The following is a 57671-nucleotide window of genomic DNA, read 5'->3' as shown; positions in this document are numbered from 1 at the left end:
GTGCTTCAAAAAAATCAATCAATGCTTTTTTGCGCATTACCGTAGCATCAATTATTTCACCTTTTAATATAGGAAAACTGTTTTTTAATACAGTGGTATTGCCATTATCGTCTGTATGTTCTAGAATTATATTTGTAGCGTCGCTTAGCGTTATTGATTTTTCGTTGTGTGCAAAATCATTAGCGCTCATTGTAGCTACATGAGTTTTAGAATCACTTTTCCATTCGCCCATGGCATGCGGATTCTTCTTTGCATAATTCTTAACGGCTTTTGGTGCGCGTCTATCACTATTACCCTCACGTAAAACAGGGTTTACCGCGCTACCTTTTATTTTATCATAACGCGCCTTAATATCTTTTTCAGTATCATTTTCAGGATCATTGGGATAGTCAGGAATGTTAAAACCTTTTGACTGTAATTCCTTTATAGCACCTTTTAACTGTGGGATTGAAGCACTAATATTGGGTAATTTTATAATATTGGTTTCTGGTTGTTTCGCCATCTCACCAAGTATGGCCAAATCGTCCGAAACACGTTGGTCTTCATTTAAAAAATCTGAAAATACAGCTAAAATTCTGGCGGCTAAGGAAATATCTCTAGTTTCAATCTCAATACCAGAAGATTTTACAAATGCCTTAACAATAGGTAGTAAAGAGCGTGTAGCCAAGGCTGGAGCCTCGTCGGTTTTAGTATAAATAATTTTAGACATGTGCGTCGTTATTTTTTTAGTAATTGTAACGCTAAAAACAGCGGATAAAAAGATGATTCGTTTTTAGCGACTGCGAATATACAAAAATTGGGAGTTATAAAAGAAGTATATCCAAGCGAAAAGTATACTTAACAGACACATTTAGCATAATTTTAAAAAACGCTTTGCTGGATAAGAATTTTTTAAGGATAGCAATAAGAAAGTATTAAAAAAACAAAAGCCATATCACTATAGAATTTAATCTATTCTGACATGGCTTTTTTGAAATAACTTTGCCTGACCTAATTTAGTATTTCAACTAAAATCAACTTAAGTATTACCTTAAATCTTTTCAATTCAAGTCCAGTTATCTCAATGAAACATAACGTTGTGATTTTCAAAATGTATTGACCTATCACACCATGTTTCAGTGGATTGTTTTTCTTTATGCTCGGTATATAATTCACTAAGTGGATTTGCCTCGACCAAGCACTGCTTTTTTTGAGACCTTTAAGTCTATATTTTTAAGCTTTTAGTTGTTCGTTTATTCTAGCAATTTACACTGTTTCGAATAATTTACAACCTCATGGTTTTTCATTCTTAATGCAAGCATTTCAAATTCTAAACCTCGAAAAACAATAATATGTAAAGAACGTTACTTTATCAGAATTAGCTAAAACATAAAATATCTTAACCTATTTCCTTTTACTAATATACAACAAAACGTCCGACGCGCCAAATTTTATAACAAATTATATATCAACCGGTTATAAACTATAGTTGTTAACTTTTGTTAATAAAAAAAAGCCTTGGTAAAATACCAAAGCTTTGTCAATATTGTATCTAGAATGTCTAGCGCTTACTTTCCTTAATTCTCGCTTTCTTACCAGTAAGTCCTCTAAAGTAGTAAATACGTGCGCGACGTACCTTACCTCTTTTGTTAACTTCAATTTTCTGCAGTGCAGGTAAGTTTACTGGGAAAATACGTTCTACGCCTATAGAACCAGACATTTTTCTAATGGTAAACGTCTCAGAAGCGCCAGAGCCTCTTCTTTGTATTACTACGCCTCTAAAAAACTGGGTTCTCGTTTTGTTACCCTCCTTAATTTCGTAGTAAACTGTTATTGTATCACCTGCGCTAAATTCTGGCAAGTCTTTTTTTGTTACAAATTCGTCTTGAACAAATTTTACTAAAGATTCCATTTCCTTTTAATTAAAAATAGTTGATTCGAAACAACATTCACGATTTTCGCCAGAGGTTAACTCGAAATTGGCTGCAAATATAGCTATAATTTAATAATGCACAATCTTTACATTTATTTTTTTGGTGTTTCCCTGCGGGTCGGGTCTACCTGCCGGCAGGCGGGCTTTGACTGCTCAATCCCTCCTGCGTCGGGGATTTAAAACACCTTTGCTGAGCGCAGTTGAAGCATACCGTTCAATCCCTAACACGGGTGTATTTGCCAGCTGGGGTTCTACTGCTAGTATTATATTACTTTTAGAAGGTTTGTTTGACCGGTTTGTGCAAGGATAGTAGCAGATTTTATGCACTAATTTTCGGTAAGCAATATATTTTGTTTCATCAAAATCAAAATAGCGACTCAAGTTTGTACTTAAGCTGTTTATCCCTTATACACCGCTTTGTGCGCAGTATTCTATTCTGCCGTAACTTGTTGTATGGCACTTATCCAATCTTCTACGTGATATGTTTTAGCTATTTTGCCATCTTTCAATTCATGAATATCAATACTCATAAATTTGAATGATTTTTCTCCTGAAATGGGTGCTCCCATAAAGTTATCTCCTGCTGGTGTCCCTTTGGCTTCTCCTCTTACTATTATGGTATTTACTGGTGTGATATAGACTTCCTTGATTTCCCATTTTAGGTCTGGCACCATTTGAGCTAATGGTTCACTTACGAAACCTAAGGTTTCTTCCATCGTACGACCTTGTGAGTTGTCATAATAAGAAATCCAGTCTTTGTGATAACTTGGTTGAACTTGTTCTGGTGTTGCATCACCACCTAAAAAATCATAAAAAGGTTGCACCAGTTTCAACGCTTCGTTTTTGGTTATGGTTTCTAAATTCAATTTGTCTTCCTTTTTTGAGTTGGTTTGATTTTCGCAAGCGGCAAATGACAGGAGAACCATTATCGCTGTAAAATAAATTGTAGTTTTCATATTTGTTAATTAAAATTGATTGTAAAATTTGAACCAGGATTAAAGTCCCAACCTTCTCCTATTTCGACTACTACTTCATTACTTGATATAATATTCAATTTAGCTGAGGGGTTGGAAGAAGTGGTAGACTCTATGTTGTGACCTTCTGAAAAAGTAAAGTAGTAACGGTCATAAGTATTGGCTTCTATGATTCTAAAAAAATTCTCATAAATTGGGTGGTTGGCAGGTGCTACTAAATCGAATGTAACTGAATTTGTAGTAAAATCAATATCATATAACCCTTCAAGATAATCTTCAAATTCTATGTTACTTGAAATAGTGCTTGAAAGATTATACTGCCCTGTGGGCGCGTTAAATACAACTTCTACAGGAACTTCAACCCCTCCAGTACCACCTTGACTGGTATCTGCTTCTATTTGAAGCGTGTTGCGTACATTAATAGTTTGACTATCAGTAAGCGGTGGAGGAGTTGTTTTATCATCGTCTTTATTACACGCAGAAAAGACTATAGTCGTTATTAAGACTAATAGACCTAGATTTTTTTTGATTTGCATAATCTTAAATTTGTTATGCAAAGGTGAATAAAGAAGCTAGGGGCGTAATTATCAAATTAGACTAAGAATAGTCATTTTGATTTCGGTATTCTTTAGGTGTCATTTTTACCGTCTTTTGGAAGTAGCGATTAAAATTAGAAGGTTCTGAAAAATTTAATTCATAACTGATTTCGGCAATACTTTTGTTCGAAACAAAAGATTTCTTTTTATTTCTGCAATTAATCTTTCTTGAATAATTTCTGAGCAACTTTTTCCAAAGTAAGTATTTAGTAATTTGTTTAAATGAGAAGTGCTAATACCTAACAACTGAGCGTAATCTTTTACTTTGTGTTTTTTCTTAATATTCTCTTCTAACAGTTTTTTAAATTTTAGAACGTTAGTTTTTTGATAAAATTCTTCTCTCATTTTATACGCTTTTTGGTAATGCCTATTCAATTGAATAAGCACATAATACAAAATGGAACGAAGGAAATGCGCACTGTCTTTTTTCACTTGTACCAGTTCAGATTTTAACTCCTCCAATTTAGGTGCCAAACAGGATAGTTCCGTTTCGGTTAAGTTTAGATAAGAAGGTGTATTGATATTGTAGAAATAGTTTAATCGATAGAGGTAAAGGGCATCGTTGAAAAATGTAGAAATCGATTCCTCTTCAAAAATTAAATAAATCGCTTCAAAATCATTGTCTACCTTGTGCCACTCTCTCCATTTGTTGGGCGGCAAAAGTAAAACTGTACCTCTATCGAAAGATATTGTTTCGTTGTCAAGTTTAAATTTACCTTTTCCATCAGTGATAAATATAATCTCATAGAAAGATACAATGAATGGATTTATTGGGCTTTCAATCGATAGTGCTCCGTTTTTCTGAAAACAGTCTATGAGCAGTTCCGCTTTATATTTATTCCGTGCAAAATTGAATTTCATTTTCGGGTTCTGTCATATTACGCACAACGTGGTCATGGATAGCCAACCTGTATACGAAGGTAGAAGGAATTATTTACAAAGTCAATTGAAAAGGTAATTCCAATTATCAATACTTAGCCGCCTTCCCATTAGCCAAACTACTTTTTATAAACTCACGCAAATCATCATTCGCATTTTTTAAATCTTCGCTACGTAAATACATCATGTGGCCACTTCTGTAGCCTTTAAAGGTAAAGCGGTCTTTCATTTTTCCGCTAGGGTCTACTTGCCACATGGTATATTTTGCTGCAAAATAGGTTGTGGCGCCATCGTAATAGCCAGATTGTATCAATACCTTTAAATAAGGGTTTTGTGCCATGGCTTGTCGCAGTCCTTCGCGCACGTTATCGTTTCTTCTGTCCCAAGGATGTACATCTCCAAACATGGCGTATTTAATATCCGTTTTAAAATTCAGGTGCTCTCTTAAATAATAGTTGATAGCTGGTGTAAACGAATGTAACCAAGAGGTGAGTTCTGCATTATAATCTGGTCTGCTACCACTTTCTTTTTTATCGATACCCAAATATCTGGAATCTAATCGCCCTATGGTTTGCCCCGTTTTATCGCGGAGTAAATCCTTCCAAAAGAAACTTGTGGATACATCCAAATTATTCTGCAAAATAGAGGTTTTGCTCAACCCAGAGTAATACGCCATTTTTTCAGCTACATTTTGCTTTTCATTTTCTGAAACAAAACCACCTTTTGCAAGGGTTGGCATCAAGGTATTAATGGCAAAATCTTCAGCTTCGGGTAAAATATCCAATAAATCTTTTTGCTGTAAGGCATTTGGTAGCGATTTTTGATACCATGCCGCAGCAGTAAAATAGGGGAGGTTCAATGCAGAATACACAGGTTGATTGGTGCTGTATAATTTATAATCCGCGGGACTTACCATAATCACACCATTCAAATACATCCATTGGCTTTCTTGTAATTCTTTTGCAAGCCCCATTACGCGTGTGCCTCCATAACTTTCGCCTATAATATACTTTGGGGATTCCCAACGATTTTTGCGGGTAACAAACGTATTAATCCATTCGGCTAAATATTTTATATCGGCATTAATACCAAAAAAGGTTTTACGTTCAGGGTATTTCCCTTCCTTGTCGGCTAACATTCTGGAGTATCCAGTGTTTACAGGATTTACATAAACAATGTCTGCAACATCTAAAATAGAATTCGGGTTATCTTTAATCCCATAAGGTTGAATAGGGTAACCTTCATCATTAATCTTCAACACCTTTGGTCCGGTATAGGCAATATGCATCCACACCGATGCGGAACCTGGACCGCCATTAAAGGAAATGACCAATGGTCTTTCTGCTCTATTTTTTACGCCATTACGTTCATAGTAAGTATAGAATAAAGTAGCGATGGTTTTTCCGTTCTTATCCCAAACAGGTTGGGTACCCGTATTTGCGGTATAAGATACTTGCTGCCCTTTTATATTTACAGAATGAGTGGTGGTAACAATAGTATCCGCTGGAATTTTAATGTTTTGTGCTGTTAATGCTATATTAAAAAGGGTAAGAACCAAAAATGTAGATAATCTATTCATAAGTGTTTTTATTTTGTCTAAAGATAACGAAAACAAAACTTAAAACCCTTCGAAAACACCAAGACCAAATAATGCAAAATCGTATTTCACAGGATCGGAAGCGTCTAATTTTCTTAAGCTTTTATCCAATTCTAAAAGTGCTTTACCGTCGTTTTGTTTTCGTTTTAATAAACCTAATTTTCTGGCTACATTCCCCGAATGTACATCTAACGGGCAAGACAACTGCCTTGGAGTTAAGCTCGTCCAAATTCCAAAATCTACACCTGTTTTATCATTGCGCACCATCCAACGTAAAAACATATTAATACGCTTAGCTGCAGAATTTTTTAAAGGATCACTTACGTGTTTTTCTGTACGCTGCAAATGTTCAATTTCAAAAAAAAGGGTTTTAAATTTTGAAATGGAATACTGCAGAGTATTTTCTTCAGCACGTAGTGCAAAAACAGATTCCAATCCACCATGATTTTTATAAATATGTTGCAATGATTTAACAAATTGGATAGTATCATCACCATTAAACGTTCTGTGGACAAACGGTTGTAGTTTTTCTAAATCAATGTCTTGGTGGTTCAAAACAAAATCATAAGGTGCATTATCTAACAAGGCCATTAAACGTTTCGCATTGTTGATAATACTTTTACGATTACCCCAAGCAATGGTAGCCGTTAAGAAACCACTAATTTCAATATCTTCTTTTTTCGAAAATTGATGCGGAATTTGAATGGGATCGCTTTCAATAAACTTTGGGTTGTTATATTCAATAACCTTCGCGTCAAGAAACTCTTTTAATTCAGCTTTGGGCAGTTTTTTCATTTTTGTTTTCGTAGTTGTGCAAAAATACTTGTAATTAGCCTAATAAAAAGTAGACCAAGCTTTTTTATAACTATTAATACATTGAAACCAATTAAAAACTACATTTTACCAATAATTGTGTTTTCTCAGTTTTGCTGTACCTCTCTTTGGTTTGCAGGCAATGGCGTAATGAGTGCTATTACGGCTAACTTTAATTTAAGTAATAATGCATTAGGATATCTGACTTCTGCAGTGCAATTAGGATTTATTCTAGGTACTTTGGTGTTTGCTTTATATACCATTACCGATAGATTTTCGCCGTCAAAAGTATTTTTTTGTAGCGCCATCGTAAGTGCTTTATTTAATGTTTTAATTGTTTTTGAATTTAATACGTTTAGTTCTTTAATACTGTTTAGGTTTTTTACAGGTTTCTTTTTAGCGGGGATCTATCCCGTAGGAATGAAAATAGCAGCAGATTATTTTAAAGAAAACTTAGGAAAGTGTCTTGGATTTTTAGTTGGTGCATTAGTTTTAGGAACTGCATTACCGCATTTATTGAGAAGTATTGGAGGTTTTCCATCATGGTTGTTCGTGATTTATGTAACTTCAGGATTGGCTATTTTAGGTGGTCTCTTAATTTTGGTATTAGTGCCAAATGGGCCATATAGATCACGAGCATTACAATTTGATTTTTCGGCAGTTTATAAGGTTTTTAAAAATTCAAGTTTTAGATCTGCGGCTTTCGGCTACTTTGGGCATATGTGGGAGCTTTATGCATTTTGGGCGTTTTTGCCAATAGTTTTAAAGGGGTATATGAGTTACCACAAAATTACTTTTGATATTTCGTTTATCAGCTTTTTAGTAATTGCCATTGGTGCTTTAGGTTGTGTGTTTTCTGGATATTTGTCTCAAAAATTTGATGCAAAAAAAGTAGCTACAGCAGCTTTATTGATTTCATGTATCTGTTGTTTAGTATCACCTTTCTTTTTTCTAAGTAAAACTTACATAGCTGGATTTATCTTTTTACTAATTTGGGGAATGGCAGTAATAGCAGACTCTCCACTATTCTCAACGTTAATAGCCCAAAACTGTATAGCTAAAATAAAGGGAACAGCACTAACTATAGTAAACTCTATAGGTTTTGCCATTACTATTGTTAGTATTCAACTTTTGAATAGTTTGGAATTTAAAATCGATACGAAATATTTATTCTTAATTTTAGGAATTGGACCTGTTTTAGGACTATTAGCTCTACTTAAAAAACGTGTAGCTTAGGGTACAATTTTTCCATCTACCATCACCAGTTTACGATCCGCCATGTCCGCCAATTCTGAATTATGGGTTACAATCACAAAAGTTTGCCCGAACTCCTCACGCAATTTAAAAAAGAGGTTATGAAGGTTTTCGGCAGATTCGCTATCTAAATTTCCAGAAGGCTCATCGGCAAAAATTAAATCTGGTTTGTTTACCAAGGCTCTTGCAACCGCAACACGTTGTTGCTCACCACCAGACAATTCATTTGGTTTATGGTTATAACGATGGGATAAGCCTAAAAAATCAAGCAATTCTTTGGCACGTTTTTCAGCATCATGTTTTTTACTACCTTTAATAAATGCTGGTAAGCATACATTTTCTAGAGCATTAAATTCAGGTAAAAGTTGATGGAATTGAAAAATAAAACCAATATGTTCATTTCTAAATTTAGCAAGTGCCTTATCGTTTAAAACTTTTACTTCGGTGTCATTAATTTGTAGATTAAAATCTTCAGTTTTAGAGGCTCTGTCTAAAGTACCCAAAATTTGAAGCAACGTGGTTTTTCCTGCACCTGACGCGCCAACAATGGAAACAATTTCCCCTTTTTTGACTTCAATATCTACACCTTTTAGAACGTGTAAATCGTCATAGTATTTGTGGATGTTTTTAGCTTTTATCATATTGGGCTTTTAAAAAACCGAAATTTAATGTTTTAAGGTCTCTTGCGCAATTAATAGTTGAGCGTAATGAGCTAAATTGTTCGTTTTACTACTTTCTTTAGGTAATTATAATCAATGAAATACTGTATACGTAAGGAAAATGTGTGTTGAATAGGTTGTTCAAAAAGGTTGTTTAAGGTTTCAGAAAACCCGAGATCTGAAGCATCATTTGCATTGAATAATTGATTTCTGTAAAGTGCCGTTAGAAAACTTCCAGGGGCGAACTGCCATGAATAGTTTAAATCTAGGTTCCACGTACTGAAATTAATATTAGGATCGTTAACTAAATCTGAAATTGTAATCCCCTGTTCACGTGTCAATCTGCCATTATCAAGTAATGTAAAAAAAGGTTCATCGTATTTTACGTTAGACCAATAATGACGAAAAGTTAATGTTAATGCATTGAGCGGATCAAAATTATAACGACCAGTTATTCTATTCGTTATCGTGATTCTATCTCTTTCGCCAAAAATACTTTCTCCATTAAACCTAGTGGCGTACCCTCTATCGTTTTTTCTCTTGTCTCTATCAAAAGAATAGGTAACCAAGAATTTATCTGTAAACCTTACTCTTGGCTCAATGCTAAAACCAAAATCTCTGGAATCCCTGCCAGCTTCAAAAAACCGTCGACCTCTTATTTCTGCATCAATGGCAAAAATATTATTGTAGTTTGATGAAATAAAAGCCTCAGCATATAGTCGGTTCTCGAATATGAAAAACTTATTTTCTTGTCTGGGTTCGAAGTAATCAAACTGTTTTCCAAAATTAAAATTTACCAAACCTCCATAACTATGAAGCCTTTTAGTTGTAGCTCTATATCTTATGCCAGTGTTACCTCCAGTGTAGACACTTGGGCTAGCTAATCTTCTTAAATTCAACCAAGAGTTAATGCGATAATTGTTCAAGCGCTTGGTTGGTTCAAATATTCTATATGAAACATCAATACTAATGTTATTGAAATTGTTTCTAAGTAATAGGCCAATATCATTAATATCATAGTTGGTATCTGTATACGCGTGTTCTATACCGTATCTAAAATTACCATGTGTCTTTTCAGTACTAGCATAGGTGCTATATCCCGTAGTTGTAGATCCATCTGAATTCGTTAGGTGACTCATTTTCAACTGACCTTCAACGTTATATGTATTACGCTTGTTAGTAATATCAGCTAGTAACCCCGTAACGTTGGCATCTCTAAATTTACCAGACCTTGAGACATTGGTATTTATAAAGCTTACAGAGGAGTTTTGATTAAATTGTTTATCAACAACTACAATGTTATAATTAGAAAATGGTTCTACTACTTCATCTCTTGTTTCTCCGCTGATAGTGTCTCTTAAACTTGCCGTTGTTCGTTCCGTAAAAGCATTAAAAATTCCAACACCTAAACCTTTTTTTGTTCTGCCAGATACTTTTACGGCATTTAAAACTTTAACGCTATTTGGGTCGTTTACAATAATTTCATTTTCGTTTAAAGATGCATTACTGGATGGTGCGCTTCCAACCCTTCTTGAGAAAAATAGATTTCCCTTGTTAAAGAGGTCAACGCCCTCGGTAAAAAACTGGCGTTGTTCTGAAAAGGCGAGTTCAAATGGTCCCAGATTTAGTTCTAAATTATCAAAACCTGCTTGACTAAAATCAGGAATAAGGGTAGCATCAAGCGTAAAGTTTTCGGTAATTCCATATTTAACATCTAAGCCAACGGTAAAATTAGTATCCGTATTCCCGTCAAAAGTGTTTAATAAACCCGTTGTAAAAGGATAAAAAATTAGTCTAGTAGGTGGTTCAATTCCCTCTAAGCCTCTAAGTTCTCCATGATATTGACTGGAATTACCTACGGTAACATCAATGGGGTTCCAAGCGTATTGCGCACGCCGTCTCCTATATTGCCGCTGAAACTGCAGACCCCATGTTTGTACATTTTTATTGGAAAAACGTAGCGTTCTGTATGGTATTTTCATTTCTACCACCCATCCGTCGTCTTTAAGTTTCACAGCACTGTCCCAAACTGCATTCCAGCTAAAATCATTATCTCCAGAACTGGTTAAGGCATCAGCTTGATTTCCTGAACTAAATACCAAAAACTTCACGTCGTTAATACCATCATTGTTTGGGTTTAAAACCAACTCAAAAAAATCAGCTTGTCCAAAACTGTCTCTTACATTAAATTGTCGCATGATAAGTTCTGGGTCGTCATAGAGATAAGCTGCAACATAAATAGCCTTATTATCATAGCTCATTTTTACTTCGGTTCGTTCATTTTTGGGTGGTATATTCCCAATATCCGGCCTATATTCAACAAATCCAGTTGCTATTTCGGCCTTTTGCCAAACGGCATCATCTAACTTGCCATCAATAATTGGCGGGGTTTCTGCCCTAGTTATTTGATATATTTTTTTATTTTGTGCCGGGATACTTGAAAAAAAACAGAAGAGGATTGATAAGATGATGATGTGCTTCATTCTAAAATTTTTGCCTACCCATTTGTAACAAACAATTTGTAATTATCATTGTTTGTTTTGCAAAAATAACCTCACTTAGTATGTTTTATTCCTAACAAAAAGTTAAAAAGCGCTTTGATGTATTTACAAACTGTAAATAGTAAAGTGAAATTTAGCTAACTTTAGAATCTAAGAAGAATAATTATGCCATATAAAAATTTAGAGGAATACAATGCTGAAATTACAGACGGCATCAAAGCGCGGTATGCTGCAATTATAGAAGATTTAGGTGAGGACGTAAAACGGGATGGTTTGATGAAAACACCAGAGCGCGCCGCAAAAGCAATGCAATTTTTAACACAGGGTTATGATCAAGATCCTGTGGAAATTTTAACTGGTGCCATGTTTAAGGAATCGTATAACGAAATGGTGATTGTTAAGGATATAGAGCTGTATTCACTTTGTGAGCACCATATTTTACCATTTTTTGGAAAGGTGCATATTGCTTACATTCCTAACGGACATATTGTCGGGTTGAGTAAACTCCCAAGAATCGTGGATGTTTTTGCAAGACGTTTGCAAGTACAAGAACGTTTAACAGAGCAAATTTTAGATTGTATCAATGATACTTTGAAACCACAAGGCGCAGCGGTGGTTATTGAAGCATCGCATATGTGTATGATGATGAGAGGTGTACAAAAACAAAACTCTATCACAACTACTTCAGGTTTTAGAGGTCAGTTTGAAACTATTGAAACTCGGAATGAGTTTTTGAAACTAATAGGGAAATAAATTTTGGTATGTTTCTTGCTTTCAATTTGTTAAATTAATTATTGAATGAATAAATACAAAAAATTAGCATTAAGTATCCTTTTTGATGCCATGGGATATATTTCTTTTTTAATTCCAGGTATTGGAGAGTTTACTGATGTGGTTTGGGCACCTGTTGCGGCCTATTTAATGACAAAACTATACAAAGGCAAAACTGGTAAAATTGCAGCAGCAGTTGCGTTTTTAGAAGAGATGGCTCCTGGGTTGGACATAATACCAACGTTTACCTTAATGTGGTTGTACAGTTATGTGTTTAAACCTAAAGAAACCATTATAGAGGTATAATTAATATAAAAAACACAAAGACCTCACAGGTTTTCAAAACCTGTGAGGTCTATTAATGCTTAAAAGCAATTAAGCAATTACACTGCTATAATGTGTTTGTCTTATTGAATCTCAGCGTTAAACGAGATGTCAATATCAGTATCATCGCCTGCTGCTGTTCCAAAACCATTGCTTCCGTCAACGCTTGGAGATTCATGGTATAATTTAATTGTTATGCTTCCACTTCCAGCAGCTCCGGCAGTCCAAACAGTTTTTACACCTAATTTGTTGTTGTCAGTTCTATTATAATCGTCACTAGCTCTCATCATTGTAAAGTCTAGTGTTGTGCTATACACGAAGAAGTGGGCATCAATCCCGGCTTGGTCTGCTAAAATATCTTCATCAAGAAAATCTTCATCTTCATTATATAGCTCAATTTCTGCATCATAAACGGCACCAGCTGTAAATGTGCCTTCGACAGTTTGTTCACTGGCCTGAACAATTTCGTCTCCGTTTTCGTCTTCCCAAGTTAAAGTAACTTCATCACTAGAGTCAGCTTGATTTGTAAACTCTAACTCTATTTCTGTTATAGATTCTTCTTCTTCAACAGGTGCTGGTGTGTCGTCATCATTATCACACGATGCTAACGTAGCTATTGCTAGTACTGCCATAGCATAAAATTTAATTTTTTTCATGGTTTTCATGGTTTTAAAATTTAAAAAATTAGTATTCATAGTTATTATATTTAAGATTAATAATTCAATTGTAATTGTAGTCTGAAATTTCTCCCCAAATCGTCAGCGAAAAATCGTAAACGGTTTAAATAATTTCTATAGTTCACGTTAAAAATATTGTCAATACTAAACCTAATGTTTAAACTTGATTGTTTAAATACTGATAAGGTTATTTCACTTTGAAAATGCATCAAGTGATACCCTGGAGGCGGACTAAGGTCTACATCAATGTCATCCTCATTGGCAATGGGTACCGTATAATTAAATTCATAAGGAAATTCATTCTGTTCAAACACCCATTCTGAGTTTAAGCTTGCACTAAAATTATTCCATTCAGCATTAGAATAGGTAATACCATTCAACGTTGTAAACGGAGGAATATCAATTAACGGTAAATCAGCTATTTCATCATACGCCTTTATAAAGGACGATTTGTGATTTGCATTCCAATGTGGTGAAAATTGATAATTTGCACTAACATCTATACCAAAAAACCAAGCATCGGTTTGAATATATTCCCATATTGGAAACGGTCCCCTTATTAAAGGCACTATACCTAATGAGCTAGGAACTATATAAATAAAATCATTGATTTGGTTATAGTAAGACTCCACCTGTGCATTAAGTTTTGAACCAGCGTAGCCATAAGTTGCGGAAAAACGATTTGAGCGTTCGCTGTCTATACGGAGATCACCAACTTCTATCCTCGCTGCTGAATGGTGTAGACCATCACTAAACAATTCAGATGGATTTGGCGCTCTACTAGAGCGAGTATAATTTCCTAAAACGTAATTATTTGCATCAAAATTATACTTTACGCCTAAAGCTCCAGAAATATTATGATAATTAAAAGTTGGGTCGGTAAGCACCTGATTTCTCAACTCTTCAATTACCAAATCAGGAAATTCAATATCATATCCGCGTTCTTCCCAAGTTGCAGTTCTGTAGAATTTTTTCGCATCTATTCTACTAAAGTCGTACCGTAAACCAACATCTGCAATCAAACGATCATTAAGTTGCCATTCGGTAGTCGCATACCCTCCAAAATCATATTTATCATAATCGGGTATTAACCGTCTTACTCCAGTATCAGGATTTGCAAAATTGTTTTGATATCTGGCCAACAGCCCAAAGTTGTATTTGCGTTCTGCGTTGTTATCCTTTTTGATGTTTAACGAAATGGTATGTGTTTGAAGTTCTAAATCAATAGCTGGTTTAGTACTTCTGCCACCTCTACGTATATCAAATTCAAAACGGTGGTTATTTTGATAGTCGTATTGTATGTCTATCTTACCAAAGTTTTTGAATCGTTTATAGTAATATGTCTTTAATAGTTGATGCGTCACCTCTTGCTTAGGTTGGGAAATATCATAACTAAAATCCTCAACGAAAAGTGGTCTTGCGGCATTTATTGAGTTAGCCAAACTTTTTATGCTACCAATATGTGCAGATCGTAAAATACCGATTTCACTATCTAAATAGCTGTAATATACTTCGAAACCCGATTGAAGCTTGTTTTTTCCAAATCTAGCGGAGAACCCTTTGGCTTCAGAACCTGTATTGGTAAGGTTATAATCAGCTGCTTTAAAATCTCCATTTTTTTTGTAAGACGCCTGTACATGCGCAAACCAGCCCGATTCATAATTTTTGTTTAAGGTTGAAGCTGTATTATAACCTCTTCCGTTTGACTGCCCGCCCAGGATCGTACGCCCGTACAGTGTATCTTTTCTAACTATCCTATTTGGGTTTACAACCACAACACCGCCAATAGCATCGCCACCATAGGCCAATGCCCCTGATCCCTTTATTACAGAAATTTGGTTTGCACTATTGATGTCAATGTTGGGTGCATGCTCAACACCCCATTCTTGATCCTGTAAACGTACTCCATTGTTTAGAATTAGTACTCTACTACTGTGCATGCCATTTATTATTGGTTTCACAATGGCATTTCCCGTATTTATGGACGATACACCTGGAACTTCTTTTAGGGCATCTCCTAAACTTTGACTTGAATATTGTGTTAGGGTTCTAGATTTAAGAACCGTTTCCTGAGCCGTAACTGTAGTTCTCTTAATCCCATTTGATTTTACTGCAACCTCATCAAGCTCTTCTGTATGGTGCTCCATTAAAATTTCTTGATAAGAATCACCAATAATGTCTATCTCTACACGTTTGGTTTCACATCCAATATGAGATATCACCAAGATTAATTTTCCATTGCAAAGGTTTTTAATGGAGAATTTACCATTAATATCTGCGGCAGTATAGGTATCAAGAGTTTCAATAAAAATGGTAGCACCAGACATAGGTGTACTATCATGAAAGTCTATTACTTCACCAATAAAAGTATATGTACAGTTTTGAGAGTGGGCTATGTTATATAAACAAAGCACCACAATCAATAAAAAGTGTTTCATTGTATTGTGTTTTAGTTTAAAATGGGGCTTTAAACTAAAACAGGGGGACCACGAAGCGAAAAGGATAAGGCTTGAGGACTGTAATAAATACTATAGCCTAAACTAGGAATTTTAAAGTTATCTTGAAACTGTAAACCAATTTCAACATTTAATGATTTTAAGTGGTATTGCTGAAGTTTATACTTAAAGAAACTACAGTCATATTCACACTCGTGTAAATTAGGGTTATTTGTTGTCTCACAAAACTCATGTTCATGATGATCAAAAGAGTGCGCTAGTTTCACCGCAATAGGGCTCAATAGCGCTACTACCATAAAAATGGTAAATATTCTAAAAGCTATATGTTTTGTGATAGTTTCCAATTAATCTAAAAACCGTTTTAAGCCTAATCTAGAAAGCATTTTTTTTTCAAAATTCCAAAAGAACTTGAATTGACCAAAAACCCAACCAAAAAAAACCAAAAGAAATTGGTACATTATGAACAAGATGAAGATTCTAACCGTCCAATACCCGAAAGAACCTAATGATTCTGGTGTTATTTCAAAATAAGAAAGTATAGGTTTGCCAATATAAGAGGCGGTAGAGCCAGTAACAGCAAATACAACAAGTATTAAAACTATTTGTAGGTTAGATTCAATTCCCCAACGCTCTTTTAATCTCTTCACTTTTGCAATTTGGTTGCAAAAATATTAAAATTAAATGAGTCTTAATAAGCTTAAAGTGTTTTTTTTGATAGGTAATTTTAATTGAATTTTTTTACTTGCGAATACCATAATCAAGCATGCCTTTAATTTAAGAATTAGAAAAAATTGTTGCCAAAACTGAAGAAATAATAAATTAAATTCGAGGAACAAACGGCCCTAATCTTTGATTGTATTTTAATTGGAAATACAGAAAGTAATTGTATAGCATGTAATTTACCTCATAACCGTAATCGGTATTTTGTTGATAATCTATTTGAAGTTCGTATAAATTCGGGCTGAAACGTTGGGTCTGTAAAACGCGTTGGTTCCATTCAATAACATAAATAAGGTTTCTATTCTCCATATATTGTTGTGAAAAGAAACCTCTTGGTCTCGCATTTGAGGCGAGCCAAAAATTAAAACCAGGGTCTATAATGATAATTTCATATTCCAGCTCTTCATTTGCTATTCTTACGGTATCGTTTTGTGTGATCGCAATTTGTTTTTCATCTTTTTTTGATGCAGGGCTTTTTGATGTATTGCAATTAAAAAGGAATGAGATTACCACCAACAGTAGAGCGAAAATCGTATTTTTCATGAGTTTATTTTTTGTTTATACCTCAAAAGTAGGTTCAACATCCGCCATTATCAAGTACAAATGAGTGACTATGCCTTTTCGTTTAGTTTGCTTATCACGCCTTTTAAAAGTACAAAAATCATTCCGTAACATTGATGGTTTAAATTATAGCAAATAAAAAATGCCAAATCGTAAGACTTGGCATTTTAATATTTTATAGAGGATAGATTTATTTTCCAAACAAACCTCCTAGTAAACCACCAAGGCCACCTTTCTTTTTGCTGCCGCCCAAAACCATACCAGCTACATCATCAACAACACTACCGTCGCCATCAGCATCTAAAATGGCTTCAAGGAAACTTTGCTCTTTTTTAGCTGAGCTACCACCTAACAAACCTCCGAGTAAACCTCCTAAATCATTTTGAGAACTTACGTTATTTTGACGTGCTTGCTTTCCTAAAACACCCATTAATATTGGTGCTGCTACTTTTAAAATGTTCCCGACAGCACCTGCATCAAGTCCAGATTTTTGTCCAATAACTTGCTCAACACCGTTTCTTCTTTGTCCTAAAACATGACCTAAAATTTTGTCACCGTCAGTTTTAACTTCTTCGTTTACACCACCACCAAACAAACCACCAAGGTTGTCTAAAATGCTTCCGTCATGTTTACTATTTAAAGCACCCATAAGGCCTTCAGCCCCTTGTGGAGTGGATGCATTACGCTCCATTGCTTTCATTAAAACTGGTAGCGCCATAGTAAGTACGCTACTCGTTTTATTTTGATCAGTTCCTGTTGATCCTGAAACACCACTTATGATAGTTTTTCCAAGGTCGCTGTTTAATAAATCTAAAATTCCAGACATGTTTTTTAATGTGTTTTTAATTAATAAGAGTCAAAATTTGGAAGCTTAATGTACAAAAAAAGTCCCAACTTCTACAGTTAGGACTCAAAATTTATAATTAGGTCACATTCAGGATGATTATCCCAAAATGCTAATAATTTGTGATGCTAATTCTGTACCAATTCTGTCTTGAGCTTCATTAGTAGCTGCACCAGTATGTGGTGTTAATGATAGAGCAGAATTCATCAATAATTGAATTTCTGGCTTAGGCTCTTTTTCAAAAACATCAAGCGCAGCTCTTGCTACTTTTCCGCTTTCAATAGCTTTTACTAGTGCTACTTCGTTAACCACACCGCCACGGGCAGCATTCGCTAAAATCACACCATCTTTCATCATGTTGAATTCTGCTTCATCAATCACATAATCCTTTTGAGCAGGAACGTGAAGTGTAATAAAGTCCGATTGTTTTAAAACGTCTTCTTTAGAAATGGTTTCAATATCGAAGTTTATTTTTTGTCCATCGAAAAACTCCAATTCCAAATTTGCTTTTTCCAAAAACGGATCAAAAGCAACCACTTTCATTCCGGCACCCAAAGCTACTTTTGCAGTAGCTTGACCTATACGCCCAAAACCAAGAACACCTAGAGTTTTACCTTTAAGCTCGGTACCTTTAGCGTAAGCTTTTTTCAAACCTTTAAAGTTACTATCACCTTCTAATGGCATTTCTCTATTTGAATTGTGAAGAAAACGCGCCAAACCATATAAATGACCAAACACCAATTCTGCTACAGAATGTGATGAAGCAGCAGGTGTGTTAATTACATGTAGGCCTTTTTCATGAGCATATTCCACATCAATATTATCCATTCCTACGCCACCACGACCTATAATTTTTAGTCCAGGACACGCATCAATCAAATCTTTTCTAACTGTTGTTGCGCTGCGTACTAAAAGTACCGCAATGTCTTTTTCATTAATGTAATTAATCAACTGTTCTTGGGCTACGGTAGTTGTGCTTACGTCGTAACCTGCTTTTTCTAATGCATCGATACCACTTTGAGAGATACCATCATTTGCTAATACTTTCATTTTTATTTTTCTTGTCATTCCCGCGAAGGCGGGAATCTATATTTAAATTTGTTTTTATTTCCTCGATGGATTCCTGCCTTCGCAGGAATGACAGTGCGACTTAGTAAACACTGCCCCGATCGCTATTGGGACTGCAAATGCCTACTGATTTATGCTTTACTCTCTAATTCACTCATAACCTCCACCAACACCTTTACACTATCAATTGGCAAAGCGTTGTACATTGACGCTCTATAACCGCCAACACTTCGGTGTCCATTTACCGCACTAATACCAGCTTCTTTAAGCATGGTCTCAAAAGTTTCCTTTAAATTTTCGTTTTCTAAAGTGAATGTAGCATTCATAGTAGAACGATCTTGTTTTGAAGCAAATCCTTTAAATAATGGATTCAAATCAATTTCAGAATACATCAACCGCGCTTTCTTCTCGTTCTCCTTTTCAATAGCAGCTATACCGCCTTGTTCCTTTAACCATTCTAAAGTTAGCATTGATGTATATACTGCAAATACAGGAGGTGTATTAAACATACTGCCTTTATCGATATGCACCTTGTAATCCATCATTGATGGGATTTTACGAGATACTTTTCCTAAAATATCTTCTTTAACCACAACTAGTGTTGTACCTGCAGGCCCCATGTTTTTTTGAGCACCAGCATAGATAATTCCAAACTGAGAAAAATCCAATGAGCGAGAGAATATATCACTACTCATATCACACACCATTGGGATAGGCGAGTTAGGAAACGCTTTCATCTGGGTACCGTAAATAGTATTGTTTGAGGTACAGTGAAAATAATCGTAATCCTCAGGAATTTCATAACCCTTTGGAATATAGTTGTAATTAGCGTCTTTAGAGGACCCTACTTCGTAAATATCATCGTAAATTTTAGCTTCCTTAATCGCTTTAGCTGCCCAAGAACCAGAGTTTAAATACCCTGCTCTTTTTTCTAATAAGTTAAGCGCCACCATCAAAAATTGAGTGCTGGCACCACCTTGTAAAAACAATGCTTTATAGCCTTTGCCTTCTAAACCTAAAAGCTCCAGAGCTAATGATCTAGCGTTTTCCATAATATCAACAAAAGCTTTACTTCGGTGCGAAATCTCTAAAACAGATAATCCGCTGCCGTCAAGGTCAACAACACCTTGAGAGGCTTTTAATAATACTTCTGGTGGTAAAATACTTGGTCCTGCACTAAAGTTGTGTTTTTTCATCTTTTTATATAGTGAAATTTAAAGATGCAAAGTTGCTAATTAATTGAGTAATTTTTATTAAGAATTCAATATTTTTTTTATCAAATTGCTAACAAAAATTCAACAGAATCTACACTATCCGCATAATCCCAAAGTTGAGGTTTTTGAGTGTGCCCAAAAGCCACTTCGTTTTCCATAAAATTTTTGGAGACAATACATTGAATTTGATGCGATTCAGCTTTTAATTTAGTTCGAAGTGCATCCAAACTATCATAATATTCATAAAACGCTGTGGCGATTGGCGAACTGTAGCTTTCATCTTCCTTAATCATGAAAAATCCGTTCTCCAGCATATCAAATTCGCTCATTAAATATACCGCCTTGTTATAATCGTAATTGTTGGCGTATTTTGCCTTTTCTACGATAGGGTGCCAATGGTAAATGGCTTCAAAAAAAGCATTAAAATCGTAGTTTTTAGGTACGAATAACTTGGAAACATTTCTACAGCCCAAACCGTAATATCGAAATATATCTTCTGAAAGCTGTTGCAAATCTTCGGTGGATTCATTTCCGGTTAATACAGCTACTGAATTCCGATTATTTCTTATGATGGAAGGTTTATCCTTAAAATAATATTCAAAATAGCGTGCCGTATTGTTGCTTCCCGTGGCGATTACAGCATCAAAATCTTCAAGATTTTCTTCTGAAAAATAGATGTTTCCTTTGAAGTTTGGTGCTACATATTCCAAATATTTTGCTAAAAATGGTAATAAATGCTTGTCATTCGAGGATTGCTTTACCAGCACCTGATGCCCCGTGATAAGTACTGCCAAAAAATCATGAAACCCTACCAATGGTATATTGCCCGCCATAATTACAGCGACGGTTTTTGGTTTTACTTTAGAAAAATCATAAGGTTGCACCCACTTTGAAAGATTTTCATGCGTTAGCGCATCAGCCCAAGAGTTTAAGGCGAATGTTATGTTTTCGGGAGTAAACCAACCGTTATGTTCTTCTGCTAATTTTAGTTGATGCTTAAAACCGTCGAAGAACAACGCGTTATGTTCCACTTTTTCATCTTTCTGGATGTTTGTATTAGAAAATTGCCGTATAAAATCTCCTAATTTTACAAAAGCGTTAATTCTTTCTTGTAATTGCATCCTGAATTTGGTTATGAATGGTTTTGGCTCTATTTTTGCGTTTGCAAAGTTAGAAAGAAAAATACGCTATGGCAATTATAATAACAGACGAATGTATAAACTGCGGTGCTTGTGAGCCAGAATGCCCAAATACCGCTATATATGAAGGTGCCGACGATTGGCGCTATAAAGATGGTACCAGTTTGGAAGGCAAAGTGGTTTTACCCAATGGAAAAGAGGTTGATGCTGATGAAACGCAAGAACCAATAAGTGATGAGCTATATTACATTGCACCAGATAAGTGTACAGAATGTATGGGCTTTCATGACGAGCCACAATGTGCAGCGGTATGCCCTGTAGATTGTTGTGTACCAGATGAGGACTTTGTAGAAACTGAAGAGGAACTATTGGCAAAACAACGCTTTATGCACCCTGACGGATAAAAATTGATTATTTAGTATTGAAGATTTAATATGGAAACCCTGAGCGTAAGCTTGGGGTTTTTTGTTTATAAGTGTTAATAAGTATATGTAAGTAGGTATTGCTTTTTAGGTAGGAAAATACGAACTTCGCTTATTGAACGATATAGTTAATTAAAACGGAACCATATCTAACCGATAAGCGTACCTTTCTAAAGAGCACCTTTCCTAAACTAAATTGAGAAAATCACCCATCCTATCCATACACCGCCACTACAAAACCCAAATTCTTAGTTTTATTATGGTTTAAATTGTATTTTATGGTTTCAAATTCATGCTTATGAAACCCATCACATACAAAACCCAATTCCATTTTCTGTTTTACGCCACAATCATCACCCTTGGGTTTACATCAACAACCTACGCCCAAAAGTACCAAACCAACCAACATGACCAAAAGATGGCGGACATGGTTTCCAGAATAGAAACTAGTGTAGATTCCAACTATATTTATCCTTTTGAAAACACCAAATTTGTACCACCTGCGGGTAAAACCTTGTTGGTAATGGGACAAACGGTGGAGCGCATTAATGAATATAAAAAAGCGTTTCCCAAACAGCCCAACCCTGGCGGTTGGTCCGCTTACTGGGCTGTTACAGAGTTTACTGGAGTAAAAGAAAAACATACCAATGTTACGGGCACCAGCCAAAACCATCAAATGCTGGTGGATACATTTCCAAATGCCGTATTACACAGTGCCATGTGGATGGTAGGCAAGTGGAATGTTACCCAAAATACCATACTTGGCATAAACGATAAGGTTATCAAACGCTATGCAAAATGGGTAAAAAAAGTAAAACGCCCCGTGTATTTGCGTATTGGGTACGAGTTTGACGGTCCGCATAATGTTTTGGAGCCAGATGCTTATGTAAAAGCATACAAGCATATTGTGGACATCTTACGCACCGAGGGTGTGGATAATGTAGCGCACGTGTGGCATTCCTATGCTTCAAAGCCGTACAAAAATTATCCCGTGTTTGATTGGTATCCGGGTGACGATTATGTAGACTGGGTAGGCATTTCAATTTTTGGTCATGCTTACGCCGAAGCGGGTATCGGTAAGGAAGGTATTACCGTTTTGGATTTTGCCAAAGCCCATAAAAAGCCAGTGATGATTTCTGAGGCTAACCCTATTCTCGGCGTTGATAAAAACAACCTTAAAGTTTGGGACGATTGGTTTGTGAACTTCTTTTCCATGGTATACCATAAAAACATAAAAGCGGTGTGTTTTATTAAAGAAGATTGGACGAGCATGAATATTGAAGGCATCTCCCATTGGAAAGATGCACGCCTGTACAATAATGAATTGGTTTCCAAAGCATGGTTTAAGGAAACGGGCAAAGACAAATATTTAAAAGCGAGCGATGACCTTTTTGAACAATTGGGGTATGAATGATAGTTTTAGTAGATTTTTTATACCATGCTAATCTTCAACCTGAAAAAAGATTTATGCTATAGCAAATTTAAACTTCGGTTTATTCTTCTGAACCCTCAAAAGCCTTCATCTCTAGTGAAGGTTCTAAAAAACCTTCGCTGTCCCAAATGGTGTTCTGGTATTTATTCAATTTTATAAATGGGATTTTTTCAACTTGTTTTTCAGCCTGAAAGTCTAAAAAAGTTATGCTATTGTGCTTGGTAATTAAAAGCTCTTCTTTAGTTCTATTATCACCTTCCATTGTAAAATCAAAAGCTACTTTGTTGCGTTCACTGCTATTTTCAATAAACTTTAAAGGCCTGCTCAGATAAAAATAACTACCATAAGTGCGCTTTATATATTTTGGATGATATAGACTGCTACTGTCTTTTTCAAAAATAATGGTGCCCTCACTTACGTTTTCAATGTATTTTACACCTAAAAGTAAACGTAGGTTAAATTTTTGTCCGCGTCTTCTTTTGTAATAGCCATAATCTGCCCTGGTAATGGCATAGGTGTCATCTGCAATGTAAAGCTTCCCAGTGTATTTGGCTTTTCCTTTTCTTGGTATATAGGAAATAATATAGGTAAGTTCGCCATTGTTATAGCCCATATCATCAAAGTTATATTCGTATAAATCGTTATCTAATATCTTGCTTAAAAATGCATTGTCGTAAAACTGTGCACACTTCAATAAAGACTTGGTTTCATTATTTAAATAGGATACCGTGTATTCGTTTTTATCGTTTTCCTTAAAATCCTCGTCATTTAAGGCCAATGAATCTTCAATTTTAAACAGTCCTGTTTTAAGTTTGTAGGTTTTGGTAGTATCCAGATAGGTAAGTATGATGTTTTGCATTTTCTCTTGGATGTTATCAATAGAGAAACTGTTTTTAGTATCTAATAACTCTGTAGCTTTTTCAACCTCAAGTTTAATACTGTCTTTATTTAAGGAAAATACTTTGCCTTTAAAATCTGAAAATTGCACCATATTGCTGTTTTTTACTTGATTAGCCAAAGCAGTTAAACTATTGTTTACACCTTCTAATTGTCTTTTTTTAACGTTTGATGCTTTATCAATTTCAAATTCTAAACTTTTAAAATCCACGTGGTCTGTGGTGCGCTTAAACATAGCATATTGCTGTAAATCAATATTATAATTATCGGCAAGTTTTGCTTTCACTCTAGCAATAAGAGAATCGGCATTTGGTGCTTTATTGCTAATAAAAACTGCGTCTAGTTGATTAATGGCCTGTTGCAATTCAATGACGAAGTTAAGTGCTTTAATATCCTTTACAGTAAGCGTTTTATTTTCATAACCCATACAAGAAATGGTGATGGATTTGGAGTCATCTTCAGAAGAAATGGTAAAAAAACCTTCATCGTTTGAAATAACCCCAACATATTCTCCGGTTTTAATATTGGCGTATGGAATGGGTTTTTGCGATGACTTGTCAGTAAGTCTTGCCGTGACACCCTGTGCAACTATGGAAAAACTAAGCAGATAAAATAGAAGTGTGATTTTGATTTTCATTTTACTGATTGATGATTTGCCTATTCAACGAGCCAAAATAAATAATGTTACAGGGCATTTATGTCTTAAAAAACGGTTTTAACGTTTAATTAATGCTAATACGGTGTTTTTGCTAAATTCATCTTAAAATTCTACGGCCGTTTTTCTGTTTTATTAATTACATTTGCATTCGCAAAAATCACCGTAATTATGAAAGCAGGTATTGTAGGCTTACCCAATGTTGGAAAATCCACTTTATTTAATTGTTTATCAAATGCTAAGGCGCAAAGTGCAAACTTTCCGTTTTGTACCATTGAACCAAATATTGGTGTGGTAAACGTACCCGACCCAAGATTGGAAAAATTGGAAAGCTTGGTGAATCCAGAAAAAGTGATTCCTGCGACTGTTGAAATTGTAGATATTGCAGGATTGGTAAAAGGCGCCAGTAAAGGTGAAGGCTTAGGAAACCAATTTTTAGCAAATATTAGGGAAACAGATGCGATTCTTCATGTGTTAAGATGTTTTGATAACGATAATATTGTGCATGTTGATGGCAGCGTAGATCCTATTAGAGACAAAGAAACCATTGATATGGAATTGCAGTTGAAAGATTTGGAGACTGCTGAAAAGAAGTTGGATAAGGTAAAGCGTGCCGCAAAAACGGGTAATAAAGAAGCGCAAAAAGAAGAGGCTGTTTTGTTGAAAATAAAAGAAGCTCTAGAATCTGGTACGTCTATTAGAGCTGTTGAATTTAGTGAAGAAGATTATGATGATTTTGTAAAACCTTTACAGTTTATAACAGATAAGCCTGTGATGTATGTGTGCAATGTTGATGAAGGGTCTGCCGTTTCAGGTAATGCCTATGTAGATAAAGTTAAAGATACTGTTAAGGATGAAAATGCTGAGGTTTTGGTTTTGGCTGTTGGCACCGAAGCGGATATTAACGAGTTGGACGATTATGAAGAGCGCCAAATGTTTCTACAAGACATTGGTTTGGACGAACCGGGTTCAGCCAAATTAATTCGTGGGGCTTATAAATTGTTGAATCAACAAACCTATTTTACTGCAGGAGTTAAGGAAGTACGAGCTTGGACCGTTGATATAGGAGCCACCGCGCCACAAGCTGCTGGAGTTATTCATACCGATTTTGAAAAAGGGTTTATTCGTGCTGAGGTTATCGCTTACGATGATTATGTGTCTTACGGGAGCGAGGCTAAAGTAAAAGAAGCGGGTAAAATGCGCGTTGAGGGCAAGAATTATATCGTAAAGGATGGTGATGTGATGCATTTCTTGTTTAATGTATAGTTGTTTTTTTAAATTTTCATTAACATTGTAAGATTTTAATTATTCTTCGACAGAAGTTTATTATATATTTTGCAATATGCCATTAATAGAGATTGAAACTCATATAAAATGCGATATACAAACCTGTTTTGATATTGCGAGAGATATCGATATTCACAAAGAATCTTTAAAACATACCGGTGAAATCGCCATAGCTGGCAAAATTACAGGTTTAATAGAGCTTGGTGAATGGGTGAGTTGGGAAGCAAAACATTTTGGGTTTGTCCAACACTTAACTTCTAGAATAACCGAATTTGAAAGTCCTAACTTTTTTGTGGATGAAATGGTTTTTGGGGTCTTTAAATCTTTTAGGCATGAGCATATTTTCAAAGTGTTCAATCAAGGAACAATAATGACGGATAAGTTTTATTTTGAATCTCCTCTAGGTATTTTAGGGCATGCCGCCAATGCATTATTTCTTAAACGCTATATGCTTAAGCTATTAAAGACCAGAAATGCGGTAATTAAGAATAAAGCAGAACAATTGTTTAAAGATAATAATAAGACTTCCAATAAATTAGAAAAAACAGGTAGGGTACTTCAACTTTAGTAAGTTGAGAATGTGATGGTTTTATAAAGCTGAACGTCGTATTTTCGATTAATCCGGAAATTCATAAAATAACAGCCTTTTTAACTTCGTTTTATGAATTTAAAAACGAACTTCTGGTTAGGTGTTGGTATTGGTGTTTTAGGCGTGGTTTTATTTTCATCAAAAGCGGTTATGGTAAAGCTTGCATATCAGTTTGATGTTGATGCTATTAGTATTTTATTGCTTAGAATGTTATTTTCTTTCCCAATTTACGTCATCATCGCTTATCTATATCGCCGCCAAAACACAGCAACATATACTAGTTCGAAAGATTATTTATGGCTTATTTTTTTTGGTTTTGTTGGTTATTATTTGGCAAGTTATTTCGACTTTATAGGTCTCACTTATATTAAAGCCAGTATAGAGCGTATTATTCTTTTTTTATATCCAACAATTGTGTTATTGTTGAATAGGTTTTTTTTAAAACAAAACATCACTACACCTCAGATAGTCGCTATTGTCATAACTTATCTAGGTATTGTTATCGCATTTTGGGATGAGGTAAATATTTCAGGTGAAGGTACACTTACAGGTGGTTTTTTTATTCTATTAAGTGCTGTTGCGTACGCCTCTTATTTGGTTGGTAGCGGTTGGTTAATCCCCAAATTTGGTGTGATGAAATTTACATCCTACGCCATGGTTGTATCTTGTATATGTGTATTTATTCATTATATCTTTGTATATAGAACAGATATATTAAATTTACCATGGGAGGTGTATTTCCTCGGATTTTTAATTGCTGTTTTTGCTACTGTTGTGCCATCGTTTTTGGTTTCTATTTCAATTAAAATGATTAGTTCTTCAAATTTTGCCGTAGTTGCAGGCGTAGGGCCTATTTCTACGATAATTTTGGCGGTGATTTTTTTGGAAGAACATCTTACTATTCTTCAATTATTTGGCGCTTTGGTTGTTATCTTGGGAATTTTATTTATATCACTCCATAAGTCAATTAAAACATAGGGAAATGTTCTCAACAATATTGCAATTTTATTGTTAATTACTTTGTTTCTTCACTGTTTTATATTTTGATATGTTATACTATCTTAGCGTGCTATCACGAAATTTACACCAATTGTTATTTGAAATTGCTGTAAAAGAAAATGATGATTTTTTCCTTGATATGAATTACAAAAATAAAGCATATCCTTAGTTACGGTTTCTTTTTTTAATGAAATAGAAAGGAAAAATGGGCGTTTTATTACGGTAATTTCAAGTGGCAATTGGTATTATATCCTTATTTATGGCTGAACAAACCAAATATACCGAAGACAATATACGTTCGTTAGACTGGAAGGAGCATATTCGTATGCGTCCGGGAATGTACATTGGAAAACTCGGTGATGGCTCTTCCCCAGATGACGGTATTTACATCCTTTTAAAAGAGGTGTTGGACAACTCCATTGATGAGTTTGTGATGGGGGCAGGTAAAACCATTGAAATTTCCATCCAAGGGAATAAGGTTATTGTTCGCGATTATGGTCGTGGTATTCCATTAGGAAAGGTGGTGGATGTTGTATCCAAAATGAATACAGGAGGGAAGTACGACTCGAAAGCTTTCAAGAAGTCAGTTGGTTTGAACGGTGTTGGTACCAAAGCAGTAAATGCATTATCCAATTATTTCAGGGTTGAATCTAATAGAGATGGTAAATCCGCCTCTGCGGAATTTGAGCAAGGTAATCTCACTAATCAAGAATTACTTGACGATACTACCAGACGAAAAGGGACGAAAGTGTCGTTTATCCCTGATGATACCATTTTCAAGCACTATAAATACCGCAGCGAATATGTTGTGAAGATGCTAAAAAACTATGTGTACCTCAATCCTGGACTTACCATAGTTTTTAATGGTGAAAAATATTACAGCGAAAATGGTTTAAAGGACTTATTAGCTGAAAAAATTGCCGAATCTGATTTACTTTACCCAATCATCCATTTGCGAGGTGATGATATCGAAATAGCACTTACGCACAGTAAAACGCAATATAGTGAGGAATATAATAGTTTTGTAAACGGACAGAATACTACGCAAGGTGGTACACATTTAAACGCGTTTCGAGAGGCTATTGTAAAAACAGTGAGGGAGTTTTATGGTAAAAATTATGATGCTTCAGATATCCGGAAATCTATAGTTAGTGCGATTGCTATCAAGGTAATGGAGCCCGTTTTTGAAAGTCAGACCAAAACAAAATTAGGTTCTACGGATATGGGAGGGGATTACCCAACTGTAAGGACTTACATTAATGATTTTGTAAAAACGAAACTGGATAACTATTTTCATAAAAATCCTGAAACTGCTGAAAAATTACAACGAAAAATACTGCAAGCAGAGCGAGAGCGAAAGGAGCTTTCGGGTATTAGAAAATTAGCAAGAGATAGAGCTAAGAAAGCTAGCCTTCATAATAAAAAATTACGTGATTGCCGTGTGCATTTTGGAGATACCAAGAACGAAAGAAACTTGGAAACTACCCTGTTTATTACAGAGGGGGATTCTGCTTCAGGAAGCATTACAAAATCAAGAGATGTAAATACACAAGCGGTTTTTAGTTTAAAGGGTAAACCACTAAATTCCTATGGTTTAAGTAAAAAGATAGTTTACGAAAACGAAGAGTTTAATCTACTGCAAGCTGCATTGAATATAGAAGAATCTCTAGAAAACTTAAGATATAACAATGTGGTAATTGCAACGGATGCCGACGTGGATGGTATGCACATTCGCTTACTGTTAATTACGTTTTTTTTACAATTTTTCCCAGAGATTATTAAAGAAGGGCATTTGTATATCTTACAAACGCCACTGTTTAGAGTTCGAAATAAAAAGGAAACTATTTATTGTTATTCTGATGAAGAGCGGGTTGCGGCTATCGAAAAACTAAAACCGAAACCTGAGATTACAAGATTCAAAGGGCTTGGTGAAATTTCCCCTGATGAGTTTAAGCATTTTATTGGAGACGACATAAGGTTGGATCCAGTAATGCTCGATGATAATATGTCCATTGAAGAACTGTTGTCCTTTTATATGGGTAAAAATACGCCAACCCGACAAGAATTTATTATCGATAATTTAAAAGTGGAATTGGATGTTGTTGAATAGTTTATTTTAAAATAAAATTCATCAATTATAGACTGTGATAATTTGTTTTAGATAAGAGAGATTCTTATTTTAGATAAGAGAATTTGTTTCAAACATAAAAGCTAAACTAAAATGTTATATAACAAAGGAAAAGAATTTGCAAAACGTTCGTACGCACACTTTCACATCCATACAAGTAGTGAGCAAGTGCATAGGTTGCAGCGAAGAGGAAGGGTAATGCTTAATGGGAAACCGAAAAAATAAAAGTACTTAATGATTGAAGAAGGTGACGATTTAAATAACGAACATAACGAAGAGCCCCAAGAAACCATTACCCGCATTACGGGTATGTACAAAGATTGGTTTTTAGACTATGCGTCGTACGTTATCCTAGAACGCGCTGTACCTGCTATTGAGGATGGGTTTAAACCTGTGCAGCGCCGTATCATGCATTCTATGAAAGACCTTGACGATGGTCGCTACAACAAAGTGGCAAACATTGTTGGGCATACTATGCAATACCATCCACATGGAGATGCAAGTATTGCGGACGCTATGGTGCAAATTGGCCAGAAAGACTTGTTAATAGACACCCAAGGAAACTGGGGGAATATTTTAACAGGAGATAGCGCTGCCGCTTCTCGATATATTGAAGCACGTCTGTCCAAGTTCGCTCTGGATGTTGTTTATAATCCAAAAATCACCGAGTGGCAGGCTAGTTATGATGGGCGAAGAAAAGAGCCAATTAACTTGCCAGTAATGTTTCCATTACTTCTTGCACAAGGAGGTGAAGGTATTGCCGTTGGCTTATCCACAAAAATATTACCGCATAATTTTATAGAATTGATTGATGCATCTGTAAAGCATTTACAAGGCAAGCGTTTTACCATTGTACCAGATTTTCCAACAGGTGGAATAGCAGATTTTTCGAATTATAATGATGGCAATAGAGGTGGGAAGGTTCGTGTTCGAGCAAAAATTTCCCAATTAGATAAAAATACCCTTGTAATTACAGAATTGCCTTTTGGTACTACCACGTCATCTTTGATTGATTCGATTTTAAAAGCTAATGATAAGGGGAAAATAAAAGTAAAAAAGATTGAAGATAATACAGCTGCTGAGGTTGAAATTTTAGTCCATTTGCCCTCAGGACTATCGCCTGATAAAACGATAGATGCGTTGTATGCCTTTACAAGTTGCGAATCGTCCATTTCTCCTTTAGGATGCGTAATTGAAGACAATAAACCACTGTTTGTTGGAGTTTCTGAAATGTTACGTCGTTCTACGGACAATACGGTTCAGCTGTTAAAGCAGGAGTTAGAAATTAAATTGGGAGAGCTAGAAGAGCAATGGCACTTTGCTTCTTTAGAGCGCATTTTTATTGAAAATAGAATTTACCGTGATATTGAGGAAGAGGAAACTTGGAAAGGTGTTATTTCAGCAATCGATAAAGGACTGCAACCTCACATAAAACATCTAAAAAGAGGGGTAACTGAAGATGATATTGTACGCTTGACTGAAATTCGTATAAAGCGTATTTCGAAGTTTGATATTGATAAAGCACAACAAAAAATTGATGCCCTAGAAGAACAGATTGCTGAGGTTAAGCACCATTTATCAAATTTAATAGACTACGCCATCGCCTATTTTCAAAGGCTTAAAAAAGAGTATGGGGAAGGACGTGAGCGGAAAACGGAGATTAGAACTTTTGATGATGTTGATGCCACCAAAGTAGTCATTAGAAATACTAAGCTCTACGTAAATAGAGAAGAAGGTTTTGTAGGAACGTCCTTGCGTAGAAACGAATATGTGTGCGATTGTAGTGATATTGATGATATTATTGTGTTTACTAAAGAAGGTAAAATGATGGTTTCCAAGGTAGATTCTAAAACTTTTGTTGGTAAAGATATCATTCACGTTGCCGTTTTCAAGAAGAAGGACAAGCGCACAATTTACAATATGATTTACCGTGATGGAAAAAAAGGGCCGTCATACATCAAGCGTTTTGCCGTAACCAGCATTACTAGAGATAGGGAATACGATTTAACTAATGGGAACAAAGGTTCTGTTGCGCTATATTTTTCAGCAAACCCAAATGGCGAAGCTGAAGTTGTAACCATTAATTTACGTCAGGCCGGAAGCATCAAAAAACTAAAGTGGGATATTGATTTTGCCGATATTTTAATCAAGGGTAGAGCCTCAAAAGGAAACTTGGTTACCAAATATCCAGTAAAACGGGTAGAGCTAAAGGAAAAAGGTGTTTCAACCTTAAAACCGCGTAAAATTTGGTTTGACGATACCGTACAGCGCATCAATGTTGATGGAAGGGGTGAGCTTATAGGAGAATTTAGAGGAGAGGATAAATTGCTTATTATTAATCAGTTTGGTGTTGTTAAAACAGTTACACCAGAGGTTACCATGCACTTTGATAGCGATATGATTGTGCTTGAGAAGTGGGTGCCCACAAAACCAATTTCTGCTATTTATTACAACGGTGAAAAAGAATTGTATTACGTAAAACGCTTTTTGATAGAAAACGAAGGGCGGGAAGAATCCTTTATTTCTGATCATCCAGATTCACAATTAGAAATTGTTTCAACAGATTGGAAACCAATGGCTGAGATTGTTTTTGCCAAAGACCGAGGAAAAGACAGAAGAGATAATTTGGAAATAAATCTTGAAGAGTTTATTGATATAAAAGGTATAAATGCCCAAGGTAATCAACTTACTAAGTACAAGATAAACCAAATCAATTTATTAGATCCATTACCTTATGAAGCTCCAGAGCAAGTACACGCTGATGACCTAGAAGTTGTGGACGAAAAAGAAGTGCTCGCTGAAACAAATGAAAACAAAAAGCCCGAAGCGGAAGATTCCAATGGAGAAAAGGATGATGATGGACAGATTACACTGTTTTAGATGAAGTTTTTCGAAAAGCTTAAACCTTTAATCGCCGTTCTATTTCCCATTTTACTGATTGGTGGCATTTTGATGATACTTTTTGAGTGGCGCTGGTCTTTTCCTTTCTCAATTGCACTGCCTTTTTTAGTTGTAGTTACTTTCATTCAGTTGTTGTTTTTTCTGTACAAAAGAAGACGTAATTCTTTGTTGAATATCCTTGCCCTTTTACTGTTTTTTTTCTTTTTTGATTCCTTCTACCAATACAATTTTTATACTGAAGAAAAACAAAGAGAAAACTCTGTTTCAATTTTAACATATAATGCTAATTGGTCTAATTTTACTCCTTTTGGTATTGACTACAAGGACAAAAAAATATTAGATTTTATAAAGCAAACAAATGCAGATGTTGTGTGCTTTCAAGAGTTTTCGGCTATAAAGTATCATCTTTTTAAAAAGGATTATCCATATTGGGTAAAAACTAACTTGATGACGCGAAAGCAAAAATCAGTACTAGGAGTTTTTTCAAAATATCCAATCTTAAATGAGGGGTTTATAGAGTTTTTTGAAAGTAGAAACAATGCAATGTTTGTTGACATTGACTTTAATGGAAAAATTGTTCGAGTATACAATGTGCATCTTGAGTCTAATAGGATAGATAGTGTGCCCGAATTGTATAACATATATAGTTATGCCAGTTTAATTAGTAGAAGCTGTGATGCTGAAAGCGAAAGAATAAAACAAGCTTATTTACTCAAAGATCATATGGAGGGCTTTGGTGGAAACGTAATTATAGCGGGAGACTTTAATAGCACACAATATTCTTCTGCATATCTTGTTTTAAAAAATGCCAAGAAAGATACATTTGTTGAAGCTGGTAGTGGTTTTGGTGGTACATATGAATTATTTAACTATCCTTTTAAAATAGATCATATTTTGGTTGACGACGAAATGGAAGTGGTTAACCATAAAAATTTTAAGACTGGTTTATCTGATCATGAGCCTATTTTAGCAGAAATTGAACTATAGGATTTATAGTTCAAACATAACCGCCTCTGAGGAAAATAACGTTATGAGATTACCTAAGAATAGCCTATAATTTTTCAATTCTTGTTTTGCAATAAACTCATTTGCCCTATGAGCCTGCTTTATAGACCCAGGGCCACAAATTATGCTTTGTAAACCTGCTTCATTGTATTGTCCAGCTTCAGAGGCATAGGCTACTGTACCAATGTTTTTATTGGAATTTATTTTTGATATCAATTTTACGATATCACTATCGGCCTTACTTTCAAATGGCGTAACTGGTGGATGAATTTCTTCAGTTTCAATTTTAAAATCTGGAAACGCAGATTTTAATTCTTGAATTCTCGTTTTACAATGTTTCTTGAATGCACTAACGATTTCTTCTAAATTGTCATCGGGAATTATTCTGGCATCCCATGAGAAATAGGCTTTGTCTGCAATTACATTTGGGGCGATACCACCCTGAATTATACCCGTATGCAATGAGGAATGTGGTGGGGAAAAACGTTTATCGGTATTTCCAAATGCAACTAAATCGTTCATTTTAGCTTCTAACCAAAGTACCAATCTCGCTGCTTCATGTATCGCACTTACTTCCTGCTTTATTCTGCTACTATGGCCTGCAGAACCGTTTACTCTGGTAGTATATAAACAAATACCCTTGTGCCCAATAATAGGCTTTAGAAGTGAAGGCTCGCCAATAATGGCATATTTTGGAGTTTCAGGATAATAATTTTGAAGGTGCCTTACCAATTCTGGTGCAGATAAACAACCAATTTCCTCATCATATGAAAATGCAAAATAGATAGGTTTTTTAAGATTTGCTTTAACTAATTCTGGAAGTATATTTAAGCAGCATGCTAAAAACCCTTTCATATCACATGCACCGCGTCCGTAGAGCTTACCATCACCTTTGTCAGTCAGTGTAAAAGGATCTGTTTCCCAATTTTGACCTTTTACGGGAACAACATCGGTATGTCCAGATAAAATAATGCCACCATCTACTGAAGGTCCAATTCTGCAATGTAAGGATGCTTTTGTGTTATCTTTATTAGGAACTAAAGTACAGAAAATTCCATAAGATTCAATATAGTCCTTTATCCAATGAATGATTGACAAGTTGCTTTCTCCTCCCAAAACAGGAAATGCCACTAATTTAGAAAGGATATTTTCGGTTGTCATTTTAAAAAAAAGATGTGTTGTTTTGTTACGTTTTTACCAAGTTATTATACAGTTTCTCTCAGATATTTTTGGGGCTTCTTCTATTATTTTAGAGTTAGGAATAATCTTTAAAAGTTTTTCTCTACTATAAGATTTAAAGTAATCGGGAGAAATTTCATTATAAGTAATATAACCTTGTTTAGAATTTAAAATGACCTTTTTTAAATAAATATCTTGTATGTTTCTGGGTAATTCAGAAAAGGCATAATTGCTTATTACTAAATCGTATGTTTTAGGCTTTAATTCGTTCATGGTTTTATATTCAATAATACTATTTAACGCATACTTATCTAAATACGTTTGAGTTAGCATAAGTACGGGTTTTAAATCTATCAAGGTATACTTTTTTGGTTTAAAAATTGCATTGATAATTCTACATTGACCTCCATAGCCGACACCGATTTCACATATTTTTGAGCCATCTATTGTTTTTTTGAGCCGAATTAGATCTTCTAAAACGTTTATATACCTTAATGTTGAAGGTGATATTAGCCCTGTTTTTTCATAATTGTAAACGCGTGGATTTCCCCATAAATCATTCTTCTTAAAGTTGATAATATTATCTTCACTTAATAAATTAGTAGTGTTACGCTCAATTTTTTTGATGTAAAGCTTGCCATCTGTTTCAGTGGCATGTTCTAATATTCTATTATATATATATTCCCTTCTGAAATTTTTAAATACTTTTGAATTTAAACTAGCTTTTGCACAAAAATCTGGATAAACTTGATTGTCAGATATACTAGTCGCTACTCTCATTTCTCCATATTTTAAAAGTCTTATTTTTTTGTAAAGTTTAATAACTTTTCTTGGAAGTATTTTTTTTGCAAGTTTCTTCATCGAATAGAAAATATTTTTGTTTGTTAATTTAGATATACCAAATTATAGCATTAATTAACTTTTTAAAATTTAAAATTTATTGATTTAATAACTTCTTCTATATTGCTTGTGTAGTCATGCCAACTAGTATTTTTATTTTTATTAAACCAAGTTAATTGTCGTTTTGCAAATCGCCTTGTATTTTTCTTTATTTCCGAGATGGCAAAATCTAAAGTCCACTCGCCTTCAAAATATTTAAAAAGCTCTTTGTAACCTACCGTATTTAGGGCATTTAAATTTTTATGGGGTATCAAAGCTTTTACTTCTTCAAGCAAGCCTTCTTTCATCATTATATCGACACGTTGATTGATACGATGATAAACTGTTTCTCTCTCCGCGGTTAAACCAATGCTTATTGTTTTGAAATTGCGATGTTCTTTACCTTGATTTAAGAAAGACGAATAGGGTTTGCCTGTACCAATCGATACTTCTAAAGCGCGAATAATGCGATGTGGGTTATCCATTGCTATGGTATTGAAGCTCTGTTTATCCAATGCTTTAAGTTGTTTTTGCAAATGTGATATTCCTTTGGTTTCTAAATAGGTATTTAATTGTTTTCTGATAGAAGGATCGATATCTGGAAAATGGTCTAAACCTTTGACAACAGCGTCAACATAAAGACCTGAGCCTCCAACCATAATTACGGTATTATGCTTTTTGAATAAGGTTTTTAGAAGTTGTAACGCATCTTTTTCAAAACTACCAACACTGTAATTGTCTGTTACAGATTTATGATGTATGAAATGATGCTTAGCGGCAGACAATTCCTGTTTTGTTGGTGCTGCCGTACCTATTTGCATTTCTTGATAGAACTGACGCGAATCTGCAGAAATTATTTCTGTCTTAAAGTGTTGTGCCAACTTTATGCTTAAAGCAGTTTTGCCGATTGCTGTTGGACCAACTATGGTGATAAGATATTTATTAGAAGTTTCTATGTATAGAAGTTTTTATAAGAGGTAAAGGTACTATGAAAAACAAATTAGACCAAAGGTATAACTGGAGAAATGACTTTGGCTGATAGTTGCGTTAAGGATTGAGGGATTTGTTGAAGCTCCCGACGCAGGAGGAGCGACTCCCGAAAGCCTGACCCTGACGACAGGAGGGGTAACGCCCAAAGCTTAAATATGTAATTTTTCGCCACAGTTATAACAAAAATCTGCCTTATCTCTATGGTCTTCGGCAAGACAGTTTTCGCAAGATTGCGAATTGAGGCGTACTCTATCTTCTGGTTTCAAAGGCTCTTTTTTGCCTTGTGCGGTGTATTCTGCGGAAACAATTCCGGTTGGTACCGCTATGATACCGTAACCTAAAATCATGATAATTGCTGCAATAAACTGACCTAGAGGTGTAACGGGCGCAATATCGCCAAAGCCAACTGTGGTAAGGGTTACGATACACCAGTATACGCTCACAGGTATACTTTTAAAGCCGCTTTCTTCACCTTCTACTAAATACATAAGTGTACCAAAAATAATACATAGTATAATTACTGCGAATAGGAACACCAAAATTTTGGCACGACTTGCTTTTATAGCTGATGTTAGTAATTTTGATGCGCCTAAATAGCGAGCTAATTTTAGGATTCTAAAAATTCTTAGCAATCGTATTGCGCGAAGTGCAGCCAATGCATGAACACCGCCAAATAGTAACGAAATGTACTTTGGAAGCGTGGATAATAAATCTACAATACCGTAAAAACTAAAAATATATTTGTAGGGTTTTTTTACTGTAATGATACGCGCGATGTATTCTATACTAAATAATATTGTAATAACCCACTCGGCAATATTTAAAAAACTGTGATATTTTTCATCAAAGCTTTTAATACTTTCTAGCATCACCAAAATGATACTAGCGATAATTGTTATGAATAGAATAACATCAAAGATTTTGCCCCCACGTGTATCTGCCTCATAAATTATATCATGAAGTTTACTGCGCCAGCTTTGTTGCTTGGTGTTTTCCATAGTACCAAAAATAGTAAAGTTTTATTACTTCTTTTTTAAGACTATTAGAGAGTTGGTTTGTATATTTACAGCCTGATTCATAAACTCCTTTAGGTATGGATAATATTCTGACGGATATACGGCTTCATTAAAACTTATATTGAGTGTCATGTTTATCAAATTACCTATTACTTTGGTTGAAAACATAATAGAGCCTGTTTTGTTAGGAAGGTTCATTACGATGGACTCTGGTTTTTCTTGTACGGTATAGTCGTCACCTAAGTTGAATTGTAGCATATAAATATAGCGGTCTTCATACCCAAAATCGATAGGATACGTTCGCTCTTGCAGTTTAAAGGGGTTCTCTTTAAAAAATGGAAATAGAAAGGGATTTAGATATATCGTTTCACTGATGCTTTCGGCTTCATATTCTACATCATAACTTTCAGAAAAACTAGGGCTTGTTATTGACGAATTCTCTATGCTGTGGTTAGAAATATCAATATCTATAGTATTGTTTTGAAGTTCGTCCACGTAAGCGTCTTCATTTGGGAAATAAGCTTTTCTTGAGTTTAAAGCATGATATCCAGTTGTTTTACCTTTTACAGATCCAACTAAATTTTGCTGCTCATCAAAGCTTAAATCTACCATATAGAGCATGGAAGATTTCGATGGAGCTTTTATATCAATCCATTCACTGCCCTTCTTAAAATCAATGCGCCTACCATAGCCATTTAAGCATCTGTAGGGTACAAGTCCAAAATTTAAAAACTTGTCGGTAGCATCCAATAAATACTTTTTCTCATTAATGGTTGCTTGCACCAATAGGTAATTAAACTCTGTAAAAACTGGGTATAGTTTTGTTGCAAGTCCGTTATTTCTTGTTGATAGTAGTATGGGGTTTACAGTGATACCATTATCTCTTAAGAGATTGTGAAGGAGTATATTGATAGATGATATGTTACCAGATCTATTCTTAATAAGATTCTTAACTGAAACATCTTTAAATATGCGATATTCTCCGTTCCAAGTATATTCATTTTGAACAAAATGATAAATAGCCTTGGCCTTTTCCAACGGATCGGGCATATTTATAATATCTTCACTAAGAAGTTCGTCTACATCGATAGATTTTCTTAATTGTCGGCCAATATCCTTATCTGTTTTAAATTCTTTATCTACATCTTTCCAACTTTTTGTGTAGTGTTTTACGGTGCCGTCCATTCCTCTGAAGGTCTCTAGTTCATACTCAATTCTTGCCAGATAATTGCTTTCGGTAGTCATATAGTCTTCTTCGATGAAAGCAGGAATATCTTTCATTATATATTTTGCCACCGAACAATCAGCGCTGGCACCATTGTACATTTGCAAGCATTGCTTTTTTATATCCATAGTATTGGTACTTAATTTTTTACCGCCAACTAGTTTTATGTGATATAGCCAATTTCCAGGAATACTTGTATTGTATTCGCTGTATATTTTGGGAATATGTCCTTGAAATTCCCATCCATGATATTTTCGCATGTAAGGAGACTCAAGTTTGTAGCTATATGTTATTACGGAGCCTTCCTTTATATTTGGGAGGGTAAACTTTACCATGGTGATGTTTTCATTATATTCTTCTCGGTAAATATTTTTTGGATCTAGGTCTGTTTTTACTACTTCATCGTTCTCTAGCGTATAGGTATATGCGAAAATATCTTTGACTTTTTCGTACGTACTACCATCGCCTTGATAAAGGTAGATGGTAACGTTTGCATTATCAAAGCCTTCTTTGTTAAATATTTTAATTTTCCGCCTTATTTCTGTTCTCAAATCATATTCATTTCTGTCAACGTAGCTTTTACCATATTCATACAATACAATTGCATTTGCGGTAGAATCCTTTGGATAACTATTAAGTTTTAAATCACTTAGCGAAACTCTGTAAACAGGATCTTCGGTAGCGTCGCTTTGTGGGTAAGCCGAAATTCCAATTAAAACTATTAGAAGTTGTAAAATTTGTCTCATTAACTATCAATAATTAGTTGTTTTACTTTTTTATTACGTCGTAGGTAACTTTGTATAATGTGTTGTGTGTCTCTGCTGTTCTGCATTGGTGTAATGATTGATTCCAGAACGTCCAGATTATTAATTTGATAATTTAGGTTGAAAAACCCTAAACCTTGAAACATTCCATTTTTTATCAAAATTGCACTACGTTCATCAATATCCCTGCCTTTATCAATTATTACCATATTTTTATTGGCATAACTATTTTTGTTAATAAGTGATGATACGCGCTTGTTATACATTTCAACGGGCTCTTTACCGATACAAGCTCCAGCACAGGTTTTAATTTCATAGTTAAAGCAACTAGACTTGGTTTTATACAGCCCCGATAGTTTTTGACATAGGCCATAGTCCTCAATCGCTTTTGTGATAAAGCTTTTTCCACTTTGTCTATTGCTAAAAGTGGTAATAGGCTTTTTTCTTCCGTCTGCAACATCAATTTTTAGATTGATATAATTGTTTTTATCTATAAAACTGTAAAGCGCATGAGTAAAGTTTGTGCGCTTTAGGGCGCGATTAAGAATGGGTTTGTTTTTTTTGATTTCTTCACTTTCTTTTAAAAGTGCTACTAACTCACTCCCAGTAGCTTCATATGTTACCGCCGCGACTAAAGATTGTAATTTTTTTGATTTAGGATTTGTATTCGTGAAATGCTGATTAATGCGCTTTTTTATATTGTTACTTTTACCGATGTAGATGATTTCTCCCTCCTCATTATGAATGTAGTATACACCTGTTATGGCTGGTAATTCTGCTATGATATCCAAGTGTTTGGGCTCTAATTGACGTTTTGGATTTAAACGCACTACATCTTGTATAATCTTCTTTTCAGTATCCTTATCCAAAAGCATTTTAAACAACTTTACCGTGGCTTGGGCGTCCCCAGATGCTCGGTGTCTGTCGGCAACAGGAATACCTAATGCACGCACTAGTTTTCCTAAGCTGTACGATGCTTGCCCTGGGATAAGATATTTGGAAAGCTCAACGGTGCAGAGTGATCTACGTTCAAATTCGAAGCCTAAACGACTAAATTCGGTACGTAAAATGCGATAGTCAAACTGAGCATTATGGGCAACTATAATGCAGTTTTCAGTAATTTCAACAATACGCTTGGCCACCTCATAAAATTTTGGGGCATTACGAAGCATGTTGCTATTAATACCTGTAAGATTTACTACAAAAGGCTGAATGTCTCGCTCTGGGTTAACGAGACTTATAAACTGATCAACAATTTCATGACCATCAAATTTATAAATGGCAATCTCAGTAATTCCCTCTTCATTATACTTACCACCTGTGGTTTCTATGTCTAATATTGCGTAAATAAGTTTAATTTAATTTGAATAATTTCTGGCTCCAAAAATACTACTTCCTACGCGAATCATATTACTGCCGCAATCAATAGCTAATTTATAATCTCCGCTCATACCCATGCTTATAATTTCGGGCTTAAAGTTAAAGGTTTCTAGCAATTTTAGAGTGTTAAAAGTATGTTTTAAATACATGAATTCCTTTTTGATTTGAACCTCATCATTTGTAAAAGTGGCCATACCCATAACACCAGTTATTTTTATATTTTGTAATTCAGTAAATGCTTTGGACGAAATAATATCTGATACATCGTCGGCAGACATGCCGAATTTAGAATCCTCCTCTGCAATTTTAATTTGAAAAAGACAATCTATTATCCTCTCATGCTTCTTAGCCTGTTTATTAATTTCTTTTAGTAATTTAAAACTATCTACACCGTGAATTAAACGCACAAAGCTTGCCATATATTTTACCTTGTTTCGTTGCAGATGCCCAATCATATGCCAGTCAATGTCTTTTGGCATTTCCTTATATTTATCTACCATTTCTTGAACTTTATTTTCGCCAAAAATGCGATGTCCAGCGTTATAAGCGTCCATAATGGTTGCAACTGGTTTTGTTTTTGAAACGGCAACGAGGGTAACGTTTTCAGGGACTTCGGAAAGTATATGTTTTAAGTTTTGTTCTATGCTCATGTTTGCAAAGTTATCCTAGTAGGAACATTAAGGCAAGTTTAATTGATGAATTAGATTTATTTTCGATTATTAATAATAAATTTATTTGGGTTAAGATAACCATCAATGTTTTCAGAATAACCTGAACCAATATCCATATCCAAAGAATCTCTTATTTCGAAATGCAGGTGTGCCAAATATGTACCATTACAGTTTCCAATTGTTCCGATTTTATCACCCTTTTTAACAAAATCGCCTTGTGTTTTTAAAATTGTATCACAATGTGCATAAACAGATTCATATAATTCGTTTTTCATGATATTGCGTAATTCTAATAACATTTCCCCAACCACCACCATAATCTATTGACTCACTTACATATCCATTTGCAATTGCGTAAATCGGATCGCCTAAATCAGAATTGCCACCGCCTATACCGTTCCAGTCATCTCCTAGATGATTATTTTCTTGAAATTTTTGAGCGTTATAATAGCGTTTGGCGATTGGCTTTCCGACAGGAAAATCAAAACCATTTGAAATGTAATTAGGGTTAGACTTAAATAGTTTTAAAAATAAATTTTGTCTGGCTCGATATATCATTTGAGTTTCCGATGGTTCTGGTTTGAAAACTTTTTTACCAATATCATTGCAAGTGAATAATACCAATATTGGAATGAATAGAATTAAAGTGCGTTTCATACGATTGGGGCATCACTTCAAAAACTGTTGAGATACGTTTTCAGCCTTTCTACTTTCAGAATAATCATAGAATCCTTCTCCAGATTTTACGCCCAGTTTTCCTGCATGTACCATATTTACTAAAAGTGGGCATGGTGCATATTTGGGGTTTTTAAATCCATCATACATAACATTCAAAATGGATAGACAGACATCTAAACCAATAAAATCAGCTAATTGTAAAGGCCCCATAGGGTGTGCCATTCCTAATTTCATAACAGTATCAATTTCTTCAACACCCGCAACACCATTATACAATGTTTCTATAGATTCATTAAGCATAGGCATTAAAATGCGGTTGGCAACAAATCCTGGATAGTCATTCACCTTAACAGGAACCTTTCCTAATGTTTTTGAGAGCTGCATAATCATATTGGTAACATCATCGCTTGTATTATAACCTCGGATGATTTCTACTAATTTCATAATGGGGACAGGATTCATAAAATGCATACCTATAACACGGTCTGGTCTTGAGGTAGCAGCAGCGATTTGTGTAATAGAAATAGAGGAGGTGTTGGTTGCTAAAATTGTTGAATCTGAGCAAGCTTCATCTAAATCTTTGAAAATTTTAAGCTTTAACGCTAGATTTTCGGTAGCAGCTTCAACTACCAAATCTATATGTTTTACACCATTTTTAATATCAGTAAAAGTTGATATCTTTTGAAGTGTACTGTCTTTATCTTCAATAGATATTTTTTCTTTTGAAACCATTCTATCTAAGTTTTTAGAAATGGTTCGTAATCCTTTGTCTAAAGCGTTTTGGTTAACATCAATTAAATTGACGTTAAAACCGTTTTGAGCAAAAACATGAGCAATACCGTTGCCCATAGTGCCCGCTCCAATTACTGCTATATTTTTCATATTTTAAAATTTATTTATGTTCATTTTTTCTTGATAAAAAACGAACCAAAAAATCAAATCAATCTGAGGAAATTCCTGCGGATCATTCGCTTTCGAAACTACATGCTTTGCGCCGCGCGTAGCATTTCCGTTTCTTCGCTCATTATTTCTGCAGATTGATGATTCCGATTTTATCGAAATTGAGGACTTGACTTTCTGCTAAACTTATATCTTCTTCAAAATTATTTTCCAACTTTGCTTAACTCTTTTTCAATTGAGTAAAGTTTCTCCCTTTTGGGGAGGTTAGGAGGGGCTTTTTTTAGAACTGATTAATAATCATATTCGCCACACGCAATGCTTCCGTACCATCATGCAAAGTAACTACAGGTGTAGTGTCATTATTTATAGCATCAGCAAAAGTTTCCAGTTCTGATAAGATTGAGTTTACCTCTGGAATTTTAGGATTATCAAAGTAAATCTGTTTTTTGATACCCTCAGCATTTTGTAAAATCATATCAAAATCTCCTGGGTTTTCAGGCGCATCTTTCATTTTAACTACTTCACACTTCTTTTCTAAAAAGTCCACGGATATATATGCATCTTTTTGGAAGAATCTGCCTTTGCGCATTTTTTTCAATGAAATTCTACTAGCCGTTAAATTTGCCACACAACCATTCTTAAACTCTATTCTGGCATTAGCAATATCGGGCGTATCACTGATTACCGCAACACCGCTCGCAGAAATATGTTTTACCTCAGATTTTACAATGCTTAAAATGATATCAATATCGTGAATCATTAAATCTAAAACTACGGGAACATCGGTACCTCTTGGGTTAAATTCGGCCAACCGATGTGTTTCAATAAACATTGGTGATTTAATATCTTCTTTTACGGCAAGAAAGGCGGGATTGAAACGCTCAACATGCCCCACTTGTCCTTTTACTTTATGAAGTGCTACCAGTGCTCTAATATCTTCGGCCTCAGCAACGGTATTAGTGATGGGTTTTTCAATAAAAATATGCTTACCCTTGGTAATGGCTTTTATGGCGCAGTCATGGTGCGACAGTGTAGGTGTTACGATATCTACAACGTCAACCGCATCAATTAATGCGTCAATGGATTTGAATAGCTTATACCCAAACTCATCAGCAACTTTTTGGGCAGTTGCAGTATCTGCATCGTAAAAACCTACCAATTCATACTTGTCGGATTGTTTTAAAAGTCTTAAATGAATTTTTCCCAGATGACCTGCACCTAAAACACCAGCTTTTAGCATAATTTTGTTTTTGTATTGAAGCTATTTTTACTATTTAATTATTTGAAAAAAACGTCGTTAACTGTTATAGAAATCGTTGTTTTTTTACAGCTTAAAGATACTAAATTTAAATTCTGTGAAAATTGTTTTTAGGTTAAAAATGTTTAAGTAAATTGTGCTAAAATAACCTCCCGAAAATTGAAAGATACATTTAAGCATCAAGGCTTGCGCCAACAATTGGTTAACGTAGTAAAAGCTAAAGGTATACAAGACGAAAAAGTTTTGAATGCCATAGGTAAAATACCAAGACATTTATTTATGGATTCTGGATTTTTAGACCATGCCTATCAAGATAAAGCGTTTCCCATTGCTGCAGACCAAACGATTTCACAACCATATACCGTAGCATTTCAAACTGAATTAATGCAAGTGTCTCTGGGTGATAAAGTGTTAGAAATTGGCACAGGAAGCGGTTACCAAACTGCGGTACTGTGTGAGCTAGGAGCTAAAGTGTATAGTATTGAGCGCCAACAAGAATTATTTAAAAAAACGAGCAAGTTTCTTCCAAAGTTGGGCTATAGAGCTAAGAAATTAATTTTTGGAGACGGCTATAAAGGTTTACCAGAAGAAGCTCCTTTTGATAGTATTATAGTTACAGCTGGTGCGCCATTTGTACCAAAGCCTTTATTAATTCAATTAAAAGAAGATGGTGGGCGCTTGGTCATTCCCGTTGGTGATGATGTGCAAGTAATGACACTCTTTATTAGAAAAGGACCTAAGGAATTTGAAAAGCATGAATTGGGGGAATTTCGTTTTGTGCCTTTGTTGGAGGATAGGAATTAATACTTTTAGCAGTTAGCAGTTAGCAGTTAGCAGTTAGCAGTTAGCAGTTAGCAGTTAGCAGTTAGTAGTTGGTAGTTAGTAGTTCTGGCCCGATCTATTCTTCTTAAAGATTCCAAACAATTCATTTCCCATTCTAGGTGCAACGGAATTGTAACATCGCTCGAAAGTTATAACTTTAAAATACGGTTCAAAATAACTTAAGTATTCTTCTTTTGAACCACCAAAAGGGCGATTTTCCATATCTCCCGTCAGTGGGAAATCAAACCAAAGACCAACAAGTTTTCCTTTAATGTTGAGTAACTCATGCATTTGTTTTGCATACCCTTTGCGAGTTTCTGAAAGCGGAGGAAAGGAGCAGAAAAACGTTTGTTCAATAATTAAATCGTAGTTCCCTTGGTGCATAAAAAAGTCGTCTTGCACAACTTGTTCAGAAGGAAAATCAGGAACTCTTTTTTGAAATGCTTCTAAAGGCTCTTTAGCGATATCTAAAACATAAATATTTTTGAAACCTTGGTTAAATAAATATTCAGCTTCATAGGAATTTCCAGCACCTGGAATTAGAATTTTTAAATCTTTGTTTTTGAGTTGATCTATATAAGTTTTTAGTGGCGTTGATGTTTCGCCAATGTCCCAACCCGTGCTGTTGTCTTGGTAGCGTTTGGACCAGTATTCCTTAGTTGAACTTGAGGGGTTATATTTTTTCATTCAATATCAAAACTTAATAAAAATGACGTGTCATCCTGAACTTGTTTCAGGATCTAAAAAATTAAGATGCTGAAATAAATTCAGCATGACAGAGATGGATACTTGCCTCTTTTTAATTGTTTCTCTTTTTTGCAATCTACTTTAATACATATTTAGAACTTTTATTAAATCAGCTTTCGTCTTTTTGGTTATATATGGTAAGTCATCTCCACTTTCAATATATGACATCTCGTTATTGTCAAATGTAGCTTCGATATCTAAAAACAACATATCCCTTTCAATCTCTCGATTTGTAGGTATTTTTGACATCCAAACAAGGTGTATTTGTGTAATTGCATTTGTGCTACTGAGAAAATCAATTTCATTATTTAAAAAGGCAGTAGCTACTTTTTTTGATAACCCATTAAATAGACTCTCATTTTGTTTTTCTTGAGTAGTAATATAATTGTCAAGCTCATCAAAACTTAAATTGTCAGCAACAAGTTTTTCGAAAATTTCATTCTTCATTTTAAAGTCTATATTTTGTTCTAAGAACCTGTCATCCTGAACTTGTTTCGGGATCTCATACAATAAGGATGCTGAAATAAATTCAGCATGACAAATACTGGGAGTTCTAGGTATTCTAACTCTATCTATTTTTTGAAATTTTATTTAGAGGCTTCCACAAATCATCCCAATTCGAATTTTCTTTTTCTATTAGATTAATTTTCCATTGCCTATGCCAATTTTTCAGCTGCTTTTCTCTTTTAATAGCATCTTCAATAAATTGAAACTCTTCAAAATATACTAAACGTTTTAACTTGTATTTTGCGGAAAATGAATTGCCCTCACCCAAAATATGTCGTTCTATTCTATCATCTATTCCTCCAGTTACGCCGATGTAAAGTACACCATTAAGTTTGTTGGTGATAATATATACCCAATAATTGTGGTAGGCTCGTTTTGGCATTTATTTCAAGTTTATTGAAGATTTAGATGCTGAAACAAGTTCAGCATGACAGAATGTGGATCGATTAATCTCCAAAGATTTTAGTCTCTAACCCATCAATACTCTTTACATTCTTCTCCTTCCAATAGTTTTCAATACGTTCCTTACCTTGCTTTTCAGCCCAAGAATTAAGTTGTTGGCGTTCTTCTTTAAAATCCATAAAGGGTACTGCATAACCGCAGGAAGTTTGTACGCTTTCTATTTTCATCTCTACAATTTGTCTGGTACCGGGAATTTTAGGAAAATGGTGTTTGTAATTTTGAAACTCAGTATCTCTCTCGTGATACACAACTGCTTTACCATAGAGACGCAGGATAAGTGGTTTGCCTTCAAAAGAGCAAAACATAACAGTCATTCTATTATTTTGCAAAATATGCGCTGCGGTCTCATTGCCACTTCCTGTTAAGTTTAGCCAAAGCACCGTGTTTTCATTAATTATTTTGAAGGTGTCCGCTAGTCCTTTTGGGGATAGATTAATTCTACCTTCCGCAGCAGCGGTAGCTACAAAAAATATTTTTTGTATTTCAATAAAAGATTGTAGTTCTGGTGTTATTTCAGTATAAAATTTAGCCATTATTTTGCTTTTTAGAATGTTTCAAGTCCACCAACTATGGGTAAAACTAGTTGTGTTTCATCTAAATCTACTGTAAGTTCTGTTCCTGGTTCTGGATGTAAGGTATATTCTTTATCACTTGAAAAAATTAGCAGCCCTATTTGTTGTCCTGCTTTTATAATTTGATCATCTGGTTGCAAATCGAAAGTAACCTTGTAGAATTTACCAGGTTTTAAGGGCTTGCTTTGGCTTATCGATTTGTGGTTTTGAGGATCTGCCCAACCTCTAGTTATAATATTATCTGTTGTTTTTACGCGTCTGCCTTCACTCCAAGGTAAAGATACCAACCACACTGATAAATTAGCTGCAGGTTTACTACTTGCTAATGTTACTGTTATTTTCGGTACACCAGAAATATGAATGTCTTTAGTCAATTTTGGTGTTGCATAGAGCAGTCTGTGTTCTGTGATATCCGCTTTTGCTAATGCCGCACCATTAAACGAATAATTGTCAATTAGCGTTTCTGTTTTCTGCGACTCCGGTTGTAATAGTGTTAAACCTCCAATTTTAGGAGCTCCAGAGGTAAGGTGTAAGGTTACATTTTTAGCTTCAGGATTTGGATAATCCTTGTAAGCCGTTGGGTTTTTCATATTGTCTCCTTCACGAACAATGAATGCTTTGTTGGGTTCATTTTCAATACCGTTATCTACACCATGTAAATAATGCGTAAACCACTTATTCATCATAGAAACTGGAGGTGGACCCCCGTGACCAAACTGGTGATAGTAAATGGCTGTTTCTAGCCCCATGTCTTTAGCCTTCTTGTATATTCTATAACTGTGTTCTGGCATTACATTCCAATCATTAAACCCGTGCGACATTAACATGGCGGCTTTCATAGATTTCATATCATTTAAATAATCTCTACCAGCCCAAAATTCATTATAATCTCCAGTTTTCCTGTCCATACCGTTTTTCATTTCGGTATCTCTTACTCTTTTATTATTTGCGGCACGTTTGGATTCATCGCCACTATGAATGTAGTCATATAACACATCAATATCTTCACCTAGATAACCTCCAGGTGAACGCACTAAACCGTTACTTCTATAATAGTGGTAGTATGATGTGTTTGGTGCCACAGGTATAATTACTTCCAAACCATCAGCACCAGTGGTTGCAGCAGCTAAAGGAATTGTACCATTGTATGATGTTCCCGTCATTCCAACTTTACCAGTACTCCAAAATGCTTTCACTTCTTCATCGCCATAAGGCTCTTTATAACCTTTTGCGCGTCCGTTTAGCCAATCGATTACCGCCTTAGGTGCTAAAGATTCGTTATCTCCACCTACAGTTGGCGATCCTTGCGATAATCCTGTGCCAGGTGAAGAGGAGTGTACTACAATATAACCTCGCGGAACCCAAGTTTTAATTTGTGAGTTAGAAATTATAGGGCGTTCTCCTAGGCGCGTTACTTCTGGATGCGCGCGCTCAGGCCCTATATCTCCTAATTCATGTTTTACATCCCAAAACACACCATCTATATCTGGAGCAACACCGGCATAATACGGGCTAGATTCATAAATTACAGGAAGTTTTAATCCCTCCGTTTCAGTCTGGTATGGGCGTGTAACATCTACATGCATCCTATCTAATTTGCCATCGCCATCCGAATCAAATTCTGTTTCAACAAATACATCATGTCTAATCCATTTTTCAGGTGTATTAAATGTATCAACTATTTGTGCTTCACCATCTTTAAAGACCGGTTTTGATTGCTCTTGAGTTGCTGCACCCAAAAACGTCAACATCAGTGCTATAAAAATACTGCTCTTAATTTTTGTCTTCATCTGTTTATTTTTTGCTTGGTAGGTATCTTTTAGGAATAGGTTGGTCTTCTGTTTCTTGTGCCCAAAGTAAGTTAACAATCCACCAGCGGTTTTCGTCGTTTATTAATTGAATACTATTAATACCGCGCATAAAAGGTTTTTTGTCTTCCGCACTGTGGTAACATTGGTATGTAGAAAAAACATGGGCAATATTACCGAATATATTTACCTCTCTATTAATTTCCTTTTCTATGAACCCATTCATTTTTAACCACTTTTCAGAGTTTTTAATGTATTCGTCGGGTGTGATGTATTTTGCTTTATATTCAAAATCGGGGTTCATCCCTGTTGGAATTAACTTGGCATTAGGGTAAAACAAAAACTTGAATTGTTTCCAATTACGATCTTCCTCTTTTTCAGCAGAAATTACCTCATACAACGCTTTTACCGTTTTATGCAGTGTAAGTACCTTAGAACTATCTACTACAAATTCTTTGGTTTCAGTTTTGGCTTCTATTTTAGACTTTTTTTGAGCTTGGATAGAAATAGCAAAACAGCTTAAAACAAGCAGACACGCTAATTTTTTCATTCTTAATAAATTTGAAAAGGCAAATTAGTAAAATAGAAACCTTTTTAAGGTTAATACACTCTTAATTTTTTTTGATTTAGTTATAGTGGTTTGAAAACCAAAAGTTTTTTATTTGTAGATTCTCTTAATTCTATCAAGGTTACGCTTATTGTCGCGGTCTTTAATCGTTTCACGTTTATCATGCAGTTTTTTACCTCTGGCTAAGGCAATATCAAGTTTAGCCAACCCCTTATTATTAATAAACAAACGCAGTGGTATGATGGTTAACCCTGTGTTTTTAACCTCTTTTTCCAGTTTTTTTAGTTCACGTTTATTCAGTAAAAGCTTTCTTTTGGCCTTAGGCTTGTGGTTGTAGTAATTACCAAATGCGTATTCTTCCACGGTCATGTTCACCACAAAGAGTTCGCCGCGGTCATTAAACTCGCAAAAGCTTTCTGCAATTGACGCTTTACTGCTTCTAATAGATTTTATTTCGGTACCAGTTAACACAATACCAGCAGTATATTTGTCCAATATTTCATATTGAAAACGTGCCTTTTTGTTCTGTATGTTAATGGTTTTTTGCATGTTGCAAAACTACATAAATTCCCGCAAAGCGGTGACCTTAATAATTCAATTTAGAGTTTAAATATGAGAAATAATTGTGTTTGCAACCTAAAACGTTAAATAAAAACTAATCAATTTTTGTATCTCTTAAAATGCATCTATTTTAGCATAATATCATTTTTAAGTATGAAGAAATTTTTACTAATCTTTGGTTTTATTGTTTTGCTTTCATCCTGTGCCAGCGTAAAAAAGCATAATGAGCAAATTACCAAACTACATACCGTTGAAGATTTAAAAGAAGATGTTGATAAGCTGTATCATCAATTACAGAAGCACCATCCCAAACTGTATCAATATACCCCAAAAAGCGCTATGGATTTTAAGTTTGATAGCTTAAAACAATCCATTAAAGCGCCAATGAATTCGCGTGATTTTTATAAAAAACTAGCTCCGGTTTTAACGAATGTAAGGCAGGGACATGTGTCGGTTCGTCCACCAGGAAAGCAATTTGAAAGAAAGGAGAGAAAAGTACTTAAGGAAAAGAAATTTGAGTTTTACGACTTGGATTTTGAATATATAGACGGTAAACTTTTAGTAGAACGTACTGTAGGAAAAGATTCGTCCTTTGTTGGTGCAGAGGCAATAGAAATAGCTGGTGAACCAACTTCAAAATTAGTAGAAACCTACAAGACTCGTTTTGCGTCAGATGGGTTTAATACCACCTTACATGATAGATTTGTGAGCAAAGCATTTAGAGCGTTGTATGTAAGAGATAAGGGGTTTTTAGATAGTCTAGAAGTTACCTTTAAAACCAAGGACTCTATATTTTCCAAGATGTTTAAACGCATTCCTAAAAAGGAAAAAAAGAACATAGATTCTACAGCCATAAAAAACGATAGCATTAAAAAACCAAAACCTAAAAAGCTAACCAGACAACAAAAAGATAGCCTAAAAACAGCAGCAAAAAAACGAAAAAAGTACAATAAAAAACACGGCTATATCTCAAGAACCAAGGAATACACTAGGAATTTTAGTTTTATAGGCAAAGATAGCACTGTGGCCTATATGAAAATTAGAGGATTTTCAAACGGCAACTACAAGAAGTTCTACGAGGAAAGTTTTAAAAAAATAGATTCAGCCAGCGCAAAACACTTTATCTTAGATTTACGAGATAATGGCGGTGGACGTATATCAGAAATAGAACGTTTGTATTCTTATTTAACCGATAAAGAATTTCAATTTATCACAGAAAGTGAGGTAAATAGTAGGTTGCCTATTTTGAAATCTATAATGAGCAATACGACACCCACAGGGGTTAAAATACTATCAGGTATATTATCTCCTATTTTAATAGTGCAAAATTTACTTCGCGTGAAAAAGCGCGATGGTACGCTGTATTACAAGTTTAAGTATGCCAAACCAGAAGCGCCAAATCCGCTTAATTTCAAAGGGAAAGTATATGTGCTCATTAACGGCAATTCATTTTCGGCGTCCTCCATTATTTCCACAAATTTGCACGCTACCAAACGCGCAACCTTTGTTGGTGAGGAAACGGGTGGGGCTTATAACGGCACTGTGGCAGGGTTTTATAAGTTATATGAATTGCCAAATTCAAAATTGGCAACCAGAATTGGCTTGATGCAAATTGAAGCGCCCTATAAGCAAGAGCCTGATGGTTATGGTATAAAACCAGATGTTGAAATTCTGCCAACAATCCAAGACATACAAGAACAAAGAGATCCAGAACTGGATTGGATTTTAGAGGATATTAAAAAGAGTAAAAGCAGGGGTGATTAGAATTATTTAACTCCTCAAATTCCTAATCCGCTCCAAAAGTGTAGGATGAGAATAATGTACAAATACATATGCTGGATGCGGTGTTAAATTGCTCAAGCTATTTTTTGAGAGCTTTTTAAGTGAAGTGATTAGTGGTTCGCCTTTATAAGTATTCTTCGCATAATCATCTGCCTGATATTCAAATTTTCTAGAAAACACATTCATAATCAATCCTGTAATTTCTGAAATAGGAGCGTAAAGCAATCCAAAAGTAATCAATCCAACATGAAAGCTTGGGTTTTCCACACCCAAAGCTTGTGATAGTATTGGTTCTGAAATAAAAAGCGACAGAATAAATAAGGTTAGTCCTGTAAGTAAAATTGAAGCAAACAGATTAAAAATGATGTGCTTCTTTTTGTAATGTCCGACTTCGTGCGCTAAAACCGCGACAATTTCTTCATCGTCTAAATCGTTAATCAGGGTATCGTAGAGCGTTACCCGTTTTTCACTTCCAAAACCAGAAAAGTAGGCATTGGCTTTTGTACTGCGTTTAGAACCGTCAATCACAAAAATTTTGTCCAATTTAAACCCGACAGTCTTGGCATACGCCGAAATTTTATCACGCAAACTACCATCTTCTAAAGGAGATTGTTTATTAAACAGCGGCACTATCAGTTTTGAATAAAACATATTCATAAATAAGGTGAATGCCGCAACCAGTCCCCAAGCATATAACCAAAAGTGTTTTCCTGTAATTTGATAAAACCAAATAATCAAAGCCAAAATTCCGCCACCAATAATTGCCGTCATGAGCCAGCCTTTAATTTTATCTAAAACAAAGGTTTTTTTAGTGGTCTTGTTAAAACCAAATTTTTCTTCGATAACAAACGTGCTGAAATAAGAGAAAGGCGTGGTTAAAATATCAGCGCCAACCATAATAATTCCAAAGAAAATCAAAGCAATAATTATCGGGTTGTCGCTGTAGCTTCTGGCAATGTTATCTACAAATTCAAACCCATCAACCCATAAAAATCCAAGAGTCAATAAAAAAGAAAACGTGGAAGTTATCAATCCAAACTTATACTTGGTCGCCTTATAGTTTTGAGATTTTTTATATGCCGTACTATCATATACATCATGTAATTCTTCGGGAAGTGTAGCGTTAAAATGTTTAGCATTTAGGGCATCCAAAATTTTATCAACTATAAAATTGATAATGATTATGGCGATGATGATGTAAAATAAACTCTGTGAGTTCATGAGTTTTAATGTTTAAAAGTTTCAAACTCCAACTACCTTTTGGAATTTGTATTTTGTTATTTTATAATTGAGAGTTTTTTAAAGAAAACTTCGCTGTCTTTTTGCCTCGAAAATAAGTATTCCAGCAGCAACCGATACATTCATAGAATCTATTTCACCCTGCATAGGAATAATAATATTTTGACTAGAATTTTTCAACCATATATTGCTTAAACCAGTGGCTTCGGTTCCCACAACAATGGCAGATGGTTTCGTAAAATCTTGAGTATGATAATTAACCGAAGCCTGTAAAGCGGCACAGTAAATTTGAATATTTTTAGACTTTAAAAAGTCAATAATATCATCAGTAGTTCCAGTAGCAATGTTATTGGTAAATACACAGCCAACACTGGAGCGGATAATGTTCGGATTGTATAAATCAGTTTTTGGGTTAGCAATAATTACAGCATCCACATTGGCGGCATCAGCAGTTCTTAAAATGGCACCAATATTTCCAGGTTTTTCGGGAGCTTCCGCTACCAGAATTAAAGGGATTTCAGACTGGAATTTTAAATCTGATAAGGTGTTTAGTTTTGATTTTGCTACTGCTAAAACACCTTCCGTGGTATCCCGATAGGCTAGTTTTTGGTGTACCTCTTTTGAGATTTTAATAGTGTTGATTTGTTGATTTGTTAAATCGTTTACCTGCTCAATTGAAAACAATTCAGGGAAAAACAAGATGGTTTCTAATTCATATTCTCCCTTAATAGCTAAAGAAATTTCACGTTTGCCTTCAATTAAAAATGAGCCGGTTTTTTTGCGTTCGCGGGATTTATCACGAAGCTGCACTAGTTGCTTAACCGTAGGATTTTGAATACTTTGTATCGTTTTCATAAATAGTAAGGCAAATGTAGCGGATTTGTTGTAATTATATTCCCTTAACTTCGTCAAACCAGATGTATTTAAAATTATCATAAATGAAAACCTTGTTTTCACTGCTATTATTCGTTGTTGTAATGTCATGCAAAAATGATAAAAAAGACACCTCAAATTACGCTGATGAAACGCTAGATGTTACTACAAGCATATATCCTGAAAACATCACAAAAGTCTTTGATGCGCATGGTGGTGTCGACTCATGGAATAACATGCAATTTCTAGAGTTTACCATGCAAAAACCAAATGGAGATGAGGTGACCAAAACCGACTTGAAAAACAGAAAATCACTCATAGAAATGCCAAAACACACTATCGGTTTTGATGGCGAAAACGTTTGGTTAAAAAACAAAGACACCACCCAGTACAAACAGAACGCTAAGTTTTATTATAATTTGATGTTCTATTTTTATGCCATGCCTTTTGTTCTAGCGGACGATGGTATTATTTATCAAGATGTGGCATCTTTAGAATTTGAAGGAAAAACATATCCAGGAATAAAGATTTCATATGAAGCGGGAGTGGGAGAGTCCCCAGAAGATGAATATATTATGTATTACGATCCCCAAACGCATAAAATGGAATGGTTAGGTTATACGGTTACATTTTTTTCAAAAGCAAAAAGCAAAGAATTTCATTTTATTAAATACAGCAACTGGCAAACTGTTAACGGGCTGGTACTACCAGAAACGCTTACATGGTATAAATATGAGAATAATTTACCTACCGAAAAGCGTAACGATCTAAAATTCATGAATATTAAGCTTACCAAAGAAAAACCTAATCCCCAAATTTTTGAGGTTTCGGAAGGCGCTAAAATTGTAGAATAGTGGGATGTAGTAATATTTTTAAAGAAGTCATCTTTGGCTTACGCTCTTTTAGTGTCACTAAATTAAAGCGGTTCGTTTTCCAGGTAATTCACCAAAAGCGCCACAACATAGCTATAGCTTTCCATACCTTTACTTTGATTATTTGCCTTTAAAAAATTACCATAAAACAGTTTAAAAAAAGGCTCAAGAGGGTTTTCATGCGCCTGCCAAAACTTTCGGGATTCCTCGTAGTTTTTCAAAATACCTGAGTTTACGTCAGCAAGTAAATCTTCAAAAAGGCATGCGTCCCGGTTGTAAATTTCATTAAGGCAAAACCGAAGCCCAAAGGTGTATCCACAATACTTAATATAGATATCGTCATTGTTTGAAGCTGCCATAAAACCGATAAAATTCGCTTCATTTTCGGCAGCATACCCCAATTGATGGGCAATTTCATGAGACGTTGTAGTGGGAAATTTATACATGGGAATCCGCCCATTTACATGCGATTCATTAGTCAACGGATTTAAGTACCCGCTAAAGCCCATATAAGTTAATGGGTAACTAAATAAAGACTGTTTTGTGCTTTCAGGATGATATTCCAAATTGGGAAACACTGTTTTTAAATTGTCATAACCCTTTGGAATTAAATTAAATACCTCATTTTTATCGTAAGGCACATCAACTTTTAAAGTATCATTTTTTATGAGGTTTAAATGTAAATCGTTCGAAACAGAAATCAACTTTTCAGTCACATGTACAAGCTGTTCGGTGGTATAATCCGCATTTAAATTTAAGTTATCGTGCAGTGGTAAACGATAATAATTCATCCCCCAAAACAAGTGGAACGCAAAATAAATTAACGACACCGCAGCAAAAACATCCACCAGCCAATTTTTAAAGTCCTTTAAAATCCGGCTTCTGTTTTTTAAAAACCACCAAATCATGTAAACTCCGCCCAATCCATAAACCAAATCACCAAATGAAAATGGCAGCCAACCCAAAACAAACCGAAAGAGTTTTGACAATGTTTGGTACAACCCTTCGCTATAGTACTGCTCAATAAGTTCTGGGTACTTCGAGAGCCATTTTACTAGCAATATCTGCGGGATTAAGCTTAAAGCAAGAAGCGTTTTTTTCTTTTTCAGCATATCTCAAAAATACTAAAAATTTGTACCGCAGCGTTCGTGTTGCTTCCCAAAAAGTTTCTTCCTGCTTTCCACTATATCTTTTTTAAAGCTTCGCTTCGATACCTTCAACCAAAATATATTTTGGTCTCGGTAGTCTCAAAAAAGGATGCCGTTTCAATCAGGAGTAGCTGCCAATGTCGTAGCATTTTTGCTATCTTTGGTATTCGTTAAAAACAACCGCATGAGCAACGATATAAGACAACTTGAGCCCAAAGTACTTTGGAATAAATTCGCCGATTTAAATGCCGTTCCACGACCTTCAAAAAAGGAAGAGCGCGTTATTGCATTTATGAAAGATTTTGGCAAAAACCTTGGTTTGGAAACCATTGAAGACGATGTAGGTAATGTCATCATAAGGAAACCTGCTGCCCCTGGAATGGAAGATAGAACTACGGTAGTGATGCAGTCGCATTTAGATATGGTGCATCAAAAAAATAACGATACCGATTTCGATTTTGATACACAGGGCATCGAGATGTTTATAGAAGGCGATTGGGTAAAAGCAAAAGGTACCACATTGGGAGCGGATAATGGTTTGGGGGTTGCCACGATTATGGCAATTTTAGAAAGCACAGATATTCCACATCCAGAAATCGAGGCATTATTTACAATTGATGAGGAAACGGGAATGACAGGTGCTATGGGGCTAAAAGGCGGATTGCTAAAAGGTGGTATTCTGTTGAATTTAGATACCGAAGAAGATGATGAAATAGGAGTGGGGTGCGCTGGTGGTGTGGATATTACAGCAACCAGAGCCTATGACGAAGAAGAGACGCCAGAATTCAAAGTTGGATATGAAATCAACGTAAAAGGCTTACAGGGTGGACATTCAGGCATGCAAATTCATGAAGGCTTGGGGAATGCCAATAAAATTATGAACCGTGTATTATTTGATGGTTTTGAGAATTTCGGTCTGCGCATTTCTCGAATTGATGGGGGTAGTTTACGCAACGCGATACCTAGGGAAAGTAAAGCTGTGGTTGCCATTGACGCCATACATGAAGATGCTTTTATTTCCAAAATAAGCGAGCTTTCAGCAAGCATTAAAAAAGAATACAACACCATGGAACCCAATTTGGTGATAGAAGCCACCAAATGCAACACGCCAAAAAGTATCATGGATTTAGGAGTACAAGAAGGTTTTACTAGGGCTATGTACGCCGCTTTAAATGGTGTATATCGTATGAGTGCTGATATCCCAGATTTGGTGGAAACTTCAAATAATATTGCGCGGGTAATTGTAAAAGACGGACACATAAAAGTGGGATGCTTAACCCGTTCCTCAGTTGAAAGTTCAAAACTGGATTTGGCAAATAGCTTAAGAGCAACATTTGAACTAACAGGTTGCGAAGTGGAGTTCTCAGGAGCATATCCTGGATGGACACCAAATATGGATTCCGCTATTTTAAAAGTAATGACCAAACTTTATGAAGAACTTAATGGAGAAAAACCTCATGTTGCTGCGTGTCATGCTGGCTTGGAATGTGGTATCT

General features: G+C 35.1%; 56 protein-coding genes (2 of these 56 cut by a window edge). 15 read left to right on the top strand and 41 right to left on the bottom strand.

Annotated elements, in window-relative coordinates; all coding sequences use genetic code 11:
* The 8 genes from AC1B0Z_RS05580 to AC1B0Z_RS05545 form a co-directional block, all read right to left on the bottom strand.
* A protein-coding gene (locus AC1B0Z_RS05580; RefSeq protein ID WP_483794620.1) for an NADP-dependent isocitrate dehydrogenase crosses the window boundary here: on the bottom strand, positions 1-709 show its beginning. 1502 nt of this gene lie to the left of the window's left edge; only the first 709 of its 2211 coding nucleotides appear in the window; its start codon is at positions 707-709; its stop codon lies beyond the left edge, outside the window.
* Between the two features lie 831 nt (positions 710-1540).
* Positions 1541-1891 carry a 50S ribosomal protein L19 gene (gene rplS, locus AC1B0Z_RS05575; RefSeq protein WP_483794618.1) on the bottom strand — a complete coding sequence of 117 codons (351 nt, stop codon included), beginning with the start codon at positions 1889-1891 and terminating at the stop codon, positions 1541-1543.
* Between the two features lie 452 nt (positions 1892-2343).
* On the bottom strand, positions 2344-2868 hold the full coding sequence (locus tag AC1B0Z_RS05570; RefSeq protein ID WP_483794616.1) for an ester cyclase: 525 nt from the start codon (positions 2866-2868) through the stop codon (positions 2344-2346).
* Between the two features lie 5 nt (positions 2869-2873).
* Entirely contained in the window at positions 2874-3422 is a 549-nt protein-coding gene (locus AC1B0Z_RS05565; protein WP_483794614.1) for a hypothetical protein, read from the bottom strand.
* A 61-nt stretch (positions 3423-3483) separates the two neighbouring features.
* Entirely contained in the window at positions 3484-3591 is a 108-nt protein-coding gene (locus tag AC1B0Z_RS05560) for a hypothetical protein (protein ID WP_483795256.1), read from the bottom strand.
* Positions 3576-4343: an AraC family ligand binding domain-containing protein gene (locus AC1B0Z_RS05555; RefSeq protein ID WP_483794613.1), complete on the bottom strand. Its 768-nt coding sequence runs from the start codon at positions 4341-4343 to the stop codon at positions 3576-3578. The genes AC1B0Z_RS05560 and AC1B0Z_RS05555 overlap by 16 nt, the downstream gene beginning before the upstream one ends.
* A 106-nt stretch (positions 4344-4449) precedes the next feature.
* Positions 4450-5940 carry a S10 family peptidase gene (locus tag AC1B0Z_RS05550; RefSeq protein WP_483794611.1) on the bottom strand — a complete coding sequence of 497 codons (1491 nt, stop codon included), beginning with the start codon at positions 5938-5940 and terminating at the stop codon, positions 4450-4452.
* A gap of 39 nt (positions 5941-5979) precedes the next feature.
* Positions 5980-6744 (bottom strand): TIGR02757 family protein, encoded by a 765-nt coding sequence (locus AC1B0Z_RS05545; RefSeq protein WP_483795254.1) that lies wholly within the window; start codon positions 6742-6744, stop codon positions 5980-5982.
* A 90-nt stretch (positions 6745-6834) separates the two neighbouring features.
* On the opposite strand from AC1B0Z_RS05545, the gene AC1B0Z_RS05540 reads away from it, so the two are divergent.
* Entirely contained in the window at positions 6835-8007 is a 1173-nt protein-coding gene (locus AC1B0Z_RS05540) for an MFS transporter (RefSeq protein ID WP_483794610.1), read from the top strand.
* On the opposite strand, the gene AC1B0Z_RS05535 is transcribed toward AC1B0Z_RS05540, so the two are convergent.
* Together AC1B0Z_RS05535 and AC1B0Z_RS05530 are read right to left on the bottom strand one after the other, a co-directional pair.
* A complete protein-coding gene (locus AC1B0Z_RS05535; RefSeq protein ID WP_483794609.1) occupies positions 8004-8666 on the bottom strand; it encodes an ABC transporter ATP-binding protein in 663 nt (220 codons plus the stop codon). The genes AC1B0Z_RS05540 and AC1B0Z_RS05535 overlap by 4 nt on opposite strands.
* Before the next feature lie 71 nt (positions 8667-8737).
* Positions 8738-11167, bottom strand: coding sequence for a DUF5916 domain-containing protein (locus AC1B0Z_RS05530; protein ID WP_483794607.1), 2430 nt, complete (start codon positions 11165-11167; stop codon positions 8738-8740).
* Between the two features lie 183 nt (positions 11168-11350).
* Between AC1B0Z_RS05530 and folE the strand changes: the two genes are divergently transcribed.
* Both folE and AC1B0Z_RS05520 read left to right on the top strand, forming a co-directional pair.
* Positions 11351-11938: a GTP cyclohydrolase I FolE gene (gene folE / locus AC1B0Z_RS05525; protein ID WP_483794606.1), complete on the top strand. Its 588-nt coding sequence runs from the start codon at positions 11351-11353 to the stop codon at positions 11936-11938.
* Between the two features lie 45 nt (positions 11939-11983).
* Complete coding sequence (locus AC1B0Z_RS05520) at positions 11984-12262, top strand: hypothetical protein (RefSeq protein WP_483794605.1); 279 nt, start codon at positions 11984-11986, stop codon at positions 12260-12262.
* 101 nt (positions 12263-12363) lie between these two features.
* Here the strand turns inward: AC1B0Z_RS05520 and AC1B0Z_RS05515 are convergent, their stop codons facing one another.
* The 9 genes from AC1B0Z_RS05515 to AC1B0Z_RS05475 form a co-directional block, all read right to left on the bottom strand.
* Positions 12364-12936: a hypothetical protein gene (locus tag AC1B0Z_RS05515; RefSeq protein ID WP_483794604.1), complete on the bottom strand. Its 573-nt coding sequence runs from the start codon at positions 12934-12936 to the stop codon at positions 12364-12366.
* A 56-nt stretch (positions 12937-12992) separates the two neighbouring features.
* Entirely contained in the window at positions 12993-15395 is a 2403-nt protein-coding gene (locus tag AC1B0Z_RS05510; protein ID WP_483794602.1) for a TonB-dependent receptor, read from the bottom strand.
* Between the two features lie 29 nt (positions 15396-15424).
* Complete coding sequence (locus AC1B0Z_RS05505) at positions 15425-15757, bottom strand: hypothetical protein (protein WP_483794600.1); 333 nt, start codon at positions 15755-15757, stop codon at positions 15425-15427.
* Positions 15758-16060 carry a DUF6787 family protein gene (locus AC1B0Z_RS05500; protein WP_483794598.1) on the bottom strand — a complete coding sequence of 101 codons (303 nt, stop codon included), beginning with the start codon at positions 16058-16060 and terminating at the stop codon, positions 15758-15760.
* Positions 16061-16232: 172 nt separating this feature from the next.
* The gene (locus AC1B0Z_RS05495) at positions 16233-16676 is read right to left on the bottom strand and encodes a DUF6146 family protein (protein WP_483794596.1); all 444 of its coding nucleotides are present in this window, start codon (positions 16674-16676) and stop codon (positions 16233-16235) included.
* A 208-nt stretch (positions 16677-16884) separates the two neighbouring features.
* Positions 16885-17520 carry a DUF937 domain-containing protein gene (locus AC1B0Z_RS05490; protein ID WP_483794594.1) on the bottom strand — a complete coding sequence of 212 codons (636 nt, stop codon included), beginning with the start codon at positions 17518-17520 and terminating at the stop codon, positions 16885-16887.
* 117 nt (positions 17521-17637) lie between these two features.
* Positions 17638-18588, bottom strand: a complete 951-nt coding sequence (locus tag AC1B0Z_RS05485) for a D-2-hydroxyacid dehydrogenase (protein WP_483794592.1) — start codon at positions 18586-18588, stop codon at positions 17638-17640.
* Positions 18589-18737: 149 nt separating this feature from the next.
* On the bottom strand, positions 18738-19802 hold the full coding sequence (gene serC / locus AC1B0Z_RS05480) for a 3-phosphoserine/phosphohydroxythreonine transaminase (protein ID WP_483794591.1): 1065 nt from the start codon (positions 19800-19802) through the stop codon (positions 18738-18740).
* Between the two features lie 80 nt (positions 19803-19882).
* Positions 19883-20941 carry an acyl-CoA reductase gene (locus AC1B0Z_RS05475; RefSeq protein ID WP_483794589.1) on the bottom strand — a complete coding sequence of 353 codons (1059 nt, stop codon included), beginning with the start codon at positions 20939-20941 and terminating at the stop codon, positions 19883-19885.
* 68 nt (positions 20942-21009) lie between these two features.
* On the opposite strand from AC1B0Z_RS05475, the gene AC1B0Z_RS05470 reads away from it, so the two are divergent.
* Together AC1B0Z_RS05470 and AC1B0Z_RS05465 are read left to right on the top strand one after the other, a co-directional pair.
* Positions 21010-21363, top strand: a complete 354-nt coding sequence (locus tag AC1B0Z_RS05470) for a 4Fe-4S dicluster domain-containing protein (protein WP_483794587.1) — start codon at positions 21010-21012, stop codon at positions 21361-21363.
* A 316-nt stretch (positions 21364-21679) separates the two neighbouring features.
* Positions 21680-22795 (top strand): glycosyl hydrolase, encoded by a 1116-nt coding sequence (locus tag AC1B0Z_RS05465; RefSeq protein ID WP_483794585.1) that lies wholly within the window; start codon positions 21680-21682, stop codon positions 22793-22795.
* A gap of 79 nt (positions 22796-22874) precedes the next feature.
* On the opposite strand, the gene AC1B0Z_RS05460 is transcribed toward AC1B0Z_RS05465, so the two are convergent.
* Positions 22875-24347 (bottom strand): carboxypeptidase-like regulatory domain-containing protein, encoded by a 1473-nt coding sequence (locus tag AC1B0Z_RS05460; RefSeq protein ID WP_483794584.1) that lies wholly within the window; start codon positions 24345-24347, stop codon positions 22875-22877.
* Between the two features lie 189 nt (positions 24348-24536).
* Here AC1B0Z_RS05460 and ychF point away from each other — a divergent pair, with 189 nt between their 5' ends.
* The 6 genes from ychF to AC1B0Z_RS05430 all read left to right on the top strand — a co-directional run bounded on the left by ychF (position 24537) and on the right by AC1B0Z_RS05430 (position 33256).
* Positions 24537-25631 carry a redox-regulated ATPase YchF gene (ychF, locus tag AC1B0Z_RS05455; RefSeq protein WP_483794583.1) on the top strand — a complete coding sequence of 365 codons (1095 nt, stop codon included), beginning with the start codon at positions 24537-24539 and terminating at the stop codon, positions 25629-25631.
* A gap of 76 nt (positions 25632-25707) precedes the next feature.
* Positions 25708-26220, top strand: coding sequence for an SRPBCC family protein (locus tag AC1B0Z_RS05450; protein ID WP_483794581.1), 513 nt, complete (start codon positions 25708-25710; stop codon positions 26218-26220).
* Between the two features lie 93 nt (positions 26221-26313).
* Positions 26314-27219 (top strand): DMT family transporter, encoded by a 906-nt coding sequence (locus AC1B0Z_RS05445; protein WP_483794580.1) that lies wholly within the window; start codon positions 26314-26316, stop codon positions 27217-27219.
* Between the two features lie 280 nt (positions 27220-27499).
* Positions 27500-29350: a DNA topoisomerase IV subunit B gene (locus AC1B0Z_RS05440; protein ID WP_483794578.1), complete on the top strand. Its 1851-nt coding sequence runs from the start codon at positions 27500-27502 to the stop codon at positions 29348-29350.
* Positions 29351-29602: 252 nt separating this feature from the next.
* On the top strand, positions 29603-32248 hold the full coding sequence (locus tag AC1B0Z_RS05435; RefSeq protein ID WP_483794576.1) for a DNA gyrase/topoisomerase IV subunit A: 2646 nt from the start codon (positions 29603-29605) through the stop codon (positions 32246-32248).
* Positions 32249-33256 (top strand): endonuclease/exonuclease/phosphatase family protein, encoded by a 1008-nt coding sequence (locus tag AC1B0Z_RS05430; RefSeq protein WP_483794574.1) that lies wholly within the window; start codon positions 32249-32251, stop codon positions 33254-33256.
* Positions 33257-33259: 3 nt separating this feature from the next.
* Here the strand turns inward: AC1B0Z_RS05430 and argE are convergent, their stop codons facing one another.
* From argE to AC1B0Z_RS05375, 11 genes are all read right to left on the bottom strand, one after another.
* The gene (argE, locus tag AC1B0Z_RS05425) at positions 33260-34435 is read right to left on the bottom strand and encodes an acetylornithine deacetylase (RefSeq protein WP_483794573.1); all 1176 of its coding nucleotides are present in this window, start codon (positions 34433-34435) and stop codon (positions 33260-33262) included.
* 33 nt (positions 34436-34468) lie between these two features.
* Entirely contained in the window at positions 34469-35314 is an 846-nt protein-coding gene (locus AC1B0Z_RS05420; RefSeq protein WP_483794571.1) for a putative sugar O-methyltransferase, read from the bottom strand.
* Positions 35315-35376: 62 nt separating this feature from the next.
* A complete protein-coding gene (gene miaA / locus AC1B0Z_RS05415; protein WP_483795253.1) occupies positions 35377-36288 on the bottom strand; it encodes a tRNA (adenosine(37)-N6)-dimethylallyltransferase MiaA in 912 nt (303 codons plus the stop codon).
* A gap of 183 nt (positions 36289-36471) precedes the next feature.
* On the bottom strand, positions 36472-37320 hold the full coding sequence (locus AC1B0Z_RS05410; protein ID WP_483794569.1) for an ion transporter: 849 nt from the start codon (positions 37318-37320) through the stop codon (positions 36472-36474).
* Positions 37321-37344: 24 nt separating this feature from the next.
* Positions 37345-39309: a transglutaminase family protein gene (locus AC1B0Z_RS05405; RefSeq protein ID WP_483794567.1), complete on the bottom strand. Its 1965-nt coding sequence runs from the start codon at positions 39307-39309 to the stop codon at positions 37345-37347.
* A complete protein-coding gene (locus AC1B0Z_RS05400) occupies positions 39309-40676 on the bottom strand; it encodes an exonuclease domain-containing protein (protein ID WP_483795252.1) in 1368 nt (455 codons plus the stop codon). The genes AC1B0Z_RS05405 and AC1B0Z_RS05400 overlap by 1 nt, the downstream gene beginning before the upstream one ends.
* Positions 40677-40685: 9 nt before the next feature.
* Positions 40686-41357, bottom strand: a complete 672-nt coding sequence (locus AC1B0Z_RS05395; RefSeq protein ID WP_483794566.1) for a YggS family pyridoxal phosphate-dependent enzyme — start codon at positions 41355-41357, stop codon at positions 40686-40688.
* 56 nt (positions 41358-41413) lie between these two features.
* Positions 41414-41653, bottom strand: coding sequence for a M23 family metallopeptidase (locus AC1B0Z_RS05390; protein ID WP_483794564.1), 240 nt, complete (start codon positions 41651-41653; stop codon positions 41414-41416).
* Entirely contained in the window at positions 41634-42035 is a 402-nt protein-coding gene (locus AC1B0Z_RS05385; protein WP_483794562.1) for a hypothetical protein, read from the bottom strand. Before AC1B0Z_RS05385 ends, AC1B0Z_RS05390 begins: the two co-directional genes overlap by 20 nt.
* 12 nt (positions 42036-42047) lie before the next feature.
* The gene (locus AC1B0Z_RS05380; RefSeq protein WP_483794560.1) at positions 42048-42938 is read right to left on the bottom strand and encodes a 3-hydroxyacyl-CoA dehydrogenase family protein; all 891 of its coding nucleotides are present in this window, start codon (positions 42936-42938) and stop codon (positions 42048-42050) included.
* A 298-nt stretch (positions 42939-43236) separates the two neighbouring features.
* A complete protein-coding gene (locus AC1B0Z_RS05375) occupies positions 43237-44196 on the bottom strand; it encodes a Gfo/Idh/MocA family protein (RefSeq protein WP_483794558.1) in 960 nt (319 codons plus the stop codon).
* Positions 44197-44373: 177 nt separating this feature from the next.
* Here AC1B0Z_RS05375 and AC1B0Z_RS05370 point away from each other — a divergent pair, with 177 nt between their 5' ends.
* Positions 44374-45018, top strand: coding sequence for a protein-L-isoaspartate(D-aspartate) O-methyltransferase (locus AC1B0Z_RS05370; protein ID WP_483794556.1), 645 nt, complete (start codon positions 44374-44376; stop codon positions 45016-45018).
* A gap of 75 nt (positions 45019-45093) precedes the next feature.
* Here AC1B0Z_RS05370 and AC1B0Z_RS05365 read toward each other — a convergent pair whose 3' ends face one another.
* From AC1B0Z_RS05365 to smpB, 7 genes are all read right to left on the bottom strand, one after another.
* Positions 45094-45723 (bottom strand): methyltransferase domain-containing protein, encoded by a 630-nt coding sequence (locus tag AC1B0Z_RS05365; protein WP_483794554.1) that lies wholly within the window; start codon positions 45721-45723, stop codon positions 45094-45096.
* A 141-nt stretch (positions 45724-45864) separates the two neighbouring features.
* Positions 45865-46230 (bottom strand): hypothetical protein, encoded by a 366-nt coding sequence (locus tag AC1B0Z_RS05360; protein WP_483794552.1) that lies wholly within the window; start codon positions 46228-46230, stop codon positions 45865-45867.
* Between the two features lie 121 nt (positions 46231-46351).
* Entirely contained in the window at positions 46352-46672 is a 321-nt protein-coding gene (locus AC1B0Z_RS05355) for a GIY-YIG nuclease family protein (RefSeq protein ID WP_483794550.1), read from the bottom strand.
* 64 nt (positions 46673-46736) lie between these two features.
* A complete protein-coding gene (locus tag AC1B0Z_RS05350; protein ID WP_483794549.1) occupies positions 46737-47285 on the bottom strand; it encodes a pyridoxamine 5'-phosphate oxidase family protein in 549 nt (182 codons plus the stop codon).
* A gap of 11 nt (positions 47286-47296) precedes the next feature.
* The gene (locus AC1B0Z_RS05345; protein WP_483794547.1) at positions 47297-49114 is read right to left on the bottom strand and encodes a Xaa-Pro dipeptidyl-peptidase; all 1818 of its coding nucleotides are present in this window, start codon (positions 49112-49114) and stop codon (positions 47297-47299) included.
* A gap of 4 nt (positions 49115-49118) precedes the next feature.
* On the bottom strand, positions 49119-49682 hold the full coding sequence (locus tag AC1B0Z_RS05340; RefSeq protein ID WP_483794545.1) for a hypothetical protein: 564 nt from the start codon (positions 49680-49682) through the stop codon (positions 49119-49121).
* 108 nt (positions 49683-49790) lie between these two features.
* A complete protein-coding gene (gene smpB, locus AC1B0Z_RS05335; protein ID WP_483794543.1) occupies positions 49791-50249 on the bottom strand; it encodes an SsrA-binding protein SmpB in 459 nt (152 codons plus the stop codon).
* A gap of 165 nt (positions 50250-50414) precedes the next feature.
* Between smpB and AC1B0Z_RS05330 the strand changes: the two genes are divergently transcribed.
* Positions 50415-52025: a S41 family peptidase gene (locus tag AC1B0Z_RS05330; protein ID WP_483794541.1), complete on the top strand. Its 1611-nt coding sequence runs from the start codon at positions 50415-50417 to the stop codon at positions 52023-52025.
* Positions 52026-52031: 6 nt separating this feature from the next.
* Here AC1B0Z_RS05330 and AC1B0Z_RS05325 read toward each other — a convergent pair whose 3' ends face one another.
* Together AC1B0Z_RS05325 and AC1B0Z_RS05320 are read right to left on the bottom strand one after the other, a co-directional pair.
* On the bottom strand, positions 52032-53264 hold the full coding sequence (locus AC1B0Z_RS05325; protein ID WP_483794539.1) for a M48 family metallopeptidase: 1233 nt from the start codon (positions 53262-53264) through the stop codon (positions 52032-52034).
* Between the two features lie 78 nt (positions 53265-53342).
* Positions 53343-54137 (bottom strand): TrmH family RNA methyltransferase, encoded by a 795-nt coding sequence (locus AC1B0Z_RS05320; protein WP_483795250.1) that lies wholly within the window; start codon positions 54135-54137, stop codon positions 53343-53345.
* A gap of 83 nt (positions 54138-54220) precedes the next feature.
* Here AC1B0Z_RS05320 and AC1B0Z_RS05315 point away from each other — a divergent pair, with 83 nt between their 5' ends.
* On the top strand, positions 54221-55009 hold the full coding sequence (locus AC1B0Z_RS05315; RefSeq protein ID WP_483794537.1) for a DUF6503 family protein: 789 nt from the start codon (positions 54221-54223) through the stop codon (positions 55007-55009).
* A gap of 62 nt (positions 55010-55071) precedes the next feature.
* Here AC1B0Z_RS05315 and AC1B0Z_RS05310 read toward each other — a convergent pair whose 3' ends face one another.
* The gene (locus AC1B0Z_RS05310) at positions 55072-56139 is read right to left on the bottom strand and encodes a DUF3810 domain-containing protein (protein ID WP_483794536.1); all 1068 of its coding nucleotides are present in this window, start codon (positions 56137-56139) and stop codon (positions 55072-55074) included.
* Between the two features lie 220 nt (positions 56140-56359).
* Here AC1B0Z_RS05310 and AC1B0Z_RS05305 point away from each other — a divergent pair, with 220 nt between their 5' ends.
* Positions 56360-57671, top strand: the 5' portion of a protein-coding gene (locus tag AC1B0Z_RS05305) for an aminoacyl-histidine dipeptidase (protein WP_483794534.1). The gene runs 149 nt beyond the window's last position; only the first 1312 of its 1461 coding nucleotides appear in the window; it begins with the start codon at positions 56360-56362; its stop codon lies beyond the right edge, outside the window.

This window comes from Hyunsoonleella sp. J2K-J805, assembly GCF_057167125.1.
Note: the sequence above shows the minus strand (reverse complement) of the source record. Positions and strands in the feature narration are given on the sequence as shown.

Excerpts from the sequence above, each read along its gene's own strand:
- rplS (WP_483794618.1), bottom strand. The coding sequence starts at position 1,891 with ATGGAATCTTTAGTAAAATTTGTTCAAGACGAATTTGTAACAAAAAAA.
- AC1B0Z_RS05570 (WP_483794616.1), bottom strand. The coding sequence starts at position 2,868 with ATGAAAACTACAATTTATTTTACAGCGATAATGGTTCTCCTGTCATTT.
- AC1B0Z_RS05565 (WP_483794614.1), bottom strand. The coding sequence starts at position 3,422 with ATGCAAATCAAAAAAAATCTAGGTCTATTAGTCTTAATAACGACTATA.
- AC1B0Z_RS05555 (WP_483794613.1), bottom strand. The coding sequence starts at position 4,343 with ATGAAATTCAATTTTGCACGGAATAAATATAAAGCGGAACTGCTCATA.
- AC1B0Z_RS05550 (WP_483794611.1), bottom strand. The coding sequence starts at position 5,940 with ATGAATAGATTATCTACATTTTTGGTTCTTACCCTTTTTAATATAGCA.
- AC1B0Z_RS05535 (WP_483794609.1), bottom strand. The coding sequence starts at position 8,666 with ATGATAAAAGCTAAAAACATCCACAAATACTATGACGATTTACACGTT.
- AC1B0Z_RS05530 (WP_483794607.1), bottom strand. The coding sequence starts at position 11,167 with ATGAAGCACATCATCATCTTATCAATCCTCTTCTGTTTTTTTTCAAGT.
- folE (WP_483794606.1), top strand. The coding sequence starts at position 11,351 with ATGCCATATAAAAATTTAGAGGAATACAATGCTGAAATTACAGACGGC.
- AC1B0Z_RS05520 (WP_483794605.1), top strand. The coding sequence starts at position 11,984 with ATGAATAAATACAAAAAATTAGCATTAAGTATCCTTTTTGATGCCATG.
- AC1B0Z_RS05515 (WP_483794604.1), bottom strand. The coding sequence starts at position 12,936 with ATGAAAAAAATTAAATTTTATGCTATGGCAGTACTAGCAATAGCTACG.
- AC1B0Z_RS05510 (WP_483794602.1), bottom strand. The coding sequence starts at position 15,395 with ATGAAACACTTTTTATTGATTGTGGTGCTTTGTTTATATAACATAGCC.
- AC1B0Z_RS05495 (WP_483794596.1), bottom strand. The coding sequence starts at position 16,676 with ATGAAAAATACGATTTTCGCTCTACTGTTGGTGGTAATCTCATTCCTT.
- AC1B0Z_RS05490 (WP_483794594.1), bottom strand. The coding sequence starts at position 17,520 with ATGTCTGGAATTTTAGATTTATTAAACAGCGACCTTGGAAAAACTATC.
- AC1B0Z_RS05485 (WP_483794592.1), bottom strand. The coding sequence starts at position 18,588 with ATGAAAGTATTAGCAAATGATGGTATCTCTCAAAGTGGTATCGATGCA.
- serC (WP_483794591.1), bottom strand. The coding sequence starts at position 19,802 with ATGAAAAAACACAACTTTAGTGCAGGACCAAGTATTTTACCACCAGAA.
- AC1B0Z_RS05475 (WP_483794589.1), bottom strand. The coding sequence starts at position 20,941 with ATGCAATTACAAGAAAGAATTAACGCTTTTGTAAAATTAGGAGATTTT.
- AC1B0Z_RS05470 (WP_483794587.1), top strand. The coding sequence starts at position 21,010 with ATGGCAATTATAATAACAGACGAATGTATAAACTGCGGTGCTTGTGAG.
- AC1B0Z_RS05465 (WP_483794585.1), top strand. The coding sequence starts at position 21,680 with ATGAAACCCATCACATACAAAACCCAATTCCATTTTCTGTTTTACGCC.
- AC1B0Z_RS05460 (WP_483794584.1), bottom strand. The coding sequence starts at position 24,347 with ATGAAAATCAAAATCACACTTCTATTTTATCTGCTTAGTTTTTCCATA.
- ychF (WP_483794583.1), top strand. The coding sequence starts at position 24,537 with ATGAAAGCAGGTATTGTAGGCTTACCCAATGTTGGAAAATCCACTTTA.
- AC1B0Z_RS05450 (WP_483794581.1), top strand. The coding sequence starts at position 25,708 with ATGCCATTAATAGAGATTGAAACTCATATAAAATGCGATATACAAACC.
- AC1B0Z_RS05445 (WP_483794580.1), top strand. The coding sequence starts at position 26,314 with ATGAATTTAAAAACGAACTTCTGGTTAGGTGTTGGTATTGGTGTTTTA.
- AC1B0Z_RS05440 (WP_483794578.1), top strand. The coding sequence starts at position 27,500 with ATGGCTGAACAAACCAAATATACCGAAGACAATATACGTTCGTTAGAC.
- AC1B0Z_RS05435 (WP_483794576.1), top strand. The coding sequence starts at position 29,603 with ATGATTGAAGAAGGTGACGATTTAAATAACGAACATAACGAAGAGCCC.
- AC1B0Z_RS05430 (WP_483794574.1), top strand. The coding sequence starts at position 32,249 with ATGAAGTTTTTCGAAAAGCTTAAACCTTTAATCGCCGTTCTATTTCCC.
- argE (WP_483794573.1), bottom strand. The coding sequence starts at position 34,435 with ATGACAACCGAAAATATCCTTTCTAAATTAGTGGCATTTCCTGTTTTG.
- AC1B0Z_RS05420 (WP_483794571.1), bottom strand. The coding sequence starts at position 35,314 with ATGAAGAAACTTGCAAAAAAAATACTTCCAAGAAAAGTTATTAAACTT.
- AC1B0Z_RS05410 (WP_483794569.1), bottom strand. The coding sequence starts at position 37,320 with ATGGAAAACACCAAGCAACAAAGCTGGCGCAGTAAACTTCATGATATA.
- AC1B0Z_RS05405 (WP_483794567.1), bottom strand. The coding sequence starts at position 39,309 with ATGAGACAAATTTTACAACTTCTAATAGTTTTAATTGGAATTTCGGCT.
- AC1B0Z_RS05395 (WP_483794566.1), bottom strand. The coding sequence starts at position 41,357 with ATGAGCATAGAACAAAACTTAAAACATATACTTTCCGAAGTCCCTGAA.
- AC1B0Z_RS05390 (WP_483794564.1), bottom strand. The coding sequence starts at position 41,653 with ATGAAAAACGAATTATATGAATCTGTTTATGCACATTGTGATACAATT.
- AC1B0Z_RS05385 (WP_483794562.1), bottom strand. The coding sequence starts at position 42,035 with ATGAAACGCACTTTAATTCTATTCATTCCAATATTGGTATTATTCACT.
- AC1B0Z_RS05380 (WP_483794560.1), bottom strand. The coding sequence starts at position 42,938 with ATGAAAAATATAGCAGTAATTGGAGCGGGCACTATGGGCAACGGTATT.
- AC1B0Z_RS05375 (WP_483794558.1), bottom strand. The coding sequence starts at position 44,196 with ATGCTAAAAGCTGGTGTTTTAGGTGCAGGTCATCTGGGAAAAATTCAT.
- AC1B0Z_RS05365 (WP_483794554.1), bottom strand. The coding sequence starts at position 45,723 with ATGAAAAAATATAACCCCTCAAGTTCAACTAAGGAATACTGGTCCAAA.
- AC1B0Z_RS05360 (WP_483794552.1), bottom strand. The coding sequence starts at position 46,230 with ATGAAGAATGAAATTTTCGAAAAACTTGTTGCTGACAATTTAAGTTTT.
- AC1B0Z_RS05355 (WP_483794550.1), bottom strand. The coding sequence starts at position 46,672 with ATGCCAAAACGAGCCTACCACAATTATTGGGTATATATTATCACCAAC.
- AC1B0Z_RS05350 (WP_483794549.1), bottom strand. The coding sequence starts at position 47,285 with ATGGCTAAATTTTATACTGAAATAACACCAGAACTACAATCTTTTATT.
- AC1B0Z_RS05345 (WP_483794547.1), bottom strand. The coding sequence starts at position 49,114 with ATGAAGACAAAAATTAAGAGCAGTATTTTTATAGCACTGATGTTGACG.
- AC1B0Z_RS05340 (WP_483794545.1), bottom strand. The coding sequence starts at position 49,682 with ATGAAAAAATTAGCGTGTCTGCTTGTTTTAAGCTGTTTTGCTATTTCT.
- smpB (WP_483794543.1), bottom strand. The coding sequence starts at position 50,249 with ATGCAAAAAACCATTAACATACAGAACAAAAAGGCACGTTTTCAATAT.
- AC1B0Z_RS05330 (WP_483794541.1), top strand. The coding sequence starts at position 50,415 with ATGAAGAAATTTTTACTAATCTTTGGTTTTATTGTTTTGCTTTCATCC.
- AC1B0Z_RS05325 (WP_483794539.1), bottom strand. The coding sequence starts at position 53,264 with ATGAACTCACAGAGTTTATTTTACATCATCATCGCCATAATCATTATC.
- AC1B0Z_RS05320 (WP_483795250.1), bottom strand. The coding sequence starts at position 54,137 with ATGAAAACGATACAAAGTATTCAAAATCCTACGGTTAAGCAACTAGTG.
- AC1B0Z_RS05315 (WP_483794537.1), top strand. The coding sequence starts at position 54,221 with ATGAAAACCTTGTTTTCACTGCTATTATTCGTTGTTGTAATGTCATGC.
- AC1B0Z_RS05310 (WP_483794536.1), bottom strand. The coding sequence starts at position 56,139 with ATGCTGAAAAAGAAAAAAACGCTTCTTGCTTTAAGCTTAATCCCGCAG.